At 44.6% G+C, this 57,671-nt stretch carries 49 protein-coding genes and 1 pseudogene (2 of these 50 only partly in view); 17 read left to right on the forward strand and 33 right to left on the reverse strand.

The genetic code is table 11. The features are described from left to right. From MKY82_RS15610 to MKY82_RS15660, 11 genes are all read left to right on the forward strand, one after another. A protein-coding gene (locus tag MKY82_RS15610) for an extracellular solute-binding protein (RefSeq protein WP_339296530.1) crosses the window boundary here: on the forward strand, positions 1–1,413 show its 3' portion. The gene continues 237 nt to the left of window position 1, outside the view; 1,413 of the gene's 1,650 nt are visible here — the last part of the coding sequence; the start codon falls outside the window, past its left edge; it ends in the stop codon at positions 1,411–1,413. A 164-nt stretch (positions 1,414–1,577) separates the two neighbouring features. Further along, positions 1,578–3,581: a DUF4965 domain-containing protein gene (locus MKY82_RS15615; RefSeq protein WP_339296531.1), complete on the forward strand. Its 2,004-nt coding sequence runs from the start codon at positions 1,578–1,580 to the stop codon at positions 3,579–3,581. 24 nt (positions 3,582–3,605) lie between these two features. After that, complete coding sequence (locus tag MKY82_RS15620; protein WP_339296532.1) at positions 3,606–6,824, forward strand: glycosyl hydrolase; 3,219 nt, start codon at positions 3,606–3,608, stop codon at positions 6,822–6,824. A gap of 274 nt (positions 6,825–7,098) precedes the next feature. Next, positions 7,099–7,707, forward strand: a complete 609-nt coding sequence (locus MKY82_RS15625) for a hypothetical protein (protein ID WP_339296533.1) — start codon at positions 7,099–7,101, stop codon at positions 7,705–7,707. Beyond that, the gene (locus MKY82_RS15630; protein WP_339296534.1) at positions 7,704–8,486 is read left to right on the forward strand and encodes a hypothetical protein; all 783 of its coding nucleotides are present in this window, start codon (positions 7,704–7,706) and stop codon (positions 8,484–8,486) included. The genes MKY82_RS15625 and MKY82_RS15630 overlap by 4 nt, the downstream gene beginning before the upstream one ends. Before the next feature lie 192 nt (positions 8,487–8,678). After that, positions 8,679–9,494 (forward strand): MerR family transcriptional regulator, encoded by an 816-nt coding sequence (locus MKY82_RS15635; RefSeq protein ID WP_220685324.1) that lies wholly within the window; start codon positions 8,679–8,681, stop codon positions 9,492–9,494. 70 nt (positions 9,495–9,564) lie between these two features. Continuing rightward, on the forward strand, positions 9,565–10,248 hold the full coding sequence (locus MKY82_RS15640; RefSeq protein ID WP_339296535.1) for a DUF554 domain-containing protein: 684 nt from the start codon (positions 9,565–9,567) through the stop codon (positions 10,246–10,248). 208 nt (positions 10,249–10,456) lie between these two features. Next, the gene (locus tag MKY82_RS15645; protein ID WP_339224018.1) at positions 10,457–12,130 is read left to right on the forward strand and encodes a ribonuclease J; all 1,674 of its coding nucleotides are present in this window, start codon (positions 10,457–10,459) and stop codon (positions 12,128–12,130) included. A 275-nt stretch (positions 12,131–12,405) separates the two neighbouring features. Next, entirely contained in the window at positions 12,406–13,356 is a 951-nt protein-coding gene (locus MKY82_RS15650) for a sugar ABC transporter permease (protein WP_216531627.1), read from the forward strand. Between the two features lie 61 nt (positions 13,357–13,417). Next, entirely contained in the window at positions 13,418–14,287 is an 870-nt protein-coding gene (locus MKY82_RS15655) for a carbohydrate ABC transporter permease (RefSeq protein ID WP_071220686.1), read from the forward strand. Between the two features lie 39 nt (positions 14,288–14,326). Then, positions 14,327–15,706, forward strand: a complete 1,380-nt coding sequence (locus tag MKY82_RS15660) for an extracellular solute-binding protein (RefSeq protein ID WP_339224021.1) — start codon at positions 14,327–14,329, stop codon at positions 15,704–15,706. 1,217 nt (positions 15,707–16,923) lie between these two features. Here MKY82_RS15660 and MKY82_RS15665 read toward each other — a convergent pair. The 15 genes from MKY82_RS15665 to MKY82_RS15735 all read right to left on the reverse strand — a co-directional run bounded on the left by MKY82_RS15665 (position 16,924) and on the right by MKY82_RS15735 (position 32,693). After that, on the reverse strand, positions 16,924–17,268 hold the full coding sequence (locus MKY82_RS15665) for an antibiotic biosynthesis monooxygenase (protein ID WP_220685316.1): 345 nt from the start codon (positions 17,266–17,268) through the stop codon (positions 16,924–16,926). Between the two features lie 155 nt (positions 17,269–17,423). Beyond that, the gene (locus tag MKY82_RS15670; protein WP_220685315.1) at positions 17,424–17,771 is read right to left on the reverse strand and encodes a helix-turn-helix domain-containing protein; all 348 of its coding nucleotides are present in this window, start codon (positions 17,769–17,771) and stop codon (positions 17,424–17,426) included. A gap of 313 nt (positions 17,772–18,084) precedes the next feature. Continuing rightward, positions 18,085–20,379, reverse strand: coding sequence for a glycoside hydrolase family 66 protein (locus MKY82_RS15675; RefSeq protein WP_339296536.1), 2,295 nt, complete (start codon positions 20,377–20,379; stop codon positions 18,085–18,087). Between the two features lie 288 nt (positions 20,380–20,667). Continuing rightward, positions 20,668–21,546 (reverse strand): carbohydrate ABC transporter permease, encoded by an 879-nt coding sequence (locus tag MKY82_RS15680; RefSeq protein ID WP_339296537.1) that lies wholly within the window; start codon positions 21,544–21,546, stop codon positions 20,668–20,670. A gap of 14 nt (positions 21,547–21,560) precedes the next feature. After that, positions 21,561–22,460: an ABC transporter permease subunit gene (locus tag MKY82_RS15685; RefSeq protein ID WP_220685312.1), complete on the reverse strand. Its 900-nt coding sequence runs from the start codon at positions 22,458–22,460 to the stop codon at positions 21,561–21,563. A 73-nt stretch (positions 22,461–22,533) separates the two neighbouring features. After that, positions 22,534–24,174, reverse strand: a complete 1,641-nt coding sequence (locus MKY82_RS15690; protein WP_339296538.1) for an ABC transporter substrate-binding protein — start codon at positions 24,172–24,174, stop codon at positions 22,534–22,536. A 45-nt stretch (positions 24,175–24,219) separates the two neighbouring features. Then, on the reverse strand, positions 24,220–25,842 hold the full coding sequence (locus tag MKY82_RS15695; RefSeq protein WP_339296539.1) for an alpha-glucosidase: 1,623 nt from the start codon (positions 25,840–25,842) through the stop codon (positions 24,220–24,222). A gap of 273 nt (positions 25,843–26,115) precedes the next feature. Then, positions 26,116–27,192, reverse strand: coding sequence for a LacI family DNA-binding transcriptional regulator (locus MKY82_RS15700; protein WP_339296540.1), 1,077 nt, complete (start codon positions 27,190–27,192; stop codon positions 26,116–26,118). A gap of 192 nt (positions 27,193–27,384) precedes the next feature. Then, positions 27,385–28,473 (reverse strand): GerAB/ArcD/ProY family transporter, encoded by a 1,089-nt coding sequence (locus tag MKY82_RS15705; protein WP_339296541.1) that lies wholly within the window; start codon positions 28,471–28,473, stop codon positions 27,385–27,387. 24 nt (positions 28,474–28,497) lie between these two features. Beyond that, a complete protein-coding gene (locus tag MKY82_RS15710; RefSeq protein WP_220685308.1) occupies positions 28,498–28,719 on the reverse strand; it encodes a hypothetical protein in 222 nt (73 codons plus the stop codon). Next, positions 28,716–29,708: a Ger(x)C family spore germination protein gene (locus tag MKY82_RS15715; protein ID WP_339296542.1), complete on the reverse strand. Its 993-nt coding sequence runs from the start codon at positions 29,706–29,708 to the stop codon at positions 28,716–28,718. Before MKY82_RS15715 ends, MKY82_RS15710 begins: the two co-directional genes overlap by 4 nt. Positions 29,709–29,951: 243 nt before the next feature. Continuing rightward, entirely contained in the window at positions 29,952–31,610 is a 1,659-nt protein-coding gene (locus MKY82_RS15720) for a spore germination protein (protein ID WP_308116301.1), read from the reverse strand. A 125-nt stretch (positions 31,611–31,735) separates the two neighbouring features. Beyond that, positions 31,736–32,041, reverse strand: coding sequence for a hypothetical protein (locus tag MKY82_RS15725; RefSeq protein WP_339296543.1), 306 nt, complete (start codon positions 32,039–32,041; stop codon positions 31,736–31,738). Next, on the reverse strand, positions 32,038–32,172 hold the full coding sequence (locus tag MKY82_RS15730) for a hypothetical protein (protein WP_339296544.1): 135 nt from the start codon (positions 32,170–32,172) through the stop codon (positions 32,038–32,040). The genes MKY82_RS15725 and MKY82_RS15730 overlap by 4 nt, the downstream gene beginning before the upstream one ends. Positions 32,173–32,306: 134 nt before the next feature. Beyond that, positions 32,307–32,693 (reverse strand): hypothetical protein, encoded by a 387-nt coding sequence (locus MKY82_RS15735; RefSeq protein WP_339296545.1) that lies wholly within the window; start codon positions 32,691–32,693, stop codon positions 32,307–32,309. A gap of 670 nt (positions 32,694–33,363) precedes the next feature. Between MKY82_RS15735 and MKY82_RS15740 the strand changes: the two genes are divergently transcribed. Together MKY82_RS15740 and MKY82_RS15745 are read left to right on the forward strand one after the other, a co-directional pair. After that, a complete protein-coding gene (locus tag MKY82_RS15740; RefSeq protein ID WP_063477462.1) occupies positions 33,364–34,629 on the forward strand; it encodes an IS110 family transposase in 1,266 nt (421 codons plus the stop codon). 602 nt (positions 34,630–35,231) lie between these two features. Beyond that, a complete protein-coding gene (locus tag MKY82_RS15745; RefSeq protein ID WP_339296546.1) occupies positions 35,232–36,551 on the forward strand; it encodes a hypothetical protein in 1,320 nt (439 codons plus the stop codon). Positions 36,552–37,151: 600 nt separating this feature from the next. Here the strand turns inward: MKY82_RS15745 and MKY82_RS15750 are convergent. Continuing rightward, entirely contained in the window at positions 37,152–37,721 is a 570-nt protein-coding gene (locus MKY82_RS15750) for a TetR/AcrR family transcriptional regulator (RefSeq protein WP_339296547.1), read from the reverse strand. A 152-nt stretch (positions 37,722–37,873) separates the two neighbouring features. Here MKY82_RS15750 and MKY82_RS15755 point away from each other — a divergent pair, with 152 nt between their 5' ends. Next, entirely contained in the window at positions 37,874–38,833 is a 960-nt protein-coding gene (locus tag MKY82_RS15755; RefSeq protein ID WP_194542634.1) for a carotenoid biosynthesis protein, read from the forward strand. Between the two features lie 539 nt (positions 38,834–39,372). On the opposite strand, the gene MKY82_RS15760 is transcribed toward MKY82_RS15755, so the two are convergent. The 7 genes from MKY82_RS15760 to MKY82_RS15790 all read right to left on the reverse strand — a co-directional run bounded on the left by MKY82_RS15760 (position 39,373) and on the right by MKY82_RS15790 (position 46,300). Next, positions 39,373–40,173, reverse strand: coding sequence for a dipeptide/oligopeptide/nickel ABC transporter ATP-binding protein (locus tag MKY82_RS15760; RefSeq protein ID WP_339296548.1), 801 nt, complete (start codon positions 40,171–40,173; stop codon positions 39,373–39,375). Next, entirely contained in the window at positions 40,170–40,991 is an 822-nt protein-coding gene (locus tag MKY82_RS15765; RefSeq protein WP_339296549.1) for an ABC transporter ATP-binding protein, read from the reverse strand. Before MKY82_RS15765 ends, MKY82_RS15760 begins: the two co-directional genes overlap by 4 nt. Continuing rightward, positions 40,972–41,874, reverse strand: coding sequence for a nickel/cobalt ABC transporter permease (gene opp1C, locus MKY82_RS15770; RefSeq protein WP_339296550.1), 903 nt, complete (start codon positions 41,872–41,874; stop codon positions 40,972–40,974). The genes MKY82_RS15765 and opp1C overlap by 20 nt, the downstream gene beginning before the upstream one ends. Further along, entirely contained in the window at positions 41,871–42,803 is a 933-nt protein-coding gene (gene opp1B / locus MKY82_RS15775; protein WP_220685296.1) for a nickel/cobalt ABC transporter permease, read from the reverse strand. The genes opp1C and opp1B overlap by 4 nt, the downstream gene beginning before the upstream one ends. Before the next feature lie 18 nt (positions 42,804–42,821). After that, positions 42,822–44,405, reverse strand: coding sequence for a nickel ABC transporter substrate-binding protein (nikA, locus tag MKY82_RS15780; protein WP_339224043.1), 1,584 nt, complete (start codon positions 44,403–44,405; stop codon positions 42,822–42,824). A 33-nt stretch (positions 44,406–44,438) separates the two neighbouring features. Continuing rightward, entirely contained in the window at positions 44,439–45,743 is a 1,305-nt protein-coding gene (locus MKY82_RS15785) for an MATE family efflux transporter (protein ID WP_339296551.1), read from the reverse strand. Between the two features lie 308 nt (positions 45,744–46,051). After that, positions 46,052–46,300, reverse strand: coding sequence for a type B 50S ribosomal protein L31 (locus MKY82_RS15790; RefSeq protein ID WP_113060141.1), 249 nt, complete (start codon positions 46,298–46,300; stop codon positions 46,052–46,054). A gap of 399 nt (positions 46,301–46,699) precedes the next feature. On the opposite strand from MKY82_RS15790, the gene MKY82_RS15795 reads away from it, so the two are divergent. Next, entirely contained in the window at positions 46,700–47,713 is a 1,014-nt protein-coding gene (locus MKY82_RS15795) for a permease (protein WP_339296552.1), read from the forward strand. A 16-nt stretch (positions 47,714–47,729) separates the two neighbouring features. Further along, the gene (locus tag MKY82_RS15800) at positions 47,730–48,650 is read left to right on the forward strand and encodes a TIGR03943 family protein (protein WP_194542642.1); all 921 of its coding nucleotides are present in this window, start codon (positions 47,730–47,732) and stop codon (positions 48,648–48,650) included. A gap of 193 nt (positions 48,651–48,843) precedes the next feature. Here the strand turns inward: MKY82_RS15800 and MKY82_RS15805 are convergent. From MKY82_RS15805 to MKY82_RS15850, 10 genes and pseudogenes are all read right to left on the reverse strand, one after another. Continuing rightward, positions 48,844–49,050 (reverse strand): annotated as a pseudogene (locus MKY82_RS15805) (Rrf2 family transcriptional regulator); the annotation flags it as partial. Positions 49,051–49,092: 42 nt separating this feature from the next. Continuing rightward, a complete protein-coding gene (locus MKY82_RS15810; RefSeq protein ID WP_339296553.1) occupies positions 49,093–49,890 on the reverse strand; it encodes a dipeptide/oligopeptide/nickel ABC transporter ATP-binding protein in 798 nt (265 codons plus the stop codon). A 29-nt stretch (positions 49,891–49,919) separates the two neighbouring features. Then, a complete protein-coding gene (locus tag MKY82_RS15815) occupies positions 49,920–50,747 on the reverse strand; it encodes an ABC transporter ATP-binding protein (protein ID WP_339296554.1) in 828 nt (275 codons plus the stop codon). Next, positions 50,744–51,589, reverse strand: coding sequence for an ABC transporter permease subunit (locus MKY82_RS15820; protein WP_339296555.1), 846 nt, complete (start codon positions 51,587–51,589; stop codon positions 50,744–50,746). Before MKY82_RS15820 ends, MKY82_RS15815 begins: the two co-directional genes overlap by 4 nt. Further along, entirely contained in the window at positions 51,586–52,476 is an 891-nt protein-coding gene (gene nikB / locus MKY82_RS15825) for a nickel ABC transporter permease (protein ID WP_339296556.1), read from the reverse strand. Before nikB ends, MKY82_RS15820 begins: the two co-directional genes overlap by 4 nt. 72 nt (positions 52,477–52,548) lie before the next feature. Next, entirely contained in the window at positions 52,549–54,168 is a 1,620-nt protein-coding gene (nikA, locus tag MKY82_RS15830; RefSeq protein ID WP_339224052.1) for a nickel ABC transporter substrate-binding protein, read from the reverse strand. 26 nt (positions 54,169–54,194) lie between these two features. Continuing rightward, positions 54,195–54,887 (reverse strand): class I SAM-dependent methyltransferase, encoded by a 693-nt coding sequence (locus tag MKY82_RS15835; RefSeq protein ID WP_339296557.1) that lies wholly within the window; start codon positions 54,885–54,887, stop codon positions 54,195–54,197. A gap of 148 nt (positions 54,888–55,035) precedes the next feature. Then, positions 55,036–55,989, reverse strand: a complete 954-nt coding sequence (folE2, locus tag MKY82_RS15840) for a GTP cyclohydrolase FolE2 (protein ID WP_339296558.1) — start codon at positions 55,987–55,989, stop codon at positions 55,036–55,038. Positions 55,990–56,008: 19 nt separating this feature from the next. Further along, positions 56,009–57,028: a GTP-binding protein gene (locus tag MKY82_RS15845; RefSeq protein WP_339296559.1), complete on the reverse strand. Its 1,020-nt coding sequence runs from the start codon at positions 57,026–57,028 to the stop codon at positions 56,009–56,011. Positions 57,029–57,059: 31 nt separating this feature from the next. After that, entirely contained in the window at positions 57,060–57,431 is a 372-nt protein-coding gene (locus MKY82_RS15850) for a (2Fe-2S) ferredoxin domain-containing protein (RefSeq protein WP_339296560.1), read from the reverse strand. Positions 57,432–57,667: 236 nt separating this feature from the next. On the opposite strand from MKY82_RS15850, the gene MKY82_RS15855 reads away from it, so the two are divergent. Further along, positions 57,668–57,671, forward strand: the beginning of a protein-coding gene (locus MKY82_RS15855) for a GTP-binding protein (protein ID WP_194542653.1). It continues 998 nt past the right edge of the window; 4 of the gene's 1,002 nt are visible here — the first part of the coding sequence; it begins with the start codon at positions 57,668–57,670; the stop codon falls past the right edge of the window.

A 57,671-nucleotide genomic window follows, 5' to 3' on the forward strand; every position in this document is an offset into this window, starting at 1 on the left:
GGCAGTGAGACGGAGAAGGTTAACCAGATCTTCGCCACGCAGGATTTGCCGGACATTTATACCGGGCCAGCCTGGGGCGGGGAATTGGATGGCATCATTAAGGCTGCCAAAGAGGGACAATTGGTGGATATATCGGACAAGCTGAAGGATTATCCAAACTTGTCCAAATCGATTGCGGAAGAAAATGTGCCGCCGGCATTATATGAGAAAGCGATAGACGCCTACGATGGCAAAAAATATTTGCTCCTGCAAAATCAGCCGGCCACGAACGAAGACGGCATGGATTGGCTTTATGGTTTCTATGTGCGCAAAGATATCGCCGAGAAAGTCGGCGTCGATCCGCAATCCGTTGTGACGAAGGAGGACTTCTACAACTTCCTCAAAAAAATCAAGGATGCCAATCTGCAGGAGAACGGCCAGCCGGTCTTTCCGCTGGGTGGTTTCAGTAACGGCTGGGCCGTTGGCATCGGCAACACCATGTTTTATTCCGGAGCGAGTTACGTCGACAAAGGCGACGGCACGGTTGAACATAACTTCTTCACCAAGGGCTATGAAGAATACACGCTGTTTTATCGAAAGCTCGTTGAAGAGGGGCTGATGGATCCTGAAGCCTTCACCCAGACAGACCCGATTGCCAAGGAAAAAATCAATCAAGGCCGCATCGCCATCCTGGCCGCGCACTATCCGGCCATCCTGGATGCTTCCAAGGAGTATGTCTCTTCGCATCCGGGCAGCGACTACATTCCTCTCGGCCCGTTGGAACGCGCTGACGTTGAGCCGGACAGGCCTGTCGATCTGGGGATTCAGGGAAATAACGTAACGGCGATCACGAAGAACTGCAAAGGCGCTTGCGTTGACGCTGCATTGAAGTTCCTGGATTTCATGGCTTCCGATGAAGGCTTTATGCTGGCCCGGTACGGGGTTCAGGGTGTTCATTGGGACATGAAGGACGGCAAGCCTGTTGCCAATCAGGAATGGTTTGACAAATTCAGCACGGACACCAACATGAAGCTGCGGAAGAACGAAGGCATCAGCATCGGTCTGGAATCGCTGACAGGGCTTGACCGCATCAATTCCGCTGCGGGAGGAGACATCTGGGCGGAACAAGAAAGGCTTGAAGCGATGAAGAACGCTCGCAAAATCCTCCGTCCGAACGGGATTCACGTAATTACTGCTTATAACCCGGGTGATGTTATCACGAAGGCGCCGGAATGGGAAATGCTGAAGCCATCGATGGATCGAATGGGAGATGCGTGGAAGGAAGCGGTATTTGCCAAATCGGATGAAGCGGCGATGAGCATTATCAATGAACTACGGGAACAGCTCCGCAAAACCGGATATGAGAAAGCGATACAGTTCACAAACGAAAATCTGAAGGGGAAAGACGTGGTAACCGTTCAGATGCCGAACTGATGACTTCCATCGTCAAGGGAGCCCGGTAAAACGAAAGGCTTCGCAGCACCTTGGCCATCAAGGGGGCGGAGCCTTTTGCTGCTCTCCATGGTTTTTGTTTCACCATCACAAGGATATAGAAGGCATTATCAAGAATAAACAAGACATGAAGGAGTTGATGTCAGATGACAACGAAATTCAGACCTCCATCCGTACCGCTGGTCACCGTAGATCCTTACTTCAGCGTATGGTCCGCTGCGGATCATCTCTACGATGATCATACCCGGCATTGGACGAACAAGATCCAAGGTATGGTCGGCCTTGCGATCATCGATGGCTTGCCCAGACGATTTATGGGGAAGGTAGCAGCAGCGGATTCAGCAGAGCATCCCGAGCTTGAAGTTCTTCAACAAACCGATTTGACGGTTGAGCCGGTAACTACCCGTTATACGTTCCAAGGGGAAGGCATTGAGCTTCAAGTTGAGTTCACCACGCCTTTATTACTGAATGATCTTGATCTGTTGTCCCGGCCCGTAACGTATGTGACAGTTCAGGTTCGTTCGATGGATGGGCGTGAACATGATGTCAAGCTCTACTTCGATGTTACAGGCGAATGGTGCGTAAATACACCGGATCAGCAAGTGACCTGGGAGCATCGCGTTATCGATGGACAATTGAATATGATGGCGATGGGTACTGTCGAACAGCCGATTCTTCAGCTTGCCGGAGATGATACCCGAATCGATTGGGGGTATATGGTGCTGGCGGTTCCCCGTACGGAACGTATCCAGACGGTGATTCATTCTGTGTCAAGCCGTGAGTTATATGTACGAACCGGTCAATTACCCCCGGAAGATGATCAGCAGAAGCCGCGGGCCGTATCCAATCATACCCCCGTTATGGCAGCCGAAATCGATCTGGGCCCAGTACGGGATGAATGGGTATCTGAGTATCTGATGCTTGCGTATGATGATATTCATGCCATCGAATATTTTAACCAGCCGCTGGATGCTTACTGGAAGCGAAACGGATTGACGTTCCATGCCATGTTGTTACTGGCAGTTGATCAATATGAAGACATCATGCAGCGTTGCGAGAGATTTAATTGCGAGCTGATGGCGGAGAGCCTTGCCGCAGGCGGTGAAAAATACCGGGATATCTTGGCTTTGACGTATCGACAGGCGGTAGCCGCGCATAAATTGGTTGCCGATGAAGCGGGACATGTGCTGTTTTTTTCCAAGGAGAATTTCAGCAACGGATGCATCGCTACGGTCGATGTCAGTTATCCGTCGATTCCATTGTTCCTGAGATACAATCCTGAACTGGTCAAGGGGATGATGCGCCCGATTTATAAGTATGCCATGAGCCCTGATTGGTCGTTCGATTTTGCGCCTCATGACGTGGGAACATACCCCAGAGCCAACGGGCAGGTGTATGGCGAGAACAAGCTGGAATACCAGATGCCGATCGAAGAATGCGGGAATATGCTCCTAATGGCTGCCGCGGTTTGCAAATATGAAGGGAATACGGATTTTGCCCGGGAGCACTGGGAACCTCTTACTTCTTGGGCGGGATATCTACTGCAGCATGGACTCGATCCGGATAATCAGCTGTGCACGGATGATTTTGCCGGACATTTGGCGCATAATGCGAATTTGTCCATTAAAGCGATCTTGGGCATTGCCGCGTATTCGTACATGTGCGACCTGCTGGGCTCACAGGAAGGGGCATCTTATCTTGCAGCCGCTCGGAATATGGCGAATGAGTGGATATCCATGGCCGATGCAGGTGATCATTATAAGCTTACGTTTGACAGCGCAAACGATACCTGGAGTTTGAAATACAATCTGGTGTGGGATCGCCTGCTGGAATTAAACCTGTTTCCAAAAGAAGTTGCTGCCCAAGAGCTGGACTATTATAAGTTGAAACAGAATCGTTACGGCCTTCCGCTGGATAGCCGCGATACGTATACAAAAGCGGATTGGCTGGTATGGTGTGCCTCCATGAGTGCCAAGCAATCCCAGTTTGAAGCCATGATTGCGCCCTTATGGGATTTCATGAATGAAACCTCTGCTCGCGTTCCGGTGACCGATTGGTTTGACACGCTTAGCGGCAAACAGATGAACTTCCAGAATCGCTCCGTTGTCGGTGGTTTTTTCATCCGGTTGCTTATGTCCCGGTCTGAATGAAATCTGTGATAAGACAGGTGATGCATGTTGAATAACGTTAATGTTCAGGCAGAAATAGCCCACAAGGATCTAATGCAACTGAAGCAGCAATTCGAGAATCCGGATGCCACGTATCGCCCGCAGCCGTTCTGGTTCCTGAATCATGAGCTCACGAGGCCGGAGCTGGAAAGCCAGATCCAATCGATGTATGAAGCGGGTGTCGGCGGTGTTGTTCTGCATGCGCGCCATGGGATGCAGACCACGTACCTCTCGCCGGCATTTATGGAAGCGTTGGAGTTCTGCACCCTGGAGTGCAAGAGACGTAATATGGTCGTCTGGCTGTACGATGAGGACAATTGGCCAAGCGGAACGTTGGGCGGCAAACTGACGCGTCAGCATCCGGAATATCGCATGCGTTATTTAAGGGTTGAAGAGAAAAGATATACGCATGACGGACAACAACAAGGATTGAAGCTGGATTTTGCGCGTTATGATCACAATGAGCTTATTGCCATCCTGGCTTATCGCGCTGCTTGGCAGGACGGGGAATGGATGCTCTATGATGAACCGGAGGATCTTACGCATGTATGGGGTAGAGAATGGACGCCGACTACGGAGGATCCTTATATCGTGCTGGCCTGCTGGTCCTGCGAGATCGCGGAAGGGATCACGTTTGCCAATGGGTACTACTTGGATACGTTGAATCCGGAAGCCGTTCAGGCCTTCATCCGAATGTCCTATGATCCGTTTCAGTCCTTGCAGGAATACTTCGGCACAACGATACAGGGCGTTTTCACCGACGAACCCGGGCTAATGATCCATGATGGTTTCTTTGGGGTGGAAGCGATCCGGACGGCAGTTCACGATGTAGGCGCTACCCTGCCGGGCATGGTCTTCGCTTGGACGGAAGGGATGGCGGAGCGATATCGGCAAGAGAACGGCTATGATCTCATCCCGCGGTTAGGCGCCTTGTTATATAACATGGCTGATGGCAGCCGGTCAACGAAGCAGCAGTATTATGATACGATAACACGCTGGTATGTTGAGGGCTATCATCAAGCGATTCGTTCATGGTGTGAGCGGCATGGACTGCTCTACATTGGTCATACGCTCGAAGAGCCGGTCTGGGGACAGGCTAGATCGCAAGGCAATCAGACCCGGGTGCTGCAGCAGTTTCACTACGCTGGCGTGGATTATTTAACGCCCGGAATCGGCACGAAGGAGAATCCGCATCGGATCGTGTCGGTGAAGACGGCAGCTTCTGTCGCTCAGCTGAACAGCAAGGAACGGGTGATCTGCGAATCGTTTGGCGCAAGCGGTCACGGCTATTCCATGCGAGAGCGGCGACTGGATGCCAATTTCATGGCATTTCTGGGCGTTAACCTCTTCATCCCGCATGCGTTCTATTACTCGTTTGCCGGGTATCGGAAGACCGATTTCCCGCCGACGGAATTCAAGCATGCGCCTCACTGGCCGCATTATCGTGCTTTTGCCGACTATCTCGGTCGACTGAGTCTGCTTGGCGCGAGCGGTAAACGTACACCGGAGATTCTTCTGCTGTCACCTATCCATACGGTATACGAAAATATGTTCGTATCCGGTCAATCGAATAAATATCCCGCTTCCGATGCTCTATTCTCGCTCCTGTCGGATCGGATGCTTCGCAGATCCATTGATTACGACTATGTAGACGAATCTCAGCTTCGCGAAGCAAGCCTTATGGATGGAGAAGGGGTGCGATTTAACGGGTGTGCGAACATATATTCGGTTTTGATTATGCCGGAGATTGAGGTCATGTCGAAGGACATAGCCGCACAGCTCGTTTCGTATGTTAAGCAAGGCGGTACTCTCATTGCTGTAGGAGCGATACCGCGGCATAGCGAGTGCTTGCATCATGATCCGGAACTGGCGAAGCATATGCATGCGCTGTTTGGTTCGACTCCGCAGCATAATGAATTACGATCCATCGGCAAGGGGTATACTCTGTTTTATTCCCTGGAGAACTTGCCACTTGTTGATCCGATTGATTCGTTGTGTGAACGTGTAAGCGGGTTATTAAGGAAAAGTCCTGTTTTACGATGGAAGTTGATCGAAGGACAACATGAGGATTTGATTAGTGTAGAACGTGTGTTCGGGACTCGGGTATATGTGTGGCTGATGAACTGGTCGGAGAATCTCGTTTCCATGAAGCTTGATGCCATTGAGGCGAAGTACCGAATCGAAGAATGGGGCTTGGAAAGCGGAAAAATACGCCGGTTAGCCAGCGATTCCGTTCTTACCTATGCACCTGGGGAGCTGCGAGTGCTATCGGTTGTACCTGAGGAGAGCACAATTGGTTCAACGGAACAAATGTTCGATATGAAGCGGGATGCAGAGGATGTAACCCTTCTTGATAATCCATGGCGTTTCCAGACACTCGAACCTAATGTTTTATTACTCGACCAATGGCAGGTCACGCTGAATGACCGACAGTCCAGGATGAACGCTACGATGCCTGGGCAAGTGAACACGTATCGTACAACGTTTACCATGACGCAGGAACTGATCGAACGCTTGCAATCACCGAGCGGTAGGGGGCTTCCGGATCAATCCAATAACAACCCATCACCGAAGATCGAGCTCATTCTGGACGATGTGGAGCAGAAAATCCCTTCCCATATCGGCTTCCTGCAGCGCCGGCGCAACCTTGAAATCTTCGTGAATGGCGTAAGACAGAATGCGCTGCAGCCCTCTACTTGGCAGGATCAACACTATGCTAGCGTGGATATCACGCCGCATTTGTTAGCGGGCGAGAACGAACTTGAGATTCTGACGGTTTCATTGCTGGAGCCGATGCCGGCCATTTCATTTCCTGCATTTTTGATCGGACCCTTTGTTATAGAAGATCGGATGAGGCTAAACGCGAGTCCGGAACATATGTTTGGTTGTTGGGCTTCTGCCGGCTATCCTTATTATGCGGGAGCGGGAGAATATTCACAGCAAGTGGATCTGACCCAAGTTAGCTTGGCTCCAGATGAGGAACTATGGCTGGAGGCTGAAGATATAAGGGAGACAGCTTCTTTATATGTGAATGATATGGAGGTAGGGATTCGATTGTGGCCTCCTTATCACTGGGACATCACGCCATATGTTGAGCAGGGGAGCAATTGGATTACCATCCGGGCAGCCAATACGCTGGAGAACTTATATGGAAAGACTGCATTGCCTTCCGGGATGAATGGAAGGGTGAAGCTGGTGCGTCGAACTTTGCCTCAAAGATTGTAATCTTAAATGGTTAGCTTTGAAAATGACTGCAGCCGAGGTTAGGTTGTAGTCATTCCTTTAAGTAGTTTACATAATATTTAATATGTAATCTTAAAGATTTGAAGAAAAGAAAATGGCGTATTCCGAGTTTGATGGGTGATATTTTTTCATAGAGACATATTGAATAGGGAGCTTCATTCTTACACAATCAACGATTTACGATAACATTCTCTTCATCATGGAGGCTTACACTTAAGAAGTTTGACGAACGATATCAATTTGGAGGTGCCATGAAGTGCAGCTAAAGAAGAAAACCATCATGGTTTTGGCGCTCAGCTTGTCCATTTTTTCGCAAGGCATGATCGTTCATGCAAAGGAAGATGGGGCTAGGATTAGGCCGGAAGGAAGCGGCAAATGGATGACAGGGGAGTATCACTCGCATACGTATCAATCCGATGATGCCAGCCAATCCCTGCAGGAACTGCTGGACAACGGATTCCAGAAATATGGCTTGGATTGGATCGCGGTCTCCGACCATCTTAGAGTTTCTAAACGGGACGACGAGGGAAATCCTCTTGCCGGCGGATCTATTCCGTTCTCCATGGGAATGGCTCAATACCAGATTCCCAAGATTCAGCAGCTTCAGGAAGCAGGGAAATACAAGAACAAGATTATCTTCTCAGGCTTTGAGTGGGACATGCCTACATATGAACATGTGGGAATCGGTATTATATCAGGTAAATACGGTTCAGAATCGAGCCTCAAGGCAGCCCGTCAGTTCGAGTATCTGTTCACTGATCGCGATGAAGCGATGTTCAATCCCAAAGATGTCGCCGATTGGAATAAACAAGACAGCCGGGCCTATACGACTCCCGAAGATGCCCGGGCAGCGCTGATTACATGATTGCCAAGGTTGGCGGCGTATGGGATGCGTTGCTTGGCGAAGGACGCGAATTTTGGAACTTTGCGAACTCGGATTCTCATTTTGAGATCAGCGAAAACCGTTTGTACTCCAGTGGATATTGGCCCGGACAATACGCTAAAAATTACACTTGGGTAGATGGGAACGACATGCAAAGCGTACTTAACGGTATGCGTTCGGGTAAATCGTTCTCCGTCTACGGCGATTTAATTAACGCCCTGGATTATCGCGTTCGTCACGGGAACAAGCAGGCCGAAATGGGGAGTAACCTGCAAGTGAAGAAAGGGAACCCGATTGAAATTACGATCCGATTCAAAAGTCCGAGTAAAAATAACAACGGTGATCCTGTAACCGTAGATCATGTCGATTTGATCTCAGGCGACGTAACAGGGAAAGCGCAGCCAGGTACGGCGGCTTACAGCAGGAGCACTAACGATTCGACGAAAGTGGTTAAACGGTTTACGAGCAAGGATTGGAAGACCGATCGGGATGGATACAACGTCATCACTTATCGGACGACCGCAACGAAGGATCAATACTTCCGATTAAGAGGGACTAATCTTGGCGTGAATGTTGCTGGAGAAACCAGCAATGGCGACCCACTCATAGATCCGAAAACGGACATCGAAGACAACGAGCAGCGGTTTGCGGAAATTAATAAACGAAACTACAGCGACCTGTGGTTTTATTCTAATCCGATCTTTGTCAGCGTTGGCGACAAGCCGGTTAAAGGCCCTAACAAACAGGGAAAGCATCAGTAGGATGCAACTCACACTCGATTTATTTAGAAGACTGCCGATGGTTCGGTAGTCTTTTTGTTTTTTTAGGCGGAGTATAATGATGCATTTCGTAATATATCTGATGAGGCGTTGGTTGTATTTTGCTGCATATCCTATCATTTTATTGTGCAAATTTAACGAAGGGTATAGGCTGTTAAGGAGAGGAGAGATGATATGTTTACGATCGGTGAAATATCCAAGCTTTTTCAGATCGATATCCGCACCCTCCGGTATTACGACGATATTGATTTATTTAAACCGGCAACCGTGGATCATCTGACAAATTACCGTTATTATTCGGTTGATCAATTCGAGCAGCTGAATACCATTCTGTATCTCAAGGCGCTTGGCATCCCTTTAAAGGACATTAAGCTTTTTCTGGATGATCGGGAGATTGACCATATACTAACCCTGCTCAAGGAGCAGCAGCGCAGAACCGAAGAGAAAATTGAGGAATATCAAAGAATCCGGGCGAAGATCAAAAGCCGAATTGAACAGATCGAAGATGCCTCGAATAAGGAAGAGCTCTACAAAATTCGGGAAGTCGAGTTTCCCGAGAGAGTGATGGTTTTGCTCAAACAGAACATACATAAAAGCGACAATCTGGATATGCCGATCCGATTATTGGAGAACAGCACCAAAATGAAGTCCACCATTTTCCTTGGCAAAGTAGGATTATCGATCTCGATTAATCGTTTAATGCAAAGTAAATTTGATGAATATGACTCCATTTTTGTCATTGTGGAGCAGGAAAGTGCACGCAGCAGCTCTGAGGTCGAAGAGAAGATATGGCCCCAAGGCACTTATATTACGATTCGGTTTGCCGGGACACATGAAGATGCAGCGCCTTATTATAGAAAGCTCCTGGATTATATCGAGGAAAAAGGATACAGCCTGATCGAGGATGCGTTGGAGATCACGTACATTGATTACGGGCTTACCGGTGATCCCTCTCAATTCGTAACCGAAATTCAAATGCTTGCTAAATAAACGATTGACCCTCCAGCTGCTGGAGGGTTTATTCTTTGTATCAAATCAAATTTAGTAGGAGAGAACGACTGTGATTGGAACCATTGTAAACGTAACAACCATTGTTGTAGGCAGCACGATTGGAAATGTATTTAAGAAGGGGATGAGCGAAACCTATCAGGACATTCTGATGCAGGCCATGGGTTTGGCCGTCATGGCACTCGGTGTGAATTCGATCGTGAAGTATATGCCGGATAGCCAATATCCCGTCTTATTCATCGTAAGTCTTGCCATAGGCGGTCTGATCGGGGAGAAGCTGAACCTGGGGCAGGGATTTAAAAAAGCGGTGTCGCGGTTTGCCAAGGGAAATTTGGCTGAAGGATTAACAACGGCCATCCTGTTGTTCTGTATGGGAACATTGTCCATTATCGGACCGATCGAGAGCGCTTTGAATAATAATCATACCTATCTGTTCACCAATGCCATTCTGGATGGCGTGACGTCCATCGTACTGGCTTCAACCTTCGGCATTGGCATTGTTCTATCAGCCGTGGCCACATTTTGTTGGCAAGGGTTATTGTACGTGATGGCCGGCGCAGCCTCTGGCTTTATTACAACGGAGCTGTTAACCGAAATATCGATTATTGGCGCCATTTTAATTTTTGCTTCAGGCTTAAACATTTTGGGTATACGGAATTTCAAAACCATGAATCTCACGCCATCGCTGTTGATCCCGGTCGTATTCATTACGCTTAAAAACCTGCTCGTTTTTTAATACGAAACCCGGATTCAGTCTTATCTTCATTTCAAGGATAGCCCGCCTACGGATGGCGGGTTTTTTTGCTGTTCTTCCATACCACGCTCGCGGAATGAACCATTGTTTACCTTGGTGCATAAGTTTTGTGACAATTTCAATAATATAGTAGAACCGACAGCAACGAAGAATTGGACTAGGTGGATAGACAGAAGGAGGCTTCATCGTTATGAATATAGCTGAACATAGACTGCTGGTCGCAGCCCTAGGCGGCGTTAATGAAATCGGAAAAAACATGTACTTCATTCAGTACGATCAAGATATCGTGGTCATTGATTGCGGCTCCAAATTCCCTGACGAAAACCTGCCCGGCATTGATTTAATTGTGCCTGACTTCACCTATTTGCTGGACCATGCGGATAAAGTCAAAGCTCTTATTGTCACACACGGACATGAGGACCATATCGGAGGGATACCTTATTTACTGAAGCAGCTCCCGATCCCTGTGTATGGGACGAAGCTCACGATTGAGCTGATTAAAATCAAGCTGAAAGAGCATCGCCTTCTGCGTGATTCCGAGCTCCACACGATTGATGCAAATTCCACCATTGAAGCGGGCGCCATCCATGCCTCTTTTTTTTCGACCAGCCACAGCATTCCGGACTGCGTGGGTATCGTCTTTCAGACGCCAGAAGGCAATGTTGTCCACACGGGGGATTTTAAATTTGACATGTCTCCTGTGAAGGGACCATATCCGGATCTGCATCGGATGGCTGATATCGGCAAGCAGGGGGTAAAGGTGTTGTTATCCGAAAGCACAAACGCCGAGAGACCGGGATTTACGCCTTCGGAACGTCTCGTTGGCGGACATATCCTGGAAGCATTCGCACAGGCAAAACAGCAGGTATTCATCTCTACGTTTGCGTCGAACGTGAACCGTGTTCAGCAGATCATCGATGCCGCCGCTGAAACAGGGCGAAAGCTCATTCTGCTCGGCCGCAGCATGGTGAATGTCGTCACCGTATCCAAGGAGCATGGCTACTTAAATATCCCCGATGACTTACTGATTGATGCAGGCGACAGCGAGCGTTATCCACCGGACAAAATTGCCGTGCTATGCACGGGGAGTCAAGGGGAACCAATGGCAGCTTTATCACGATTAGCCAACTCCAAGCATCCCCATATTGAGATTTTGCCTGGCGATACCGTTATCATAGCTGCAGGGGCCATACCGGGAAATGAGAGGAACCTTGCTCATGTGATCGATAATTTGTATGTGCTGGGAGCCCAGGTCATCTATGGGTCCGGTTCTGCTTCAGGGATGCACGTATCCGGGCATGGCAGCCAAGAAGAGTTGAAATTAATGCTCACCTTGATGAAACCGGATTATTTGATTCCTGTTCATGGTGAATTCCGAATGCTGTATCAGCATCGTCAGCTGGCGGAATCCGTGGGGATCCCTAATGAGAATGTGTTCATCATTCAGAATGGCGACACGATCCAAATCCAGCAGGGAATGGCCTCCTTAGGTCCAAAAATCCCTTCAGGCAACAGCCTGGTGGACGGATTGATGATCGGGAACGTGGGCAACATCGTTTTGCGAGACCGTAGACAGCTGTCTTCCGATGGGATGCTTATTATTGTAACCACGCTCAGTAAAACGGAAAAGCAGATGGTGGCGAAGCCTGAGCTCATATCCAGAGGTTTCATCTTCGTGAAAGATTCGGAGGAATTCATGGGTCAAATCCACGATATCGTCATGTCTTCCATGAAGGATTTAACGGAAACCGGGTCCACCCAATGGAATCTGATCAAGCAGACCTTGAAAGATCATGTCGGGAAATTCATATACAGCGAGACAAAGAGAAGGCCGATGATTCTGCCCATCATTATCGAGGTATAAGCCTTTTGAATTATAAAAAAGCACAGCCTATTTCAGGCTGTGCTTTTTTCAGTGAGATTCGAAACATGGTCGTTGTAGGCATACACCCGGATGCGGGCCGCTGCATACACTGCCGATAAGGAATCGCTGAAGGTGTTGTTCTTCCATTCACGTCTGTGAAAAAAAGAATAACACATAATCCGGATTCGTCCACATAACCATTTACAGAATGGACATGAACGTCTTGTCCGATTACCGGAATGGATCCGGTTATTAACGAAAGGAGGAGGATCGGTTTGTCATCCACCCCAGAAGGGAAATGGACAGCGGAGCATGGAAAATGGGCTAAACGAAAGTTCAGATTTACGCGCAATGACTGGATGGGCTATCTATTCAGCGCCCCTCTCATTATCGGAGTCATCGTGTTTGCCATTTATCCTATGTTCGCCGCACTGTTTATGAGTTTTCATCAGACATCCGGGCTCAATTTATCCGGCACCTGGGTGGGGCTGAGCAACTACCAATACGCATTAGAGGATTCCTTATTTTGGCAAGCGCTTTCAAATACGTTTGTCATGGGGATATGGTCTGTACTGCTTGGAATCGCACTATCATTTGTTTTAGCGAGCTTAATTAATAATCTGAAATGGCATCTGGGACGTAATTTTTTCAAAGCGGTATACTTTCTGCCCAATGTCGTGTCAGGCGTTGCTACAAGCTTGTTGTTCTCCTTCTTGTTTTTTCCGTCCAAGGAAGGGCTGATCAACTTTGTGATTGGTTTGTTCGGCCTTGATCCAGTCGGCTGGTTCACGAACCCGGAAGTGGCCCGTTACAGTATCGTGCTCATGAGTTTATGGGGCGCGCTTGGGTACAACACCATTATTTTTCTGGCTGGTTTGCAGAGCGTTCCGCGTGATCTTTATGAAGCTGCAGAAGTGGATGGGGCCGGTACCTACCGGAAATGGTGGTACATTACGATTCCATACTTGCGTCCAATTTTCGTGTTCATGCTCATCATGGGAACCATCGGCGGAATGAAACGGTTTACGGATGTATGGCTAATCGGCGGAACCGCTGGTAATCCAGGGGGAAGCTTGATGACCGTGGTGCTGTATATTTACCGAAATGCGTTTCTCTCTTCGCAGATGGGGCTGGCTACGGCCGTATCCTATCTGTTATTCGTCATCATACTCATCCTAACCGTGTTCCTCATGCTGCTCAACCGCCGCAAAGACAGTTTGGACTAATGCCATTATCCATGATTCGGGTCCGTAGGGGAACCTTATTCCAGAAGACAGGAGGGTAACTATGAGCAGTTCAGCCTTGCCCAAGGAGCCTGTGCGCCGTAAACGAATTACGCTTCAACAGCTGATCCTAACGCTGGTTCTGTTGGTAGGTTCATTCATCATGATTGTGCCATTCTTATGGATGCTGGTAACGAGCTTCGATTGGGCTGCACGATTAAATATTTCATTCCCACCGAAAATATGGCCGGAGGAGCCTTCGATTCGAACATATGAAGCCGCCTTCACCAACATCAATATGTTCCGATATATCGGCAACTCCACGCTTGTAAGTGCCGGGGTTATCATCATCAGCTCGTTGTCCGCACTATTATCCGGTTATGCCTTATCCAAGCTTCGCTTCAAAGGAGCAAACTTCGTCCTGCTGCTGGCGCTAAGCACGATGATGATTCCGTTCGAAATGACGATGATTCCGCAGTATTTGCTGTTCAGCAAACTCGGACTGGTCGACAACTACCTGGCTTTTTATTTGCCGGCCATGAACTATGCGTTCGGTACCTTTTTAGCCAAAGCCTTCTTCGATCAATTACCCAGCAGTCTAAGGGAGGCGGCCGTTCTGGATGGCGCCAAGGAAATCACCGTATTCAGCAGGGTTTATCTGCCGCTGTGCACGCCCATTATCGCCACCATGGTCATTCTGCTGTTCTTAGGCGTATGGAACGATATGCTGTGGCCGCTGCTGATCCTGAAATCGGCTGCCAAGTACACCATCCAGATTGGATTGGCCATGTTTACGTATAACAACGGTATTAATCAACAGCCATCCATTATTATGGCGGCCACGACTACGAGCCTCATTCCGGTTATCGTCGTTTATATGTTCCTGCAGCGTTATATTATCGAGAGCATTGCGCTATCTGGTATCAAGCAATAATTCAGAATAAAGCTAAATTTATGCGGGGGTGTTGATGTGATGAAAAAAGCTGTACTGCTAATCCTGTCATTCGTGCTGGTGTTTACATTGGCCGCTTGTTCAGGCAGTTCGGGAAAAGATGTAACAGGCGGCGTTACAATTGAAAAAGTATCGGATATGAAAGGAACGGTTCGCGTTGCGCTGGCAGGTTGGCAGCTGGATAACGGAATTGATGCGCTAACAGGTAACCCGACCATCGGACTCAACGAATATTTGGATAAAACGTTCAAAAAAATGTATCCGAACATCAAGCTGGAGGTTTATCAAATTCCCTGGGAGAACGTAAAAGCCAAACAAACGGCCATGCTGCTCTCCGGCGATGCGGATGTCTTGTATACTGGCGGAGCCTTTGCATCGCAATGGTACCAGGAAGGGCTTCTGCGTGATCTGGACGACTTGATCGAAAAGGATACTTCGTTTGACCCGAGCATTTATCTGGAAGGCATTATGAACAACTCCTACAGCACCAAGTCGCCCGATGGAAGCAAGCAGTTTGGGATTCCTGCCGTTCTTGGCCGCCGGATGACCATTTATGATAAGAAGCTGTTTGAAGACTGGGGTGTTGAAACACTCTCGGCACAGCCAGGACCGGATGAAATTCTGGAGAAAGCCAAGCAAATGACCGGCAAAAACCCGAAAACCGGTGAAGACAATTTCGGTCTGTATTGGAGCGGCAATTCATTAAATGGTTCCACCTTTGTTGCATTAACCCTTGCTTATGGCGCCAAAGGAGCGGAAGGATCGCTGAAAGATATCAAGAACATTAAATGGCACTTGAATTCACCGGAGATGGTCAAAGTGCTGGAATGGCTGAAAGAAGCCGCACAACTGCCGCCGGCAGGATTCGTGAATGCTCAGGGAGCCGAGAATTTCGGACTGGAGAAGAACAATATAGCCATCGCCCTTGATTCCACCGGCGGCTCTACGATGAGTGAATACCGGTCGAAGCAGAATAAAGAGCTGCTGGACCGATTTGAGCCTGTGCTGAACATGGGGCCTAAAGGCGAAGGCTGGGTTGCGGTTGACCCGTTCATCATGGCGAAGAATGCGAAAGATGTGGATGCGTCATGGGAAGTGTTAAAGTTTTTGACCAGCTACATGACGCAAAAATATATGTATGAAAACTTCTCCAGTACTCCGACACTTAAAAACGCTGATTTCGTAACGCCGGAAGACAAATTTGTGAAGAAAGCACTCGAAATCGCAGATGTTGGCCACTCGGAGCTCATGGATGAAGCCAATCCGTTCTATATGAGCGATATCGCTCCAGCCATTAACGGATTTATAAGCCAGGCTGCATCCGGAAACGCACCGGATATTCAGAAGTTTCTGGATGATCTGCAGGCTCGTGCTGAGAAATGGTCGGCAAATCTGAAGTAAATCAGGAGGGGACTGCACTGGGTGCGAATTGGCGTGGTTGTAACGTAAAGTCTACGGAATCGCGAGTTTTCCGCCGCATAAGAAGACTTTAGAAAACCTTAGGTAATCCTATCCCTGCAGAGACGGGCCTAATCATGATGATTATATGAGTCAAACAACACAATATATTCCAATATTATGTAAAACGTGCATGATCTCGATGCTGCCCGGAAAAAAACCGACCTATAAGGCCGGTTTTTTTTGTGATATTTGGTATGTAGATTATTCCGGAATAAGGCGATCATGGAGTTCAAAGCGAATAAAATAGATATTGAAATCACACATGAAATAACAATAAATGGTAAATAATAACAATATAGAAGGGGGGCAACGTGAAAAAACAATGTTCAGGAAGTGCAAGTGATGATTATGAGTTCACGGGTTAAAATGCTTATGGATTCAAGTTTGTAAGAAACCAACAATAAATAAACATCAAATCTAGATGATCAATAAATAAATCCATAAACGGTGTAAATGATAAACTTAAATGTGAATGAAGCTGGATGATCAGACGAATTAAGATTTAGTGAAAATTGTTTAAAACGACTGATGATGCGATGATCGATATTTATGATGATTGATTAAACCTAGGATTCAACAGCAATTCAAATGAGACTTAAACTAATAAACTGAACGACAACAGAAATTTGAAGTTATAAAATAAAACAAACCGAATAGTGGATTAAAACGAAAGAGAACGATGACTTAGGATGAGTAAATCTAATAATTGTAGAATAAGCAATAAATCAGAAAAATCAGTTAGAAAACCATCTAAGGCGTTTTTACTTAACATCTGTTTCACAAAACTCGTATTTTGTACATATGTTTGTCTTTTACGTTAGGTTCACGATGCCCAGACAAATCACCACCATCGACTTCGATAAGCTTGTATCCTAAAAACAATTCGTTATTTGGTTGTGTTGATGTTTCCTCTTTGTCCATTACGGCAATCGGTACAAGTTCTTGTCCTCGACTCGGGACAAGAACTTGTACCGATAAAAAAAAGCCGCTAAGTTAGCCACTTTCAATGGGACTATTTTGTCCCTCGACATCAATGGGACCACGTGCTTATGCTCCAGTAATATCCTTTGAACTTTTATCAATATACCATTTTTATTCACAAATCGACTTGGAATCTGCAGCAAGGGGTTGCGAGTGAAAATCCTCATCTTAAAAACTTATCGTCTCACATTCGTCAGTGTACTTCCCCATTCACCGACTGGTTCAAGCCAGCTTACAATTCTATCATCAATAAGGTTGGTAAGCGCACCTTCATACTCAGCACGATAAGGTTTAGTAAGTTCGTGTTGAATCCAACTTTCTCTTGTTCCCTGCCAAATCTCATAGATGACAAGATCATCAGAATGATCAAGATCATCGGAGACGATCGCATTTACAAAGGCAGGTTCGCTTTTGAAGTTGCTGATCATCGCAAACAGACTGTCACGGAAAATTTCTTTCTTACCAGGCTTAATTTTGAAACGGATATTGAGAATTACTTGATTGGTGTTTGTTGACGTCATAATACACTCCTTAATTATTCTTTGATTTCCTTCCTGCTCACAATCTCATTATGTACCATGTATCACTATTAAAATAGTACGTACTTTTAGGTTATATAGTAACTAAAAAGTAATAATTGTGATAAAGTAAGGAATAATTGATTTTTGAAATAACACTATTCTACATTTAATCTCCGATATTTATCCTTGCTCATTGTCTTCTCTGCATAATTCAGACCCCAATCACAAAGAGCTCGCAAAGTAGGTTCAAGTGACTTACCCATTTCTGATATTGAATATTCCACTTTTGGTGGTACCTGATTGTACATTTTTCTTATAATCAAATTATCACTCTCCAACTCCCGCAACGACTGGACTAACATTTTCTGAGAAATTGATGGTATAAGCCTTTTCAATTCACCGGTCCGTTTAGGACCTTTTATTAAGTAATACAGAATAAGAGGTCTCCACTTGCCGCCAATAACATCTAAGGTAATTTCCAGATCACAATAAAAAGTTTTCAATTGAGAAACACCATCCCTCGTTTATTTCCCATTATTATAGTACATAGTTTGATTTAATCCACCTCCCTCAATCGTGTCTTTTCAATTACTGTGTTCGTTCGCTTGGAAATCTTCCTGACCGGCCATTGATTGAATATAGGTGTCAAACGCAGAATTCAAAAGCACATCTGCTTAGTAAATATCAGTGTAGTTATCCATCCTTGTACCGATAAAACAAAAAAGCCGCTAAATGAGCGACTTTCAATGGGATATTGTTCTTGCCCCTCGACAGTTATATCGACCGGCTGTCTTCATAGTACATAGTCCTATTAGTTTAGTCTATCGGTACCAATTCCACGTTGTCAATTTGCAAATTAGTATTACCTGGCGCTGTTTGGGAAAAAGCAATCTTCAAGCTCCCACTCTTCACTTCTAATGTATGAGAAATCGTTGTGTAGGCGTTTCCATGAGGAATTAATACATAATAAGGATCTCCTCCATATCCGGTTAACTTCATGCGACTACTCGAAGGGGTACCGGTATTCTGCTTTACCTTGGCGCTAACAGTGTAGGTGCCCGGATTTAGACCAGATACCGTTTGAGATACGCTTGCAGTATATGACTCAGTGCCATATATCCAATACTTGTTTCCTTCATAGGCATCATTAGAATCTACGCCATGAGCAGCTGTTCCTGTAAAGGTCCACCCCTGTTCTCCATTTTCAAAGTCGCCGTTAACCAGATACTCCTTAACTGGCGGGTCAGTTTCGCCTCCCGAATCTTCAGTGCTCATATAAATCAGATTCCAATACTCCAAGGAAGGGACCGTAATTTTAACATAGTTTCCATTCCCGTCGGTCCCTTTGGTAAAGGCCAACGGTTTCGATCGTCCATCATGGGCATCCGGCGAGGCCAGCCATACGTCGGTTACTTCATTTGAGTAGTAATACTTCATTTCGAAGTTAGAGATTTGACGCGGTGTTTCCTTTTGTCCGTCATTGGCTCTCCAATCATTTCGACTTACTCCGAGCAAATTGATCATTTGAACGATTTCATATTGGCTATCTTTTTTGCTGTAAGCCCATATTTTATTAGCATCTCCATATGGACTGCTGGCATATGCCGGAAATTCGATACGGTTCATCGTCTCAGTCTGACCATCGCGTAGCAGGTTTTCGTACGCTACAATGAAGTCATAGAGCTTGCTTATGCGATGCTGCAATTCCTCAGTCATGTACAGGTTCTGGGCTGGGAAATATTCGTTGCTAAGCATATTGCCGTTATCACCAAGCTCCATCCTTGAACCGCCCGCAGCATAAACCGTGGCACCTGTCAGCATGACGGCTGCTGTATTAAACGGGCTGCCTGGATTTTGCTCACCGTAGTCGTAACTCATATAAGCGGGGACGACAAGTGATTTCCCTCCGCTCTCTCTACGAGACTGTTCAATCTCTTTTTTCAGTGAGTAATAGGTGTCATACAGCAAGCCGTCACTATCTCGGTCCCATGGCCAAATCTCAGCGTAAAGTGCATCCACCTTGGACATGTTAACGTTTTCAATACCTTGGGCGCCAACCGGGTTAAAAACAAGTTTTTTGTCGCCTATCGCTTGTTTGGCTTTGTTCAGAAATTCCGTGTATGTGTCTTTGACATACAAAGTTTGGTTATCTGAGGTTTTCATTTTTCCCCACTCACCTACGGTATCGCCATGCCAGCCATCAAAATCAAAGGATTGAAACACCTTATTCATTTCACCAAATATATAGTTCTGCCACCCCGGGTTTCTCGGGTTAAAAAAATAGAGATGTGTGATGCCTGTCGGCGTGGAATCCGCCATTTTGAAACTGAAATGCCCCTTCCCGCTCGGGTTGTCATCCGCATAATAAAGGGCCCAGTCCTGCTCTACTCCATCCTGCTCATAACCGGAAGTCGCTGCATAGACCATATTGTAAGCCATATTGGACATTCCCATTGCTCTTGCCTGCGTGATATAACTTCGAACTGTATCACCGTAAATCATCCGACCTGACCAATCGTCCCACTGAGCTAAGTTCGGTGCAACAGGCTTGTGATGTCGGTACTTCCAATCGTAGTATTGCAAAACATTAATATGGTAGTTCTTAAGCTTGTCAATTCTCTCCATAGTATTGGTATTCTGTCTGAAGTCCCAGACATACCCGTAACGCGGGAACTTCGTCCACGTAGAAGATACGTCAACACCGACCGTGTCCGAGTCCACAATCACTCCTGCAGAATCTTTCACGTCCACTTCAATCAGATATCCTGTAAAATCGGACTCCGGAGCATTCCAATCGGCAATCATCATCAGATCTGAATTGTTGTTCAGATTTAATGCCTTCGTTATTGTATTACCAACCTGCTCCTGTAAATGCTTCGCTTTAATCTCTACTGAACCGTCAACCATATGCCGTCCTAATCTGTTTTTTAGATCAATGCGGAGTTCCACCTTCGCCCCCGGATCATACATGGCCTTATCTGTTGTTACATCATAAATCAGGTCCCCAGCGCTTGCTGCTTCACTCTCATCCGGATGAAAACCACTTTGGCTAAACAGCAAAACTCCTATTAACAGTAACATGACAAGGCTTTTAAATCGTTTTCTCCTCAAATAAACCATCCTTCCTTAATGAAAGTTATGAATTCTCATCCCATTGCAAGCAAGAACGAAATTACTTCTTTGGTTATTAGGCCTATGTCCTGTTTTCCAATGAGTTGAGCCTTACGCTAGGCCTCACCTCCTTTATAGGCAACCCTGTACAGTATGTGCAAGTCAGAAAATCAAGAAATGCAAGCGCATTCATAAATTCAAAATGAGAAGAAGGAGGCTGATAAACCTACCCTCTTCGAATTTTGTATCTCACTCATGCGATAAATCATAGAAACCATCGTCATATGCCTATTCTTTAACTGAACCGATGACCAATCCAGTAACGAAATACCTCTGCAAGAATGGATAGACTAACAACACTGGGATAATCGAAACCACAATTTTAGCTGCATTCAGCGTTTTGCTCGAAACGGACGCTAGCGATTTTAATTGCGAAGGATCCGTAATCTTCGTAACATCGACAGTCAATTGCTGAATATAGGTTTGAAGCGGATAGTTAGATGAGCTATTCATGTACAACAAACCGCTAAAGTAATCATTCCAATGACCAACCATCGAGAATAAACCGATCGTTGCCAATGCCGGCAATGAAATGGGAATGAATATTCCAAACAAGATTCTGAACTTGGATGCACCATCCATTACAGCAGCTTCTTCAAGCGCGTCCGGAATGCTTTTGAAAAAATTCATCAATAAGATTACGTTAAAGATGGGTACCGCCCCCGGCAAGATAAGCGACCATACTGAATCAATGAGTCCTAGACTCTTAACAACCATGAAGATTGGAATCATTCCACCAGAAAAAAGCATGGCAAATATCATCATATTCATATACATATTTCGGGCATGAAAACTATGCTTGTTCTTGGACAATGGATAGGCCATGAGAACGGATAACAATAAATTCAACCCAGTTCCAATGACAACTCTCTCCAAGGAAATGACAAACGAGCGCCAAAACTGTGTATCATCGAGCAAAAGCTTATAGGCATTTAGATTAAAGTTAACCGGCAATAGGCCAACCAGATTGGCTTGGGCAGCTGATTTATCACTAAAGGAGATCGATACCATATTAAGCAGAGGTAAAAAACATAGTGCAGTCAAAATTAATAAAACGGTCCATATACACGCATCCGCAAAGCGGCTTCCGAATGTTTTTGATTTCATTGGGCTCTCCCTTCTTAAAAGATCCGCATTTTCACAAGTTTAATGGATAATTGATTTGCGGCTATAAGCAAGGTAAAAGACACCACTGATTTAAGCAAACCAACTGCAGTCGCAAAACTATATTGCTGACCAAGCAGACCAACACGATAGACATAAGTATCAATAACATCCCCGGTTTCATAGACGATCGGATTATACAGAGCAAAAATCTGATCAAAACCGGCGTTAAGGATATTTCCTAAGTTTAAAGCTGAAATTAGCATGATCGTAGGTAAGATCCCTGGAAGTGTAATGTGGAGAAGTTGTTTGAATCGGCTGGCCCCATCCATCGACGAAGCTTCGTAAAGCCCCGGATCAATCCCCGTCAGAGCGGCCAGATAAACGATAGCCCCATACCCGAACCCTTTCCACACATCCGTGCCAATGATAATCTCTCTAAACCAATCGTTGCTGGCTAGGAAAAGAATAGGCTCTTTCCCGAATAATTGTACGACTTGATTGATGGGTCCGTTGTAGTCGAAAACATTAATGACGACGGCAGCTACAACTGCCCAGGATAGAAAATTAGGTAGATAAACGATGGTTTGCATCGTTTTTTTCGCCCATTTTAACCGGATCTCGTTTAATAATAAGGCGAACACGATAGGTACAATGGTTCCAAAGATGATTTTTCCAAGGGCGATCACCACCGTGTTTCTTAGGATCTTCATACTATCGGGAATCTCGAACATATATTTGAAATTCTCCATGCCCACCCAAGCTGACCTAAATATGCCTTTCGCCGGAATGTAATCCTGAAACGCCATCAAGATGCCAAACATCGGGACAAAGCTAAAGATGATCAAGAAGATTAAACCAGGCGCCATCATAAAATGATACCCAAGCTGTCCCACCGCTTTTTTCCCTTTTTTCATACGTTTCCATAACCTTCTTTCAAAGAAGTTTGAAGTGGGCACAAAACTCGACTTGTCCCCACTTCAACCCTATTTATTCTTGAATGGCCTCTGCGACTTCGTTCGTGATATCACTTCCTCCAGTTTTGTTCCAAGTGTCGACGAACGTATCGAAGTAGCTCAATGGCTCCTCCCCCATCACGATCTTAAGGAAGGCCTCGTCCTCCAATTTAACCAGGTTGGCCCATTTCAGCTTCATGCTCTTTGTTTGACCAAAGAATACAGGGTGGACGTCATTCACTTTGGTTTCTGCCATTAATTTAGCTCCTACCATTCTGGACATGTATCCGCTCCATTGATTGGCATCTGCTTTTGCGGGGTCTTTCATGTAACCTACGATTTTGTCGTACGATGTTCGGTCATCCAGCGTTAACGTTTCATATTCTTTCTTCCCGTCGACGGCCGCCTTCAAATCCTTGTACATCTGTGCAGTTGCATCGTTATAATTCACCATAATTCCCAACGGTTTGCCGCCATCGAATCCACCCTTAATAAAGTTGACTACCGGTTCATAGTTCAAATCTTCATGCACCAGTTTGTCATTCAATGCGCTGGCGATTTTCGGAAGCAGCTCCGGATGCTCAAACCCTTTTCTCACCACATAGAATTCAGCGGCTGGATTTTGAGTGTAAGCGGTTACTTCTCCGCTGCCATCTTTAGAAATAATATAGGGTCTCCAATCCGCGTCATTATTTTGGCGCTTGGCATCATTCAGAGGATAATCGGCCGACCACCAAGGACCGAAGAAAGCGCCTGCTTCACCGCTGATGATTAAGGATTCGATGCTTTCGCGGACAGCCATTTGCGGGTCGATCAGACCTTTTTTATACCAGTCGGCAAGCAGTCCTAAGCTCTGTTTGGTTTCCTCCGTAATGGATCCGTATATAACCTTTCCATCTTTCTCTAGCCATTGGCGAGGGAATGACTGATAGGTAGCGAAAATATTATCGGCCTGGAATAGAGAGCCGTATAGGCCACCGATGGATCTTGAGAGTGCTAAACCTACGGTTTTTCCTTTTCCGTTGCCGCCGGGATCCTTTTGCACAAACTCGGTCAGGATCTTCTCCATATCTTCAATCGTCTTAGGTTCGGGCAAACCCAGTTTATCCAGCCAATCCTTTCTCACCCATAACATCGTCGGGATATTGGCATTAGAAGTCGATGGCATAGCCATAAGCTTCCCATCAAACGTGGCTGCATCCAGTGCTCTTCCCCCATATGAAGCGTATTTTTCTTTCACGATATCCGAAGTGCTCGACTCATATACTTCTGTTAGGTCAGCGATCATTTCATTATCCACCAATTGGCGTAACGTTTCCGCGTCTACTGCCATGATGTCGGGTAAATCACCTGATGCCACTGCCATTGCCACTTTCTGATCGTAGTTGTCTCCGGATTGGGCCTCGAATTTATTTTTATTTTGAATGTTCAGCGTTTCTTTCAAATACTGCGTGTAGGCATTATCTTCGTAGCTTTGGCCTTCAGGCAGCTTGGGGATGCCTGGTGTAGCTTTTCCAACGGTATAGGTAACGGTTTCTGCATATTTACCAAATGGTGTTAATTCTTCGGCTGTCGCCGTTGATCCGTTTCCTTCTGAGCTTGGACTGCTCGTACAGCCCGTAAAAATGCTCACAGACAATAATAAAGCTGTTGCCGATAACAACATTTTTTTCATCTTTTTTACCCCCAACAAGAATTATTTATGATAAGGTTTTTATCATCACAATTTAACTGCAAATGCCTCATAAGGATTCAAAGTGAGATTGGTGAAATCAACGGATGCTCGATCATAGTTGCTTATGATAACATCACGGCTTTGACCCAATTCCTGCTTCGTTAAGGTTGTCTTTTCTTGACTGATATTCGCTACGACAGCCCATGTCTGATTTTGATAACGCCTTAGGTACATGAATACATTCGCAGGCGTATCGACCAATTCATAGTCCCCCCATACGAGAATAGGATTCTCTTTCCTTAGCCGGATCAATTGTTTATAGCAGTAGAAGATCGAATTCGGATCCGACAGATTGGCTTTCACATTTACTTCCCGGTGATTAGGATTGACGTGCAACCACGGTATGCCTGATGTGAAACCAGCCTGCTCAGAATCGTCCCATTGCATGGGGGTTCTCGAATTGTCTCGCCCCTTAGCATTAATAGACTCAAGAATTTCTTCTTTTTTGTAACCGTTTGCGATTCGTTCATGATACATGTTAATGCTTTCAATATCCTGAACCTCGTTAATATCCGTGACAGGATAATTAGTCATTCCGATTTCTTCCCCTTGATATATGTAAGGCGTCCCCTTCATAAGATGAAGCAGGATGGCAAACATCTTTGCGCTTTCGACCCGATACGTGGAATCATCTCCCCAACGGGAAACGATCCGAGGACAGTCATGATTATTCCAAAACAGGCTGTTCCAGCCTTCATTCCCTAAAGCAACCTGCCATTTGCTAAGAACGCGTTTTAACTCGCTGACATCCAGGGGTTTAAGATCCCACTTTTCCTTGCCATCTTGCTGATCTAGACCAATATGTTCGAATTGGAAGACCATGGATAGCTCATTGCGCTTGGGATCCGAGTATAGCTTGGCGATTTCAGGTGTAGCTCCCCATGTTTCCCCAACGGTTAAGACATCGTATTTACCAAAGGTTTCTCGGTTCATTTCCTGCAAATAATCGTGCAACTTAGGTCCATTGCCGGTGATTTCTTGATCGGGGATTTTTCCTACCAAATCTATAACGTCCATTCGAAAACCGCCGACGCCCTTTTCCAGCCAAAAATTCATCATATCCCATACTTCTTGTCTGACCCTTTTGTTCTCCCAATTAAGGTCCGGCTGTTTTTTACTGAAGAGATGCAGATAATATTGACCGCTCTCCGAATCATACTCCCATGCACTTCCGCTAAAAGTTGAACGAAGCGAGTTGGGTACGTCGTTGTTTACCGGATCTCTCCAAATATAGTAATCACGGTATGGATTATCTTTGCTCTTCCGTGATTCAACAAACCATTTATGTTCATCAGAGGTATGATTGACAACCAAATCCATGATGATTTTGATGCCGCGTTTTCCCGCTTGCTCAATCAACTCATCCATATCTTCCATTGTGCCAAATTCCGGCATAATGGCTTGATAGTCGCTGATATCATATCCGTTATCATCATTAGGAGACTGATATACAGGACTAAGCCATATAGCCGTAATACCCAATTCCTCCAAATAATCCAATCGATTGATAATACCTCTCAAATCTCCAATGCCATCGCCATTGCTATCCTGAAAACTGCGAGGATAGATCTGATATATGACTGCAGTTTGCCACCACTTTTGTTTCAAAGCTCCCACTCCTTGCTCTCTACATGTTGTTGTGTTAGTACTAAAACGTTTAAGTTCTCATTTTCTCGTAAATAATGTCTTAAACACCCATATTCAAGGAATTCTGTTCATCAGAAAATTCTGATGCCCTTAAAATTACGTAAACGTTTACGTTATGTTACAAAAAAATTTGTTGCTCACCTCCGTATCGGAATTACCTCCGGTATTATAGGATCAGTATGGTGCTCTATATACCGGATGGTAAACGTTTACTTGAATAGACAATTTTCAAGGCTAAGTTTTGGATTGTACGGTTCGCCTTTCCACAATAGAATGACTAACGATGCTGCTTGGCACCTCTCCGGACTCCTCAATAAGTGTTATTAGCTTTGCAACAGCAAGACGTCCCATCTCAGTCAATGGCTGATGAATCGTTGTCAAAGGCGGGAAAATAATCTTTGCTAAATTCAAATCATCATAACCAATGATAGAAAGTTCTTCTGGCACCTTGAGGCCTTTTTCAAAGGCCATTCCCATAGCTCCAATTGCCATTTCATCACTTGCTGCGAAAAGGGCGGTAAAAGGTGGCGCTTCTTCCAATAGTTTCGCCATAGCTGTTCTTCCGCTCTCCATATGAAAATTACCGTAAGCTATTTTAGCTTCATCAAAAGGGATCCCGTAATCTGCAAGAGCTTGTCGATATCCCTCAACGCGAGGAATCCCTGCCACAGTGTCCCAAGGAGTTCCAGCGATCATAGCAATATCTTTATGTCCTTTATCTATTAAGTAGGCAGTTGCTTGATATGATGCTTGCCTATCATCGACCTTCACATAAGGAATTGAGTATTTTGCAGAATGTGTGTTAACCAAAACCACAGGCATCTTCATATTTTTCAACTGATTGTAGTATTCATCTTTCAATAACTCACTCGTGAACACAACACCATCCACTTGTTTTTCACGAAGCACCTGCAAATATTTCATGGTTCTTTTTCCATCTTCTGCAGTATTGCATACGATAACACTGTAACCCTTTTCATTGGCAGCCTCCTCAATGCCGTAAAGGAGCTGGGACGTAAATCCACTGGACACATTGGGGAACAAAACTCCAAGGGTTTGTGTCCTCTTATTGATGAGTCCCCGCGCAATAGCGTTAGGGTGATATCCAAGTTCTTCAACAGCTTCAAGGACTTTAACCTTTGTTTTATCAGAATAACCATTTAAATTATGGAGTACTCTCGATACAGTTGCTACGGATACGTTTGCTGCTTTGGCTACATCCTTAATCGTTGGAGTAATAGTCTCACCCCCATTTCTGAAAATACGTAAACGTTTAACTGAAGTATAAGAAACCATGCTTTCGTTTGTCAATAATTTTTTATCCTGTTATACAGAAACTTGAAAATCATTGGGATAAACACTGATTTATTTTAGCAGAAATCATTTTATCCATAAGTCGATGCTTTTGGGCTGGTAACGGATCTCCATTTACGGGTTTCAGACCCCTTAATCCATTCCTAACCTTTAAAAAATGATGTAGAGGTTTCCCTTCCTTGTTGGCGCTCATTTTTTTTTGCTCTTGACGAAGGCTATGAGAAGGAGAAGAATAGGGAATATGATTTGAAAGGGTAGATGCGCATAGAGAGAGACAACATGTAACCCTTCATGAATATGTTCTGAATAATTGCTCGCAATAATCATCGATATCAATAAAATTACAATCCCATGAGGGTAGGTTAGCTTTGAGGGTTCTTTTATGTTAAACAATCTTGCGGTACCAATCACGGCTCCGTAAGTATACACAGTTACCTTAAAAAAACCACCGATGACAAGGACAATAATAAAAAGCACGTCCAGACGTTCTAAAAAATTGGCAATTTGGATGGACTGTATCGTAGTCAGCATAGGAAAGTGTGAACGGGAGGTGAGCTGTACACCCAGGACACTGATAGTCAAAGCCATGGATACCGCGAATACGATGCCGGTTACGCCAATCGCTAATACCCCGGTCTTTTTCACTTTCTTTGGTTGATTTAAGTACGGAAAAATCATAGTAAATATGACAATTTCACCAAATGGAACATACAACGTTTCCGTAAAAACGGTTTTCACCACATTAGTTGGGTCTTCAAGCACTGGTTGCAGATTCGAGATATCGATCAACCCAGAAAGTACAACGAGAAGTAATACAGAAATGAAAAGGAGAAACAGTAACACAACAAGAAGTTCCCCTGCCCTTGCAATGACCTCGATTCCTTTAAATACGGTATAAATGACCACAAGGATCAATATGGTACTAAGAACAAACAAAGGGGTTTCCGGATAGGCAAATGTCAGCATGGTCTCTCCAATGTCTCGCAGCACTCTCGAAGCGTTCATCATAAAATACAGGATGTAGAGGAAAGCCAGTAGTCGCCCAAAAAATTTCCCTATGAGTTTCTCCATATATTCTGTCGGCAAGATCTTGGGGTAATATTGATAAAGCGCATGGTAGACGAAAAACAGGACCATACTGACGATTGCTGCAATTAAATTGACCAACCAGGCATCATGCTTACCACCTATTCCAACAGGAAGCAAAAAGGAATTACTTAATTGAAATAAGATAATAAGGACAAATAGCTGGCTGGACCCAACTCTCGCCTTTTCCATTATATCCACCTCTTTTTTGAAGCATCATTTGTTTTGATTTCTTTCGCCTTTTTTTAGCACGGCACGAGTAAATAAGATCAATAGCAGCAGGATCAGGATTGCTATTTCAGGCGACTCCATCACAAATAAAGGATTAAAAGCTAATCTAAAGGAGTTAGATACACCAAAACCTTGAAGAAGATCGATACCAAATGAAAAGCCTGCTAAAAGGATAAACATGAACAGAGAAATGCCTAATACTTTCACTCACTTCCCTCCCTTCTATATTCTTTGCTTTTTTCGGTTTCGAAAAGATACGGATTGTTTCTCACTCCTGTACGGCGAATAAAGGCTTCGACATTCACTTCGATGTCTAATTTAGGGAAGGAAACATCGTGCCAATTTTGCTCTAGTGCCTTCCACACGTGAGGTTTAGATTGATAAAGCTTCTCTCCGAAGCCAAAAACATCGGTTTTGTTTACCTTTGCTTCTGAGATCGCCTCCTCAATCTCTTTCTTGATTCCTTGTTCAAGCGACTTCTCGATCTCTAATAGTACATGTGGGTTTTTCAAATCGACGGGTACGTTTACAGAGCGAAGATCGCCTTCTGTACGGATGCCTACCGAAATCATCGGCTGACCATCTTTCATATGCGCAGATACATCCGCCTTCTGACGTATCACTTGAAAGGCGATGGCGTCTTTTCGATTCCCCCAATCAATGCTCACCGTAGTTTGTTTGATTCGGTCTAATATCCACATTGCCCCCCTTGCCTTTGTTCCATCAAGCCAGTTTACAAGCTTCCCTTCTTTAAAGAGCGCGATGCCGTTCGCTTCAGGGACTGCGGAGTGCCCCGTTGATTTAAGACTATCTATGCTGGAACCCTTTTTTGCATTTCCGACTATTGTAAATCCACCTACTAGGGGTTCTTTCCCCGTCGAAACAAGAGACTTAACCAGCTCTTGAAGATTGGTGGTTATGCTTGATCCATAGTGCTTTTCCGTAGACTCTAACGTTTTGATTACTTTTTCAGCCGGGACCTGATCGATACTCGTTAATACTTTGACTAAATCCCCCGCATGTGTATTACGTGCGATCACCACTCTAGCCGTTGTCCGAAACTCCAGGCCGCGTTCCAACGAATCTAAAATAACGGATAAACCCTCATCTCTGGCAAGCTCCTCGCTGATGACCAAAAGATTGGTATGTGCATAATAGAGCCTTCGTGAAATCTTGGCTGAAGCCTGACTAGACAATTCATCCGGATTGGTTCCGGTCGTTGAATAGGTGGTGACGGTCGGATTTTGTCCGGATGCCCCCCTTGGAGGGCTCCGGGAACATTCCCTGGGTTGATGATTTGAAATGTTCCAACATACTGGCCTTCTTCATCTTTATCAAAAGCAAAAGCTGAGACGATGGCCAGATCAGTTAACTCTGCCCTGCTCCAGCATCCCGCAATCAGTGTGAGACAGGCAACCATAAAATAGGCAAAGACCCATTTACGACTCATTGGTATCCCCTTCTTTTGTATCATCCCACACCATTCCACGTGCTCTCGGAGGTTGAGGGTTCTGGCCTTTTCCCTGGCGAACTCGATTTCCAGGCATGAGGAAATCCGGTCTTTTTTTGAGTGACCACAATGGTGCACGGACAATAGTATCGTGCACGTTAGTCTGTGCGAATGGCATAAGAGGTGACATATATGGAACTCCAAATGAACGTAAACTGACGAGATGGACAATCAGCATAATGAATCCAAGGATAATGCCGTAAAAACCAACGATAGCGGCGCTTAGCATAAACCCGAAACGAAATAACCGCGCGGATATCGCCATGTCATAGGAAGGGGTTGCTAAACTACAAATGGCCGTGATCGCAACAACTATCACCATTGCCGGCGAGACTAGACCAGCCTGAATCGTCGCCTGACCAATCACAAGAGCCCCCACAATAGATATGGTCGAGCTGATCTTCTCAGGCATTCTTAGACCAGCTTCACGCAAAATTTCAAAAGTGATTTCCATGATCAAGGCTTCGACAATCGCTGGAAAAGGCACCGATTCCCTCTGCGAGGCAATAATGATCAATAGACCTGTTGGAATCATTTCTTGATGAAAGGTCGTAACCGCTACGTAAAAAGAAGGACCCATCATGGAGATCAAAAACATGAATACCCGCAACATCCGTACCGCTGTACCGATTGGAAATCGCATATAGTAATCTTCAGGTGTTTGAAAAAACTGAATCATTACTGCGGGGGCGAGCAGCACTTGAGGCGTACCATTTACAAAAACAGCTACTCTCCCTTCAAGTAGATTACTTGCAACAGCATCCGGCCTCTCTGTATAGGAAATCGTTGGAAACATACTCCTGCTCTCATCTTCAATCAGTTGTTCAATATAACCTGAATCAAGAATGCTATCGATGTTCACTCGTCTCAAACGTTGACGAACTTCTTCAATCGTATTGGTATTTGAGACACCATTTATGTACATGATCGAAACATCTGTGTGCGTCTGTTTTCCTAGTTTCATGGGCTCCACCCATAAACCTGGATTATTAATGATTCGGCGCACGAGCGCAATATTTGTGCTGATCGATTCCGTGAAGCCCTCTTTAGAACCGCGAATAGATACTTCCGAGTTCGTCTGTTCAACTGAGCGCCGTTCCCCTCCTTTGGTGCTGCCAATCAATGCTTCACTTTTTCCGCCTACGAGGATAACGGTTTCACCGGACATCAAAGATTGGAACAATGCATCCCAGTTATTCACGGTTTTCACATTACCAAGCATAACCACTTTTTCAGAAAGAAACGTGAATGCGTCTTTTTCAAGAAGCTTATCCTGAAAATCATTCTCCATCGACTTCAATATAAATTCATTAATGGTCGGATTGTCTACAAGCCCGTCCACGTAGATAACGGCGATGCTCACTTTCGGATCATAACCTAACGTCAAAGTGCGGCTAATGATGTCAGGGCTGTTTCCTGTTTTTTGCTTTATGACATTCAGATTGTCCTCGAGCGACGTACCAATGGCATATTGTACGTCGTTTTCAGAGTCCAGGCTTTGTTCCTTACGTTTCTTCTTCTCTCGACCTATACGATAGAACATAGACGGGAAAACCTCGCTTGTGTTTATTTCCCATAATTTGTTCAAGAACCAAACGTTCTATGCGTTGCTTTTGTAATGATGCATCTCCCCGCCATTGCTGGCGAATGGTTGAAGCTAATCCTCCAACAGACTGACCAAGATCAAAGGTGGCTATTCTAGCGTTTAGCGACTCACCGATCAGACAGTGTACGATGCTTGGCAGCTTTCATAGTTGGGTTGGACAATTTAGAGCTTGAACAGAAACTGGCAGCCAAGCAACTTGAAAGTATTTTCCATATCGCCGCCTCTGACATGGTTGACAAGCTGCGTCTCTCGGTCGGATAGTAATAATGATGCTTAATGTCCCGCACATGCCCGAAGTGAATGATGGAATTTCTTCCGCTGAACATGCGGTAATCCAGGGCGGCCATGGCTTCCAGATAAGCGCTGCCGATCGTTCCGTTTCCTGTGTGTACGCCGCTGACGGCAATCGTCACGGAAATATGGAATCGAATCGTTCCTCCAGTACCCGGGGCAATCGCTCTGCAATCGCATGAAGGAAGAGCTCGGCCTCCGCCTCCTCAACCGGATGGAAATTAACCAGGATCGCTACCCGGTCGCGTTCCATATCGACGGCGAATCCCTAATGACCCGAATTTGCGATATCCGTGCCGATATTTGAGATAATAAACTGAGTTTGCGTCCAACCTTGCTCCGATGTCTCCGGCGACACCCATGTAATATCTACGGCTTGAACAATGATTACGGCAAACTTCTCGGACGCGAAGCGGATGCCCATGGTCGCAAAGGACAGCCCTCCTTGATCCCCCATGATCTGGATCGATGTACCCCCCGAATCAGCCTTGACAGAAAATCAGCGCGGATGACGGGCGTCTGCCTGAACAGTCGCTCCCTTGCGACAAGCGATACGACAAACACCGTCAGCGCCATTCTCTTCAGTTGTGCTACTCGTTCCATGACACTGTCCATCGGCATGACGGACACATATTGCCAGCCGGCCTCCTTGGATTCCGTAAAGGTTACCATGCTGTCCGTGCCATTTAATGCTGTCTTGAACAATCCCGATGGACCGGCTAGTCTTTCCGCCACCTGCATGGACAGCACCGAGTCCGAGGAGCTTGCGATCAAGCCCCTGCATAAAAGGTTCCAAAAGCAGTACTCCTACAGACTCGTCTACACCGTAAGAACTTCTAACGATAAAACAAAAAAGCCGCTAAATTAGCGACTTTCAATTGGACATGTTCTTGTCCCTCGACAAAAAGTAAATTAATCTAAGCAAGGATCCTGTCATCATGCAGAATCAGCATTCCTGATTATTTATTCCAGAACTTACCAACAGCCTTGCGCTTGAATTCGATGTCATATGTCTTTCGTATTTCGCCCATGAAAGTAGACTTTAATGCGCTTTTTACACACTGTCTACTTAAAGGGGATAATATCATTTTAGCGACTTTCTATGGGACCATGTTCTTGTCCCTCGACACTTGTATTGGCCTCTAAGTGAGCTCCCCTCGGACGAGGGGTAAAAAATGCTGATAGCGAGAAGCAGATTTTGTTCCAAAACTCGCATGATCCTCCCGATCATCTTATCACTCCATTCGTGAATGCTATATAAATATTCCACGGCAGCTGATCAATCTGACCAAGCTGCCTTCTCATCTTTATTCAACTAACGTTTCCCGTTAGAATTCCTGTAATACGAATATTTTGGAGATTGAACAAAAACGAGCGCCTCGGTACGATGGGGTTACACACGAGGTCATTGCCTCAAAAAGCCCATCCAGGAGGTCGCTCTACTATGAAGTTTAAAGCACAAGATAAGCAAAATCAACTCATTGAAAACATTACCGCTCATCATCTGGTCGTCGGAGTAGACATTGCTCAAGATACTCATGTTGCCCGGGCCGTCAGCTTTCGCGGGATTGCTTTAGGTGCACCGCTGGAATTCGGTAACCATCTTGAGGGTTTCAAGCTATTTGGACGCTGGATCCAGGATCTACTCCAAACCTACAAGCTTAACAAAGTCATTATAGGCATGGAACCTACAGGTCATTACTGGCTGAATCTTGCGCGCTGGCTCTCTTCTCAGCGCATTGAAGCCGTTCTCGTTAATCCCCATCTCGTTAAAAAGAATAAGGAGAACCGTGACAACTCGCCATCTAAAAGTGACCGCAAAGATGCTCTTGTCATTGCAGACATGGTCAAAAACGGGTACTACTCCCCTGTTCGTTTTCATCCAGAAGCCTACGAAGAACTGCGAATTCTCATGGCTAACCGAGACACGGTTACAAAACGGCTCAACAGTGCTGTTAACCAAATTCATCGATGGGTTGATATCGTGTTCCCTGAGCTGCGCCAGGTCTTTAAAACCCTTACCTGTACCAGCTCTATTGCTACGCTCAGACTCTTTCCCTTACCGGAGGAAATTAGTAGATTAACCACAGAAGAGGTTCTTACCGGTTGGAAACAATATGTAAAGCGTCATGCTGGAGTTAAACGAGCGGAACAGCTCATTGAACTAGCAAAATGCAGCATTGGCGCCACGCAGGCACTCCAAGCCTACAAGCTTCATCTGAGTCAACTACTAGAGGAATATGACTTGGCTCAGCGCCAACTTGAACAAATTGAGCATGAACTTCATCTCATCTTGAGGCGTATCCCCTATGCACAGAAACTGCTCGATATTCAGGGTTTGAATGCAACGAGCTTGGCTGGCATTCTAGGAGAAGCTGGAGATCTGAGCGGCTATGTACATGGAAATGCTTTATTACGACATGCCGGCCTCAATTTAACTGAAGCCAGTTCCGGAAAGTGGCGTGGTAAAATGGCGCTTAGCAAACGCGGCCGCCCTCGTCTCCGACGTTTTCTCTATCTCATGACGATGTGCATGGTCATGACCAATCCGGATATTAGAGCCCTGCACCACCATAATGTCGATGTGAAAAAACTCAAGAAAATGAAATCTATAATGAAATTGTGCGGTAAAGTCGCCCGTATGCTTGTTGGTCTGGCCAAAAGCAGTGAAGCTTACGACTCGACTAAAGTGTTTCCGCAAGCAGCTTAAGCAGTTTTTCTCACCAGCTCATGCATTCGCAGGATGACAAGAAGCACGAGGTATCGGGAGATATTAAACAAAAGGGCTCGGACCCGTTCCGTTAGAAAGACCGACCTCCACCCCTTAGTTAGATGTGACGAAGGAATGAAAGGGCTAAGACCCGTTGAGACATGGGAGTGAGAATCACTAGGGCAAAGTGGAGACGTGCATGATATGGAACAAAGTGGGTATTGGACACAACACCCTTGTTCCCGCATGCCCTTTCTACTGTCCCCAGCCACCGACTCCCCTGGATTCTCTTCTTTCATGTTTAGCTCAGGGTGAAATCCTGCGAATTCATGAGTTTGAGTGAGGAAATTGAATCACTTCGAGGGAGCTTAACAAGACAGCTGATCGCTTAGTCGTAAAAGATTAAAACAAAAATTAACGTGAATAATCTGTCCTGATGGTACTATTTCCCACCTCAAATGTACTTTTCATAAGTCTCATCTGTGCAGGATTGCCTAATGGGCTAGCGATTTGCATTGGCAATATTTACTCATTAAACTGTGTTCTCATCTTTGTTAAAGTGGATAAGCATTATGAAGACAAAGACGGGAGTTTTAATAGACATGAGCGTTCTCACCAAATCTATCATTGGTCTGCTTTGCGTGACGACATTAGCGGGCACCTATTTCAGTTATACGGAGCATCAGAATAATCGGCAATGGGAGCAGCAACAACAGCACAATACGCAATACTGGTCACATATGCAATTGATCTACCTGCGTGATTTCGACTATGCGCTTGCGGAGTCCCTTGCGGCATCTACGATTTCAGATCGGCAAGCAGCACTTCAATCTGCGATTGAAAATGCCAATTTTATCTTGCAATCTGTAAGGATCGGATCCGTTACAATGAACTTTCAATCTTGGTCATATGAGTCGTTTATCACAGAGGGCAGCCGCTACTTGGCCTATCCTGCCAGCGAGAAGGAAATCTCGCTTAACCCGGATCAATTAGAACAAATTCAGCGTTTGAGAACGTTCGCGAGGACCGCCCTACCTTATCTCGATCAGATGAGAAAGAAAGCTGTTGATTCCTCTATATCGGATATAAAACAGATATCAACTGAAATGGAAGAGGCTTTGTCTCAACTCGACTCGGTCTCCACCTATGGAAATAAAGCCTTTAACGAGTTCCTGTACAACCAGAATCCATACATACCTCCGAAGCCAGGAACCGTTTTCGCCGGTGAAACCACTTATACGGCTACGGAGCTTGCGGCCAAAGCGAAAATTTTCATGGGCGAGGCTTGGAATAAAGGAGCAGGTAAGCAAATTGTCCACATCTCAGGCGGGAGCAGCCCCCAATTCGGAGAAGTCTTGGATTTCAAGTTATCGGACACCGATGGAAAATCAACCAACTCCTATATTGCAACACTAAGTAAAAGCGGACACGTGCTCCAAGTGAGACGCAAGAGCTCGATCTCTGAGAAAGGAGATGTAGAGCAAACTATCGACTTAAAGCAGGTTGTCGCGGTTACGGACACCTGGATGGCTCGCTGGTCTGACGAACGTCTGACATTAGTAGCGAAAGAGATAAACGATACCTCCATTTATCTCACGTATATTCCGGTCCGGGAGCAAGTTTCCATTCCGCAAATGAAAGTCGTATGGCGATTTGATCGCCGTACCGGTACGTTGAAGAGCTTTGATGCGTCTAATTATTATTCCCATTACAATAAAACCTTCCCCGTTCACCCGAGGCTGACAGCGGAGCAAGCCTCCGCGAAGCTTGGCCCAAAAGTAACCCCCTCGGGCAAGCCAAAGCTGGAAATCCACAACAGCCAGCTCGTATACGCATTTCCCGTCACTGGGATCGAAGGCGTTTCTCACGTATACGTAAACGCCCGCACAGGTGCTGGCGAAGGCATTAATTACAACCTGTAACCACAACAAATTTAGGCAGCCCCACGAACATCCTCACTGCGGGCTGCCTAGATTTTGCGTGCCAACGTTGGGTCACCACTTCCTTTTTAGTTTTTTACGTTTCTCCGTGACTAAAATTAAACTAACCTGCCCGTTAGTTGAACAAAAAGCAGCTGATCATGGCCAGCTGCTTTTCTATATTTATTTAACTATCGTTTCCCGTTAGTTGAGTGGCTTTACAACCATGTTTGAAAAGGCTTCAGTTTTTCTTGAGTTAGGAACTAGGGTTGCTCCTAACGTTTCGTTAGCGTGGAGTTTTACATGTTCTTGTTTCTCGACAGCTCAAGTTTTCGGCTTAACTGTTATGCCCAACTTCTTAAAAAATGGTTGTATCTGCTGGAACATATAGCAAACAGATTTATTGATAATAGACAATCCAGCAAATATTAAATCATATCCAACTGTTTTGAAAAAGCGAGAGCAGGAACTAATCGCCATTACTAATTCTAAACCTCGGAAAAGCAATAGAAGATAATATTACCGGATCTTCTGTGATGGCCAGCAATCGAGTTATATCGAACCTGACCGACGAGGTAAAATACGGGATGCAGTTTTCACTTACTACAATTCTTCAGAATAAAAAGCTTTAGATACGGATTCCGTAGCTTTATCAATAAAAGCTGCAATTTTATTGGGGCTTTCCTTCAGACCACTACTCACCCACTTTTTAATAATAGCTATACTGCCATGAGCGGTGAACGTATACCAGGACTCAAATAATTGTGGATCAAAATCTTTTAATTCCTGCTTCCATCGCTCAATAGTTAAATCGTGACTGATATAAAGGATTCGTTCCAGTAATTCTTTATCGCCATGCTCTGAGAACAGAACCTCACATATCGTTTGATTCGCTTTTATATACTTACATAACTCATAAGATAGCTTTTGAGGGTTTGAAGAACTCATCCCAACTTGCTTAATGTCTTCGTAAAGATCATTTCCAATCGTTGAAAGAAGCTCAAACTGATTCGCATAGTGTGTATAAAAGGTGTTGCGATTAATCCCTGCTTCTCTGCAAATGTCGGTCACTGTCACTTTATTGATAGACCGTTCTGTCAAAAGCTTCAGCAGGCTTTCTTTTACAACCATCTTTGTATATCTCACTCTGTGATCTGTTTTTTTGTCTGCCATAATATCCTCCAATTAGATATAGCGAACAAATCTACTGTGGTTTGTATGATAACTAACATATCTCAATCGAACAGTCTGTTGTTTAAGTAACACAGTGAAATTATAATTTATTTGAACGTTCAATTCAATTTCAACTTAAATGGAGGTAAAATGTGGGTGATATAACTGTGGTGCCTGTATGGATAATTCAAGATATTATAGTCTTAATTGCTGCTGTTCTAATGGTTTTCTATATCCTTGATAAGGAAACACATCCCAAAACGGTTCTACTGCAATTTATAGGTTTTGTGTTTTTTTACGCAGCTGTTTTTGAAATTACTGCTTCATCGCTTGGGGAAGGTTTTTACGCCTATGGGCGGAGTATTTTAATGTTATTTAATATACCGATTACTGTCCCTATTATTGAGTTTCTGATCATTTATTCCACTTTGCGTGTTCTAAAATCTGTAACTATACCGTCCTGGACTAAACCCTTTATTACGGGATTAAGCGCTATGGTGTTTGACTTTTCATTGGACCCGGTGGCCGTTAAACAGATATTTCAGACTACGGATGGACTCATGGCAAGATGGACTTATTATCCGCTAGCCGGTGAACCTCAAATCTATGGGGAACCCGTGATGAATTTTACAGGATGGATTTATATAGCGGGATATTGGACAGTCTTTATACTAATTGGTGAATGGTGGCACAAAAAGAAAGGCTACAGTCAATCAATTGGTTATATCTATCCGTTTCTGGCGGCAATTGCGTCATTGGCTTGCATGTTCTCACCTTTATCTAACTTCTTTAATTATATGGGGCCGTTCTTCGCCAGAACCTCTAATATGCAATGGGTGATGTTGATTGCACTTTCTGTAATTACAGCAGGAGTTTTAGCATTAGCTTTTATAAAGTTCTGGGACCGGAAGGCTATTTATTCAATCACTCCCAAAAAAGATTTTCCTATCATGTTTACTTTCTTGGGGTTCCCCCTGGTGAATACTATATTTTGCCTTATAGGAGGTTACACAGAAGTATTGTGGCTGGTCGTTCTGGCTCAGATCTTATTAATGTTAGCCTGGATCGGAATTAATATTATGGGTAAAAAAGCAAGACCAATCACGAAATAACCATAAGCCTAAGCATGGAGGCAAAGACGCACTTTCATTAATATTCTTGTTAGGCATTTTTATTTTGGCGCTTCTTGCTTACATTGAAAAAATAGACCGCCCTCCATAAGGTAACGGTCCCGTTTGCTAAATTATTTGGAAACATATTTAGATGCTTATCTAATCGGTCTGTTCTTGTCCCCCGACATTTTCTTATGAGCGAATTGTGATGTGATCCCCGTTACTTCATCGAATTACTTAGAAGTCTGTTTTAATATTTTCATACATTAAATTTAGCCCTTCAAACTTCCTAGTGGGAGTCGAAGGGCCAAAAAGTTTGCTCTCTAGTTATCTAGGAGCTGTATAGAACTTTTAATTGATTCTTGGCGAGTTGCCTTTCCATAGTGAGCATATTAAACGATGATGAAGGTTCGTCTGACACTTCATGTCCATTGACACAAATTCCCCCTCATGATAAATACAATTTCATCTCCCCTACATATTTCTTTACACGTTTAAGGTCAATCCCAGCCCCGATTTAGGGAAAATGGAGCTTTTCATTAAGTAACATTGTGACCACTCGTCCGGTTGAACCTCGATTGAAAGGGAAGGATCGAGCTCACCAGTAACTTTACATATTCGCTCTGCGCACACATAAAATGGTTGCAATCAAGCTCCTCAATAATGACCCCATCCCTCAGAAAGGCTAAGCGATTACATAAATAGGCTACGGCTTGCAGATCATGCGCTATGAATAAATATGTTAATTGAAACTCCCTCTGGAGCTCCTTTAAGAGAGATAAAATTTGAGATTGCACAGAAACGTCGAGCGAGCTAATGGCTTCATCCAAAACAAGATAGCGCGGCCGTGTGGTCAAGGCACGCGCTATGCATACGCGTTGCAACTGTCCACCGCTTAGCTCATGCGGATACTTCTTTAGATAGTCAAGGGGCAGCTCTACCCGCTCCATCAGCTCTGCAATGATCGCTTCATGGTCGGCATGAACGTTTTTGCCGCTCCGTAGCATATAGAGCGGTTCCTCAATAATTTGCCGCAGGGTCCAGTTCGGGTTGACAGAGGTACGATAATCCTGGAACACGACACTGAATTTTCCTTTGTTTTGCTTAATCCACTTTTTATGAGGGACACCATCTATCCGAATGGTCCCGCCGTCACTGGTTTCTAATCCAAGTAGAATCCGGGATAACGTGCTTTTGCCGCTGCCGCTCTCCCCTACAATGCCCAGACAATCTCCATCGTTGAGATTGAAGCTGACATCGGTCAGTACATGCTTTTGGGTGTGTTTTCGCAGCCCACGGTCAGCCTTATAGCTTTTCTGGAGATTCTCCACCGTAATCATACTCTTGGATCCCCCCCGCTATACAATGTGTTCATAAAGCTATCTGAAAGCTGCAGGCGCGTGCTAACTAAATATTGGGTGTAGGCGTGTTTAGGCTCATTAAAAACATCAGTGACCGAGCCCTGTTCCAACACTTCTCCTTCTTTCATGACGATAACGCTGTCGGCCAACCGCTGCACAACTCCCAGGTCGTGGGAGATGAGGATCAGTGTGGTACCCGTCATTTCCTTTAAGGACTGAAATTGATTGACGACTTCCAATTGATTAATGGAGTCTAGAGCTGTTGTAGGCTCATCCGCAATAATAATGTCCGGCTTCAGCACAAGAGCAATCGCAATCATACAGCGTTGAAGCATCCCACCGGACAGCTCATGAGGATAACTCTTATAAACGGCAAGCGAATCCGGGAAATTCAATTTTTTCAAGCTTTCCAAACTCAATCGCTCAGCTTCTCTTCTGGATACCCCCAATACCTGCATAAAAGTTTGTTTCATCTGGAAGCCCATTTTCTCAATAGGATTGAAAGCCGTCATTGCATCCTGAAGAATCATATTGATTTTTTGACCCCGAATGGACCTCCGTTGTTTTTCGTTGTCCTTCAAAATGTTGCGGCCCTCGAAAATAATCTCTCCTTCAGATTGGATCCAGCGGGGATTTACACCTAAAATTTCCCGAACAGTCATCGTCTTTCCACTGCCGCTCTCCCCCACAATACCAAGGCAAGAATTTTTTTGCACCGAGAAGGAAGCATCTTTTACAATTCTTCTTTGGGTCTTGAGATCAACAATATTAAGATGCTTAACGGTCAGTATGGTCACTTACCATCTTCCTCCCTTCACCCAAGCGGAATAGCTTGCGTTGTTGCTTCGGGCTTGCCATGTAGGATTTCGAGTTCATGGCCTGCTGCAGACTGTCACCGAGAAAATTTAGCGCGACGATGACAAGCAGAATGGTAATACCGGCAGGGATCATCTGCCAGGGATGGGTGAACAACACATTCTTCGCTTCATTCAGCATCATTCCCCATTCAGGAGCAGGAGGTTGCACGCCCAATCCAAGAAAGGAAAGAGACGAAATACTTAGAATCACCCAGCCCATCTCTAGGGTCGAATGTGTGGTTACTTCACCGGAGATCCCGGGAACAATATGCTTTCTCATAATATAGATTGGAGAAGCCTGATGGACTTGAGCGAACTTTACATAGTTTTTTGATCGATACTGCTGAACGCTGCTATAGATCATCCGTGTATACCAGGCCCACTTGGACAAAATATTCGCAATCACGATATTCATAATCCCGGGTCCCAATATGCCGATAATAGCCAGAATCATCACCTCTGACGGGAAGGACAGCATAGCGTCGCAGAAACGCAAAATGACTTCCCGGACTCTTCCGTTCGAATAGCCGGCTAGAATTCCAAATGCGACCCCGGAAAAAATCGTCACACTCATAGCCAGTAGAGCATAAAAGAACGTGGTGCGTATGCCGAATAAAATCCGTGAATATAAGCATCTTCCCAGATGATCAGTCCCGAGCGGGTACTCTGCGCTTGGCATGGCAAGCTTCATATCCACCTGAAGTAAGGTCGGATCATGCGGAGCAATTAGAGGGGCAAAGATCCCTGCAAGGGAGACCACGCCCAAAAATATCAAGCAAGTGATACCCAGCTTATCCTGTTGAAGACGCTTGAAAAAACTCATTTGGCTTCCCTCCGCAAACGTGGATCTATCATCACGACCACAATATCTACCAATAAATTGCAAACGATAAATAAGACGGCCATCATCAGAATATAAGCCTGGATCACAGGATAATCCGAGTTGAAAATAGCCTTGACGCATAAACGACCTATGCCGGGCCAGGCAAATATATTTTCAACAACAACAGTCCCAGCAATCAGACGCGGAATAGACATGCCGAACGCGGTAAGAGCCGATTGGATCGAATTGGAAAACACTTTCCACATTACAGTGCTCTGTTTGAGTCCGCGCAGCTTGGCATAAAGAATGAAATTTTCTTGCGTATTTTGAATCATATTATTGCGTATCAGTCTGACATAGGTGGATAAAAAGGTTAGTGACAAGGTGACGGCCGGCAAGATAATGGATGAAGGACCATTCTTCCCGCTTGTCGGAAGCCACCCCAGATAAACCGAAAAAGACCACATGAGCAGCAAGCCGATCCAGAAGCTTGGCATCGCTGACAGCAAAAAGATGAAGCCCCGCAAAAAACGATCCTGCCATCTATTCTCGAAGATGCTGCAGATTATCCCGATGGAAACGCTGAAAAGGACAATAATTATAAGTGTAGCCCCCGCTAATTCAAGCGTTGGAGGAATCGCTTGACGCATCTCTTCCAATACAGGCTTTTTATTGACGTAGCTGGTACCCAAATTCCCTTGAAAGCTGTCCATAATCCAGTTTTTATATCGGATAAGAAAAGGATCGTCAAGTCCGAGCTCTTCGCGCATGCTCTGGACCACTTCCTCGGTCGGGGTAATCTGATTTACACGCAGAGCAATCTCTGCCGGATCACTAGTTCTTAAATTAATTAGAATGAACGCCATGAAGGTAACCAGCAGCAGGAGCGGAACGGTACCTGCTATGCGTTTTATTACATACTGTCTCATAAAGGACTCACTCTCTGCTTACTCAAAATACATGAGCTCAAACGGGATTTCATATTGCGATACATTGAAGGAAACGCCCTTAAGCTGTTCGGCATGAATCGCTTTGACAACTGAATAAGTCAACGGCAGATACACAGCCTCTTCATTCACATAGCTGAATATTTGCTCATATTTCTCCGCCCGCGCAGTTTCGTCCTGCTCAACGAGAACATCACTGATCGTTTGGTCCAGCCATTTCTTCTTTTCCAGACCGGCCTGAGCCTGATAATCACCATGCGAAGGCACACGCCAGGTTGACACATAGGTTTGTGGATCATAAGGCAAGCCCCAGGATAAAGAGTATTGCAAATCGAAATCACCGGATTTTTGACGGTCGAAATAGGCTTGCTTTTCTTCACCCAACAGTTCAAGCTCAACGCCAATCGCTTTGAGATCATTTTGCATCGATTCCCCAATCGTTTTCTCCTGCGCATTATCAGAATTATAGGACAGCATCAGGTTAAGCCTTTTCCCATCCTTATAACGGTAGCCATCGTCTGATTTTGCCCACCCTGCTTGATCCAGCAAAGCTTCGGCCTTCTGGGTGTCGTAGGAACGAACCTTAAGCTCAATGTTGGCGTACGGAGTGGATTTAGACATCAGGACATCCGCAATTTGCTCCGTGTCGTTGAGAATGCCGGTCGCGATCGTTTGTTTGTTAATGGCATATTGCAATGCCTCGCGAACCAGTTTGTCAGAAGTTGCTTCTCGCTTGCTGTTCAGCAATATCGAGCGCGAACCGGATGGTGGACTGATCTTCGTTACATACTTGCCCTCGTCTTGCAGGGAGGAGAAGGCATTAGCATCTAGCATGTCGCCGTCCGCGCCAAATATGAGATCAATCTCGCCGTTCTGCAGAGCAAGTAGAATCGTCTGGTGATCCGGCATGACCTTCCAACGAACATGCTGAATCTTCGGTTTATCTCCCCAATAGTTCTCATTGACACTAAACAACGCGTATTGATTGTCTTTATGCTCGGCCAATATATAGGGTCCCGTGCCTGCATAACCATTGACGCCATTCGCTGTTGTTCCGTCGATGAAACATTTAGGGGAGATCATTCGGAAAGGACGCGTAAGCCCCAACTCCTCCAACGTCGGATAATATGGTGTTTTTAGTGTCAAGGAAAACGTATATTCATCGACAACTTTAGTTGAATCAATAACCTGCACCAGATTCAGCCAGGCATTCTTCTCATAGTTGGCTACGACGACATCAATATTTTTCTTGACGGCCTCCGCATTGAACGGTTCACCATCGCTGAATTTGATGTTTTTTCTTAAATGGAACGTATAGGTCAAACCATCCTCCGAGATCTCCCATTTCTCAGCAAGCTTGGGTTTAACGCCCTCCGGTGTATTCATGACCAGAGATTCAAAAACCATATTTTGTGCAGCGAGTTCGCCACCTGTCAGATGCGGATTAATATCGCGAATATCTTTGGTGCTTGCAAAGACTAGTTCGTTCTTGTCCACTGCTGCAGGGTTGCTCTTGGTAGCCTGGCTGCAGCCTGTTAATACAATCAGTAACGTAAACATAGCAAGTAAAAGTTTCTTTTTCATGAATCCTCCTGAATATAATTGTAGTAGATGTAATTAAGATGAGTATATCGACCGCTGTACTCTCCCGGTGTACATGGAGGTACAAACCGTACGCATCAAATGAAAGATAACGAAAGACAGCCATATGCCGTGACTACCCCATGACAACCCTGCTATCCAGTTAACGGGAATGTAGATGAGCAGCGATATAAAGATGCCGTTGCGAATGGCCCAAGCCTGTGTTACCCCTGAAAATATGCCTTCCAGTTGCAACCCCCAAACACCGGCTATACTGTATAGCGCGATCCAAAACATATGTTCCCGCACGGCCAACCGTACCTGTAGGTCGCCCGTAAACCATGACACAAAGTCTAACGGATCAACGATGAGCACAAGCCCCATTAACACGGCAAAGAGCGCTCCCCAGACTGCTGATAATTTCAACGCATTCCGATAACCATTAATATTTCCTTCACCTGCGGCCTGTCCAGCAACAATGCTGGAGGCATTAGCCAAGCCACTGAACACATAGGCTAGCAAATAATGGAGCTGCAGCAATATGGCGTTGGCTGCCAATACGGTTTCATCCATTCGAGCCGCTTGAACCATAAACAAGCTGGTCATCACCAATAAGCAAATCGTACGTAGGAAAAGGTCGCGATTCACGATCACCATTTTTTTAATATGGCAAAGATCAAACAGTTCTCTGATCTGGAGATGAACTAGTGCGATTTGCTTGCTGTATCGAATGATCACGAAACCAATTGCTACGCTGATTATTTCTGACACCAAGGTGGCAACTGCAATACCCGCAACTCCCCAGTCCAACTGCAAGGCTAACCATATTCCAAGGAGCATATTTAGCACATTTGCGAACAATTGAGAAACCAAGGTCAATTTAACCTTCGACACCCCAATCAGCCAACCCGTAATGGTATAATTCAGAAGCGCGAAGGGAGCTCCCCAGATCCGTATGTCAAAATAGATTCCAGCTTGCTGGAGCACTGCATCGCTGCCCCCAACGAGGTGCATGGCAGCCAGCAAAATGGGCTTTTGTGCCGCGATGAACACCACGCCTAACAAAATCGCGATCAGCAGAGGTCTGATGAAGGCATATGCAAGCTGCTTGTCGTGCTTGGCTCCAGCCGCTTGAGCCGTAAACCCGGTGGTGCTTACTCTTAAAAAACCGAATAGCCAATACAGGTTGTTAAATATTAATGTTCCCACAGCTACTCCACCAATATAGGACGGATCCCCCAAACGACCTGCAACGGCTGTATCAACCGCTCCCAGCAAGGGGACGGACAGACCGGTTATAATGAGAGGAATGGAGAGCTTAAGGTACTGCCTGTGTGTCATTTTAGCTCCTTTATATGTAATTATTACGAAATTAAACACTGATGAATATCTATAGCCTTTACGCAAACCGTACAACCAGAAACTATACATATTTATCGTAATTGTTACGATTAGGATTATAATTTAGCTTTCTTTGAAATGTCAATGGAATAAAATAACTAAAATGGCCCACTCCGATCGATAGTATTACCTTTTTCCCGTGACGAGCGGAAATGAACAGTGTATCCCCTTTTATTCGTACATTTTCAGTAAAAAAAGACAGCGTGATAATTCACTTCACGCTGTCACATATAGGCAGCCCTTTACGACTACTTTTTATAACCTAATCGTTTCTTGAACTTATCGACGCGACCGCCGATCTCAGTATTTTTCTGTTTGCCTGTGAAGAAAGGGTGCGACGCGGAGCTCGAATCTACGCGGATCACAGGATAGGTATGACCGTCTTCCCATTCCATAGTTTCTGAAGAAGTCTTTGTGGAGGCGCTAAGAAATGTATAGCCTACGCTCGCGTCCAGAAATATGACTTTCTGAAAGTTGGGATGTATCCCTTTTTGCATCTGATGTCCTCTTCTTTCCGAGTCATTTGACTCTTTGTTATTGCTTATTCGTAAAAATTACGAAATACATCATAAATGAATAATAAAGTATTCATTTATATCTGTCAACTTTCAGGCTCGATGGTGTTCCAATACCCCCATCTCACTTAACTAGCGCAAATTACGATATGCCGTATCAAAAACTTGCATCCATTTCACACAACATAAAACGGCGCTTACCACAAAAATTATTTATTACACTATAAATCGAGAGAAACCCAAATGGAACGAAAGATGTTGTCAATTGACTGCCATTCATGATTTAATGATAATTATTACGTATTAGGTGAAATACATATATGAAAATCGGTACATTATTCACACTTCTCCAGCAGCTGTCTATAAATAGGAGGAACTGTTTTGCGTAAGTGGTTTTCAAAGTCCGGACTCAATCTGGTATTTATCGTAATCGTTCTAAGTATCATCTATGTTGCATTATTTCCAGACGTCATCTCAAACTTAAGTTTTCCAGTCCCCGATATGGACAAAATCCAGACATTTAAAACGATGCTGATCAGCATCGTATTGGAGGCATTGCCATATATCCTGATCGGTGTATTTGTTTCGTCACTCATGCAGCTGTTCCTGTCAGAGCAATGGATCGCTCGGTTCTGCCCGAAAAATCCGGTCCTCGGCATTATATTCGCCTGTACACTCGGTATTCTCTTCCCGGTCTGTGAATGCGGCATGATCCCTATTGTGCGTAGACTCATGGTGATGGGGATGCCGCTTTATATCGGGATTGTTTTTATACTGGTTGGACCGATCGTTAACCCTGTTGTTTATGCCTCAACGTACCAAGCCTTTCGTTTACAGCCAGAGATCGTCTATTCCCGAATGGGCCTGGCTTTGGTCGTTGGTTTGATCATCGGGCTTGTCGTCTATAAATTTGTATCGGGCAATCCATTGAAAAATGCTCAAACCGCCAGTCTCTCCAATGCAAATGAGGCTTCACACGGACAGTCCCAGAACAAATTCCTCTCCATGATGGATCATGCCGCTCACGAGTTTTTTGACATGGGGAAATATCTGATTATCGGCTCCATTATAACGGCAGCTATTCAGTCATTTATCCCCAGAGAACTTCTCATTCAACTTGGACAAGGTGAGTTAAGCTCCCATCTGTTCATGATGGTATTTGCCTTTATATTGTCGATTTGCTCTACTTCGGATGCTTTTGTAGCTTCTTCATTCCTGCAGACATTCTCCGCATCCTCTATCATCAGCTTCCTTGTTTTTGGGCCTATGGTAGATTTCAAGAGTACATTGATGCTGCTGTCTGTCTTCAACAAACGCTTTGTCATATTTCTGATCGTTCTTACAAGCGTTACCGTATTTATTCTCTCGATTGCGCTTGGACAAATGATGTTCTGAAGGAGAAGTGTATTAAGTGAAACATCAGCGAAATGAAGCCGTCCATTATTGGATACGGGCGATCATCCTGCTCAGTTTTTTATGTTTTATTGTCTATCTCGTCAAGACGGGGACGTTAATGTATTATATTGCACCCAGAATGAAAATCTTTATCCAGTTAGCTGCAGTCGGGCTTTTTCTTCTCAGTGTTAGTCAATCATACCTGGCCATGCAAACTGCCCGAAAACGCAGTGTCATGTGTGAGTGCCAATGCAATCCGCCGAAATCCCTTAAATGGAATGTTGGGATTTATTCATTGTTCATCTTTCCGTTGCTGCTGGGAGTTCTCCTTCCCAATACCATCATGGCTAGTAATGTCGCTTCGATAAAAGGGATGAATTTAACCCCCGCTCGACTGGATGCGGAGTTGCAAAAAGACGTTCCGTCAGATGAACCCGAAGGAATGGATTCGTTCGATGCTGAACAAGAAATTCCGATGGAACCTGAACCGTTTCCCGAATATGAGCATTTAGAGGACTTTGCGGAGTTTGGCAAGAAAATCAACGAGCTTCCTTATATCACCGTAAATGACACTGGTTTTATGGAATACCTGACAACTTTCAGTCTATACGCTGACGCTCTTACTGGAAAGAAGGTTGAGCTTACAGGGTTTGTCTATCGGGAACCCGATATGGCCGCTAATCAGTTTATCCTCTCCAGGTTGGCCGTCCAATGTTGTTCTGCTGACGCCACTCCCTACGGTATCATCGTTGAAGATGATGCTGCTGCCACTTTGCAGAAAGACACATGGGTTCAAATAACGGGAACAATCGGAAAAACAAACTACAATAATCTTGACGTCGTGAAAGTGGATGGAAAATATATTCAACGGATCGATGCTCCGGAGACTCCTTATGTCTACCCTTACGTTGACAATTTTAACAACCTACTGGATTAGTAATACCGGTAAGTTGATCATCTATCATTTGAAATACACTAAAAACGAGCCCTTAGAGAATTTCTCGAAGGCTCGTTATACGTTTATTATTTGAAGGAAGGTTGGTGCCCGGCCACAACCTTTCAATAAAGCACAGATATAATATATTCTATCTACTCTGTATTGACATCCCACATTTCCGCTGTTTTTTTTGACGTTTAAGCCTATAACCTCCATTAACGCCAGAAGTCGATTCAACCATTCCGGCCTTAACCAGGTTAGATAGTATTTTAGATAAGTATGATGGTGATACTCGCTGCTTTTCAGCGAGTTGCTGAACCCCTACTGGTTTGTCTAGAGGTGATATACTTAGAAACAACATCGTATGAAGAGCATAATTCGTCGCCTTGGAAAATTTCATTTAATCACCACTGGTTTCGTATTTGACGAAATCGCATCAGATTCAGACCCTGTCCTCTGGATGCATCACCAACATTGAATTAAGCAATTTTAAAGCAGCGGGGTGTGAAAACTGTTCGATTTTTTGGGCGTCTGCCTCGTCAACAATTGTACCTTCCTGCATAACCAGCAAACGGTCACAGAAAAAACACGCGGCCTTAATATCATGAGTTATAAACAGATAAGAGATACCGAAACTATTTTTCAATTCATTCAACAAAGACAAAATCGCGGATTGCGTAATAACATCCAGGCTACTGATGGCTTCATCCAGTACGATTAATTTTGGGTTTACTGAGATCGCACGTGCGATCGCCAGACGCTGTTGCTGTCCACCACTAAATTGATGGGGATAATGATCAATAGACACAGGATCAAGACCTACTTTATCCAGCAACATGCGAGCATGCGCCTTTGCTTCTTTTCTATCCATTTTGACAAAGTTAAGTAAGGGTTCGACTACAATGTCTCCCGCCTTTAACCTCGGATTCATGGATGACAAGCTGTTCTGAAAAACGGCTTGCATGTATCTACGATATGGAAACCGCTGCTTTTGACTCATTTTGTTCCATTTTTTACTCATGAAGAATATTTCGCCGGAGTCCGGCTGGTCCAGTGCCAGAATTAATCTGCTTAAAGTGCTTTTACCGCATCCGGACTCACCCACCAGACCGACACATTCCTCCTCTTTAATCGTGAGCGAAGCTCGGTTAACCGCACAGAATCGTTTTCCATTGCTCCAAGGGCTTCTAGATTCCAGCTGATACGTTTTAGAAACTTCACTTACTTCTAAAACATTCATTCGTATCTTATATGCCTCCTATCTAAAGGTTAACAATCCAGCGAAGGCCTAAAGTCTATTCTGGCATGCAATAAACGTCGGGTGTATTCATGCTTAGGCGAATCAAACAGCTGTTTGCAAGGTGCCAATTCAACAACTTCTCCTTTCTGCATAACTGCCACCGAATCAGCCATTTCAGCAATTACGTCAAGATCATGCGTAACGATTACAATGGCCGCCCCCGTCTCTTGCCTTAAGACTGTCAACTCATTCAAAATAAGCTTGCGATTGCTTGCATCCAAACCGGTTGTCGGCTCATCGGCAATGATCAATTCCGGTTTCATAGCCATCGTTATTCCGATCATCACTCGCTGCAGCATGCCCCCGCTCAACTGGAACGGATACAGCTTCAGAATCTGCATAGGACGAGGCAGGCCGACCTTAATCAGATACTCTTCCGCTAATTGGGAGGCCTCTCGTTTATTCAATTTCATATGAGCCCTAAACGTTTCGATCATGTGTGCACCTATGGTTCGTAGCGGATTAAACGCAACCCTTGGATTCTGCATGATCATGGAGAATGTTGTTCCTCGAAGCCTTCGGTGTTCTCTAGCTGAGAGCGCAACAATATCCGCTTCCTTGAACCAGATATGACCTTTCGTAATCCGAAATTCTTCGGGCAAAAGTCCCATAAGCGCCATGCATAATGTGGTTTTACCGCTGCCGCTCTCCCCCACAATACCAAGTACGCTGTCCGCGGAAATTGATAGATTGACGTGATCGACAACCCGTTTGTGATTTCCCTTCTTCATTTCGACGGATAATTGCTCGATTTTAATGGATGAAGCTGTTTCTCTTGATAAACCGTTTTGTATCATAATTTCTCCTTGGGATCGTACAACGTCCGAAGTCTGTCCCCGATTAGATTAAAGGCAATAACAGAAAGCAAAATCGCTAATCCGGGATACATCATAAGCAAAGGATGGCGCCACACATAGTCTTTCCCTTCATTGATCATCATGCCCCATTCCGCTTGTGGTGCTTGTATTCCCAGCCCCAGAAACGTTAGTCCCGTCATGTCGAGGATGACGCCTCCCGTCTCCAGCAGCGCCAGCACTGATACAGGAATAACGATATTCGGAAGGATATGTTTCAATAGTATTTGCAGATAATTGGAACCAGACACGATGGCTGCTTGGACGAAATCGCTCTCTCTCAACGACAGAACAATCCCCCGAACGAATCGTGCATAGTAAATCCACTGTGCAAAAATCATGGCTATCAGCAAATTTGAGAACCCGGAACCCAACACGCCTACAAGTGCAAATGCTAACACTAGTGTCGGGAAGGCAAGCAAAATATCGCAACACCTTATGAAGGCACGATCCAGCCACCCTCCTTTTAAAGAGAAAAAAGCACCCATCACCGTTCCTGAAACAACACTGCATGTTACAACAATGAGTGCTCCACCCAAAGAATAACGTATCGCAATAAGAAGCCTGGAAAGAATGCATCGGCCCAAGTGGTCTGTCCCCAAAGGGTATGTCCAAGAGGGCGGGCTAAACTGGATTGATAAATCAACCAGATAAGGATCATGGGGAACAATCCAAGGAGCCAATGCTCCGGCAACCCCCATGAAAATCAAGAATAAAAATCCTGCACCAGCAAGTCCCAGGCGGATCCTTAGAGAAATGCGAGTTCCCGATGTAATCGAAATCATCTGTCAATCCCACGCTCCTCGCTTTGTTCCAATCTTGGATCAATCCATCGTTGTAGTAAATCGACCAATAAATTTATAAAGACATAGACAACAGCCATAAGCAAAACATAACACTGGATCACCGGATAGTCACGATTAGAAATGGATTCAATCAAGTATCGGCCCATGCCTGGCCAGCTAAACATTTGCTCTACGATAACCGTTCCCCCTAGCATATTCCCCAGGCTAATTCCCATTACTGCAAGCAAAGGTGAAAACGCATTACGTAACACATGATGAATAAGAATGAAGCCTTCCTTCAGCCCACGTACTTTTGCGTATAGCACGTAAATCTCTCGCATTTGATCGAGTAGCTGACTGCGTAACAAACGGGTGAACACTGCAGTTTGGGCAAGCGCGAGCGTAATGGATGGAAGAAGTAAATGCATTAAACCACCTTTTCCCTGGAAAGGCAGCCAGTCCAGCTTGAGCGAAAAAAAGTATATGAGGATGAAGCCTAACCAAAACCGCGGGATGGCAGTCCCGACATAGATAAATATGGCGGTAGCTCGATCGATCCAACGATTGGGAAACAATGATGATAGAAGGCCGAGTGGTAAACTGATCATCACCGTAAGTAGCATGGCCGACAACGCCAATTGTATCGTAGCTGGAAATTTCTCTGCGATTTCTGAAGAGATCGGGAGTTTACTTACATAAGATACTCCAAAATCCAGTTTCACTATATTAGAGATCCACATCCAGTACTGGATATATAAAGGTTGATCCAATCCAAGCTGGGAACGCACCTCGGCAATCGCTTCTTCAGTTGCATTAAGGTTAGATTGTCGAAGGATGACCTCAGCAGGCTCTACCGGTACAAGTCGGACAAGCAGAAAAGTTAGCACAGATACCCCTATGAGAATTAAAGGGAGTGCAGATAGTCGTCTCCAAACAAATCTCCGCATTAACTTCTCCGTCTATGGCCGCAGATCAATGGATTCAAAAGGAAACTTGTACTTTGAAGCGGTTGGTTCAACTCCGATCCATTTCTTTTGGTAAAGTGCAATATTGGCCTCATACGAAATAGGATAAAATACTGCTTCCTCATGAATCTGGAATAAAATATCAGCATACATACTTCTTCGTTCTTCTTCATCTTTGCTTATAAGAACCTTATTAATCTCTTGGTCCATTTCCTGTTTCTGAGGCAGGTTTGAGAAGGCTTCAAAAATTCCGTCAGCCGTTGGATTCGCGATTACAGTAACAAAATTATGTGGATCGTTAGGCGCTCCGTAGCTGGACCAGAAATTCATATTGGCTTCTCCGCTTTTAAGCATTTGCAAGCCAAGCATGACTTCAACGCCTTGAATCTCCACCTTAATTCCTACCTTAGCCAAATCACCTTGGATTACTTCAGCCATCTGCTTCTGAACCGCTTCCGTGCTAATATAAACAAACTTCAATACCAATGGCTTCCCGTCTTTCATTCTCACTCCCGATGATGGATCAATTATCCATCCAGCTTCATCCAATAAATTGCCCGCTTTAGCCGGATCGTACTCAATCGGCTTCAGATCCAGGTTAGCATACGGAATATTTCTCCCGAGAGCTGTTTCAGCGTTAAGCTCCGTTCCCTTCGTCACGCTTTCAATCATCGAAGCCTTGTCAATTGCGTATTGAATGGCCTGGCGAACTGGCAGTTCCGAAGTTGCCCCTTTCAGCGTGTTTAAAATAATCGCACGGGTCGTCAGGCCATCCGAAAGAGAGACGCCGTACTTGCCGGATTCTTTCAAGTGAAGGAAGCTGTCTCTGCTGATGACGCCTCGTCCGTATATCAAATCGATATCCCCTTTTTCGAAAGCCAGCACAATGGATTCCTGATCCGGAATAATTTTGACCGTTATTTGCTCCAGCTTAGGTTTTTGTCCCCAATAATGTTCATTGCGCTTGAAAACCGCATATTCATCTTTTTTGTACTCTTTTAACGCCCATGGCCCTGTTCCTACCGGCTTAACAATGGTTTCGGATGTTTTCCCGTCAGCGGGGAAACCAGCCTCTCCCAGGAAACGAAACGGCCGAACAAAGGACAGATCCTGAAGAACAGGATAATAATAATCCTTCAAGAGCAGACGTACGGAAAGATCATCTACTTTTTTAACGTGATCGATATGCTTCATGATACCGATCCAACTGTGCCGACTTTTATTTGCCATTATGGCATCAAAATTACGAATGATATTATCGGCTGTCAGACTTGTGCCATCGGAAAACTTGACCCCTGGGCGAAGATGGAAGGTGTAAGTCAGTCCATCTTCGGAAATGTCCCAGCTCTCTGCTAGACTGGGTTTGATTTTTCCATCTTCACCATAAGTAACTAGCGAATCATAGATCATGGACTGAGCAAACATCTCGCTTGGTGCATATAAATGCGGATTGAGCGGACCAATATCATTAGGCCATGCCAAAGTAAGCGCTTTGTCGGACGATGTGGCTCCCTGACTTACAGATTGGGTTCCAGTGCTGGAACAGCCCGCCAAGAATATGACAGCGAGGAACAACACCAGTTTTTTCTTGACTCCTAACCCATGGTTTTTCATTTGATCAAAAACGTCCTTTCTTTCTTCTAGATTGGTGCTACAAAGCGAAATAAATAGGCCTCTTCGTATTCATATTGAATTCGGTCCCGGACGTTTCTGAAAAAACGTTCCTTGTTGGAAAGCTGAACATACATGTCGGGAGTCAGCCGTGTAATACCTACTTCAAAACCTTCTGAAAAGAAGGCTGAAGCAATATCATCCAGTGCATGAAGATTCATAGGTAGCATACTGTTACTGTCAATTTTCTTGCGCATATAAGGGAGGCTTGGATTCTTGCTGTAATCACTATAGCTAGCATAGTAGACTCCCCCGGGCTTTAAAGCAGCTTTGATTTTATATGCATGCTCCTGAAGGTCGGATATTAAGTAAATTACAGCTGTGCTGACGGCAAGATCAAAGCGATGACCCCACTGCTCAGGGGATGCCGTAGCTTCATATTGAAGGGGTAAATCCCCTTTGCGTTCATTAGCAACCTGAATTGATTCCTTTCCTAGATCTGTACCCACTCCTTCCCTGAAAGGATACTGTGAATAAAGATACCTGAGAAATCCTCCTTGATTACACCCGAAATCCAACACCGAAAAATCGTTGATCTTTTCCTTCTCAAGAATTTTATCGATTATCTTTTTCCAGAAGGTTCGATGACTTTCTTCCATCAGTTGTTCGCTCTCGGTTGGCGCATTCCACCATTTGTTATACAACTGTTCCTTATTCAACACTCTCTCCTCCTTAATAGGCACTTAAATGTAATTATTACGATTATAGGCGACAACATATGCTTACATGGTGAGGTATTACGGAGTATGATCACCATCAAACTAATTTCGCTAGTATTATTTCGTCAACTATAATCACACCTCGTTGCTCTCATACGTTTTCAGTGTCAGGGTAAACTTTAATTTGCTTGAGTTTGTCAAACACAATACGCGCTACTGCATCGTGTTGATGAATGGATTCCTCATTACGGCAATCGATACTAAAATTACGAACCCAGTCCTTTTCATAAAGATCCGCCGCTACAAGCCGAACAATATCTTCCACAAAACGCGGATTTTCATATGCATGCTCTGTAACATGTTTCTCATCTGGGCGCTTTAAAATCGGGTGTAGGCAACTACTTGCATTGCTCTCTGCTGCTTCCAAAAGCTCTTCTTTCCACTGTTCGGGAAGTGACTCACCATCGTAGCCCTCCACCTCAATGCGTAATAAACCACGTTGGTTATGGGCACTATACTCGCTAATTTCTTTTGAGCAAGGACATAATGTCGTAATTTGTATCTCCAATTGGGCTTTTAGAACAGCTACATTGCCAGTCTCCCATTTCACAGTAACGGATGCTTGGGAATGGCTTAAACCCATTAACCCACTTACTGGTGCCTGACGTTCATAGAACCATGGATATGATACTTTCAATTCAGCTTTCCTTTGGTCCATTTTCTTCGAAAGACGTTTCGTCAACTCAATGAGATCAGGAATTTTGTCACTGAGTCCCAATTCTCTACTGTTCTGAAGTTGTTCAATGAGCCGGCTCATATTAATTCCTTTATTCTCCCTTTCGAGAGATGTCGAGAGTCGAAAATTTCCAATACTCGAAAATCTTTGAGGAGTTATGGAAGACACAACTTCAATAGGATATTTCAAATTATCGATTCCAACCTGCTCCAATTCAAACAAAAAATCGTTTCTGCTATTCTGTATATCCTGCATTTCTTCCTTGACCACGGGTTTCTTTCCTTTGACCGGATCCACTGTACCAAATAATTGAAGTCGTTCATGTTTCGATGGAAGTAAAAGAGAATCTCCTTTTTTATTCATTGTCATAATATCCCTACCTGGTTATTTATTTGGCACTGCAGGTTACACACTGTTCCAACAGCCCTTTTAGCTCATTCTTAGGAAACTGCTCTCCTATAAATACAGCTACATCTTGAACCTTTCCTTGCGGATTAATCGGAATAAGTTCTAACTGCCTGTATGCGAATTGAAACAACATACGCTGTCCGGTACCTGCCTCCGTAAAAATGCCTTTTGCACGGTAAACGCTCTCTGGAAGTTCTCTTATGATTTGTTCAAAACCACTCCTGTCTATGTAATTTTGAAAGTAATGCGTATAAACCATAACGTGATCGTAAGAATGATGATGCACATGAGCGGCATTTTGAGAATGCTGATCATGGTGACTATGGTTACATACAGATTGCTGATGTGTATTCTCTTGATATGATTCCTCAAGAGAAATAGGAAAAGTATCTTCTAGAAAAATTGTATCCAACACGGAATAATCGATTTGACAATGAACGGTATCATATAGTAATGCATTAGGATTTATTGATTCAATAATCTTTCTCAGCTCGTTCAAGTCTGAAATATGAATAAGATCCGATTTGTTGAGCAGTAAAACGGATGCACATCGGATTTGATCTCTCATGAGATGATAGGTCTTTCCAGACCCTTTCCGATACCAATGTTGAAAATGTCCGGCATCTAGCACTGTAATCATCGCGTAGATATCAATTGGAATCAATAGTGCTGCCTCTGTTACCGCCTCAAAGATATCGATCGGGTTCGCCACACCAGTAGCTTCAATGATGATTAGATCTGGCGACGATTCCTGCACCAGTTTTTGGATTTCCATTCCCAAATCACCACTTATTGTGCAGCAGATACAACCACTTAACATTTCTCGCAACGGAACATCCTCATTTACAAGCTGACCATCCAGGTTGACATCGCCAACTTCATTCATGATGATGGCAGGACGCACTCCTTTTTTCTCATAAAAATTTAGCAATTTAGATAGTAATGTCGTTTTACCGCTCCCCAGAAAACCAGACAAAACAACAACAGGAACCTTTTTCACCCATATCACCTTCTTAAAGTCATTATATTTTTTAATTATCAGCCGCTGGAGCTTTATCTTTACCTTTAACGGAAAGACCAGACGCAATGAATTTGCTGTCAAACGAATATACCTTGAGCTCCTCCAAACAACTTCCTGAAAGATGTCTTCGCACAAGCTCTCTGCCAAGGTCAGGGGTTATAGATTTATACCATGTTCCTTCTGGGTAAGCAATTACGACACAAGCGTCCGCACATCGACCATTACACCGAGTACGTGTAGTATGAATGAAATTGTCAGCTCCTAGCGTAGTAATTTCATCCCGGATTGCTTCCGTCACTTCTTCGGCATTCAGCTTCATGCAACTACCGCCATTACATATAAGTAAATGACAGCGAGTCTCATTTAAATTCCAAGTCGTCATAGAACATCTCCTTCTCTAGCGATACATATTACTGAGGAGGTTGAACACCTACCCTGTCTTAATTGTAATTATTACGATTATACACACGTATAAAGTATGTTTCAATCTTTAATTGGATCTTGTTATGAATCTGAAGAAGTTTTCAAAGTGCTGTTTGACAAAAGAAAAACGGAGTTCTATACTTGTCTTAATTGTAATATTTACAATTAAGATTTCTGTCTCGAGGAGTGATTCTTATGT

It is taken from the genome of Paenibacillus sp. FSL W7-1279 (assembly GCF_037969845.1).
Taxonomy (GTDB): Bacteria; Bacillota; Bacilli; order Paenibacillales; family Paenibacillaceae; genus Paenibacillus_AQ.

Excerpts from the sequence above, each read along its gene's own strand:
- MKY82_RS15615 (WP_339296531.1), top strand. The coding sequence starts at position 1,578 with ATGACAACGAAATTCAGACCTCCATCCGTACCGCTGGTCACCGTAGAT.
- MKY82_RS15620 (WP_339296532.1), top strand. The coding sequence starts at position 3,606 with ATGTTGAATAACGTTAATGTTCAGGCAGAAATAGCCCACAAGGATCTA.
- MKY82_RS15630 (WP_339296534.1), top strand. The coding sequence starts at position 7,704 with ATGATTGCCAAGGTTGGCGGCGTATGGGATGCGTTGCTTGGCGAAGGA.
- MKY82_RS15635 (WP_220685324.1), top strand. The coding sequence starts at position 8,679 with ATGTTTACGATCGGTGAAATATCCAAGCTTTTTCAGATCGATATCCGC.
- MKY82_RS15645 (WP_339224018.1), top strand. The coding sequence starts at position 10,457 with ATGAATATAGCTGAACATAGACTGCTGGTCGCAGCCCTAGGCGGCGTT.
- MKY82_RS15655 (WP_071220686.1), top strand. The coding sequence starts at position 13,418 with ATGAGCAGTTCAGCCTTGCCCAAGGAGCCTGTGCGCCGTAAACGAATT.
- MKY82_RS15660 (WP_339224021.1), top strand. The coding sequence starts at position 14,327 with ATGAAAAAAGCTGTACTGCTAATCCTGTCATTCGTGCTGGTGTTTACA.
- MKY82_RS15665 (WP_220685316.1), bottom strand. The coding sequence starts at position 17,268 with ATGACGTCAACAAACACCAATCAAGTAATTCTCAATATCCGTTTCAAA.
- MKY82_RS15680 (WP_339296537.1), bottom strand. The coding sequence starts at position 21,546 with ATGAAATCAAAAACATTCGGAAGCCGCTTTGCGGATGCGTGTATATGG.
- MKY82_RS15685 (WP_220685312.1), bottom strand. The coding sequence starts at position 22,460 with ATGAAAAAAGGGAAAAAAGCGGTGGGACAGCTTGGGTATCATTTTATG.
- MKY82_RS15690 (WP_339296538.1), bottom strand. The coding sequence starts at position 24,174 with ATGAAAAAAATGTTGTTATCGGCAACAGCTTTATTATTGTCTGTGAGC.
- MKY82_RS15705 (WP_339296541.1), bottom strand. The coding sequence starts at position 28,473 with ATGGAAAAGGCGAGAGTTGGGTCCAGCCAGCTATTTGTCCTTATTATC.
- MKY82_RS15730 (WP_339296544.1), bottom strand. The coding sequence starts at position 32,172 with ATGGAACGCGACCGGGTAGCGATCCTGGTTAATTTCCATCCGGTTGAG.
- MKY82_RS15740 (WP_063477462.1), top strand. The coding sequence starts at position 33,364 with ATGAAGTTTAAAGCACAAGATAAGCAAAATCAACTCATTGAAAACATT.
- MKY82_RS15745 (WP_339296546.1), top strand. The coding sequence starts at position 35,232 with ATGAGCGTTCTCACCAAATCTATCATTGGTCTGCTTTGCGTGACGACA.
- MKY82_RS15750 (WP_339296547.1), bottom strand. The coding sequence starts at position 37,721 with ATGGCAGACAAAAAAACAGATCACAGAGTGAGATATACAAAGATGGTT.
- MKY82_RS15760 (WP_339296548.1), bottom strand. The coding sequence starts at position 40,173 with ATGATTACGGTGGAGAATCTCCAGAAAAGCTATAAGGCTGACCGTGGG.
- opp1C (WP_339296550.1), bottom strand. The coding sequence starts at position 41,874 with ATGAGTTTTTTCAAGCGTCTTCAACAGGATAAGCTGGGTATCACTTGC.
- opp1B (WP_220685296.1), bottom strand. The coding sequence starts at position 42,803 with ATGAGACAGTATGTAATAAAACGCATAGCAGGTACCGTTCCGCTCCTG.
- nikA (WP_339224043.1), bottom strand. The coding sequence starts at position 44,405 with ATGAAAAAGAAACTTTTACTTGCTATGTTTACGTTACTGATTGTATTA.
- MKY82_RS15785 (WP_339296551.1), bottom strand. The coding sequence starts at position 45,743 with ATGACACACAGGCAGTACCTTAAGCTCTCCATTCCTCTCATTATAACC.
- MKY82_RS15790 (WP_113060141.1), bottom strand. The coding sequence starts at position 46,300 with ATGCAAAAAGGGATACATCCCAACTTTCAGAAAGTCATATTTCTGGAC.
- MKY82_RS15810 (WP_339296553.1), bottom strand. The coding sequence starts at position 49,890 with ATGAATGTTTTAGAAGTAAGTGAAGTTTCTAAAACGTATCAGCTGGAA.
- MKY82_RS15815 (WP_339296554.1), bottom strand. The coding sequence starts at position 50,747 with ATGATACAAAACGGTTTATCAAGAGAAACAGCTTCATCCATTAAAATC.
- MKY82_RS15820 (WP_339296555.1), bottom strand. The coding sequence starts at position 51,589 with ATGATTTCGATTACATCGGGAACTCGCATTTCTCTAAGGATCCGCCTG.
- nikA (WP_339224052.1), bottom strand. The coding sequence starts at position 54,168 with ATGAAAAACCATGGGTTAGGAGTCAAGAAAAAACTGGTGTTGTTCCTC.
- folE2 (WP_339296558.1), bottom strand. The coding sequence starts at position 55,989 with ATGACAATGAATAAAAAAGGAGATTCTCTTTTACTTCCATCGAAACAT.
- MKY82_RS15850 (WP_339296560.1), bottom strand. The coding sequence starts at position 57,431 with ATGACGACTTGGAATTTAAATGAGACTCGCTGTCATTTACTTATATGT.